Source organism: Bradyrhizobium sp. USDA3010 (genome assembly GCF_056429065.1).
Map to the genome: position 1 here is coordinate 302,664 of NZ_JBWJZD010000001.1, position 56,934 is coordinate 359,597.

The following is a 56,934-nucleotide window of genomic DNA, read 5'->3' on the forward strand; positions in this document are numbered from 1 at the left end:
ACCGTGGCCTGACCGAACGCAAGATGCGACGCGCCCATGCCCGGGGCGATATCGTCCGGCAGCGCGGAGTCCTGACGCGCCTGCACCACGGTCATCAGGCTTGGAACGATCACGTTGGCCGGCGCCTGGCCGTTGGGGAAGGAATTCCCGTCGAAGGTCGGCGTGGTGAGCGCGATCGAGAGGCTGCCACCGGAAGCATTGCCTCCGCCGGAGAAGGCGTGGATGTCGCCATCGAGATAGAGCCCGCTCTGCGACGCCAGCGTGATGGCGCCGCCATTCGTTGTTATCGCTTGCGGCCGGCTCGACGCTGCGGCACCGGCGGCCGCGAGATCGATTGCGACCTGCGTGCCGTCGGCATTGAGTTCGGCGCCGGGGCGCACGATCACGAAGGCACCCCCGCCGTTGATGGTGATGGAGCCGCCGTCGGTCGCCCGACCGAAAGCACGCCCGGATAGATCGGACGCCTGGTACGCCAGACCCGAGACGTCGAGCTTGGCGGCAGAACCGACCCAGACCGACACGCCGCGGCCATTGCCGTTCAGATCGAAGTTGCGCGCCGCCTCGGCCGTCGAACCGTAGGCATCGTTGACCAGATTGATGCTGCCGCCATGCGCGGTGAGACTGCCGAACACATTGATCTGACCGAACGCGTCGAGCGTGATGCTCTGGCCCGGATCGACGCTGACCGAAGCGCCGTCACCAATCACGATCGCCCCCCCGCTCACGAGCGGACCGCTGCCGGACTTGATGAGCGAGCGCAGCGCGAGACTCGCGCCGCCGCGCTGGGCGATCGTGGCCTTGACCGGATCCGCGGTGAATAGCGGCGGCGTCCACAGCGTCAACGCCGACGACGGGTCGCTGCCGGCAGCTACCGCATAGCTGTTCGCCGTGAACCGGTAGACCGGCATCGCGGGCGCGATCACGGTGTTGCTGGCCACCACAACACCCAGGCCGCCATTAATATCGTAATTCGAGAAGCCGGCGGTGAAGAATGAGGGATTGAGCGCCGGCGCCGGCGTGATCTCGACCGTCTGTGGCAGCACCACGCCGGCTGGAATAACGGCTCCGACCGGATAAGTCATCGGCGTGGATTGAATTGAACCTGCGGCGTATTTGACTTGATAGGGTGCGACTGGAATGCCGTTCGGGAAGACATTGGATGGAATGACGGTTCCCGCTGGAATGCGACCCGTGCCGCTCCAGCCAGTGATCAACGTGCCGGCCGGGATCACACTGCCCGAGCCCCAATATTGCGTCTGGCCATTGGCGTCCCGGCTCTGCAGGCCGTCCATGCCTTGCGGTATGGTCCAATCCGCACCAGTCGGCGCGGTCGGCGCGGCGGATATCGTGACATCCGCCGGTATCGGCGCGTCGTACACCAGCGTGGTGAAGTTCAGCGTCAGCGCCGTCGGCAGAGGCTGGCCTGCGGGAATCGTGAACGATTGCTTGAGCTTCACCGCAGCCGGCGCCGGCATGCCGGCGGGCAGAATGCCACCGGCCAGTTCGGCATTCTCGCCGATCAGGATGTTGCCGGGCGTCGAGATCGTCAGCGTGCCCCCGCCCGTGACGCCCCAGGCGCGGATCGTCCCGTCGAGAACGAGATTTCCATTGCCCGGCGTTCCGGCATCCTGCTGGGCATTGCCCGCGATAATCGTGACGTTGCCACCCTTGCCGCCTTGCGTCTTGCCGTTGGCAAGAACGGCTCCGCCGGAGGACACGTCGATCACGCTGCCGGCCGCGAGCGTGACATTCTGAAGGGAATTGAACGTGACGTTGCCACCGTCGAGGAAGCCGAGGCCCGACGCGCTGTTCGGATTCGTCAGTGCGTTGACCCACAGGCCGCGCATATCGATGACGGCGCCGGACTCCAGCGTCAGCGCCGCGCCTCCAGCCGCGTTCGTCAGCGTGACGGTGCCGTTTGCACCGTTGAGAATGTTGCTGATCGTGACGCTGCCGGACCGCGCAGTGATGCCGGCCGCGACATCGACAGTCGGAGCGATCAGCTTGACCTGCGCGCCCGATGAGAATTGCAGCGGCGCATCGATCGCGATCTTGCTGGCCGTGTTGATGTTGAGGCCGCCGAGGCCAAAACTGTTGAGCGTCGGTGCGTCGAAATAGGCCGTGTTGACGCGACCGGCCGGCAGCGCCGAGGTCGGGTCCAGGCCGCCGGCGACCGGCGCAACGTTGCCGAACGACACATCGGTGGTGTAGGCGCCGGCAAGGCCATAGCTGTCATACCGCCCGAGTGCCAGCGTGCCGGCGAGCGGCACGCTGTTCTGCGTCAGCTTGTAGCTGTCGGTGACGCCGGCCGGACGCTTGGTGACCTGCTGCTCGCCATCGATCACATTGGCGAGGATCGCGCCCTCGAACACCGAGGTCGGGGTCGCGAGTACGAGACTGCCGGCGTCGCGGCCCACAGTGTAGCCGTTCTCCCAGCGCGAGCTGCCTTTGCCGAATGGGCTGAGATAGACCTCGACGACGTTCCAGTGCGCGTGATTGACGATGAAGCCGTTTGCCACCGCGACATAGGTCAGGTTGGCCGGAGCATCGTCGGCGCTGTAGATGCGGCCGTCATTACCGAGCAGCAGCGTCTGCCGCACGTAGCCGCTTTGATACTGTACCGCTCCGCCGGAGATGTTGAAGATCGAGCCGCGCTGCGCCACCACCTCCGGCGCCGACAGGGTGATGGTGCCGCCCACCGCGGTCCATTCGCCGATCTTGTGGCCGGTGTTGTTGAGATAGCCCGAGACCTCGAGCAACCCGCCCGCGGTGTAGTAACGGTCCGTCGCATAGCCGCCGGTGCCGGCCGGCACCAGCGTCAGATCGCGGGCGTCGATCCACATGTTGCTGTTGATGAGCGTGCCGCTGTCGCGGTTCTGCGGGCTGTCGCGCAGCTCGTTGCCCTGAACGTTGACCTTGATCGAATTGGCCGACACCGGCAGCACGGTGCCGGTGGTGCCGGAGACGTCGATGACCGATCCGCTTTCGGCGAACACGCGCTTGCCGGCTGCGGCCGTCACCTGGCCGCCCTGCGCCATGGTCAGCGAGCCGTTCCTGAAATCGATGGTGCCGCCGGTGACGATCTCGATGCGCGACTGATCGGGCCGATCGGACAGCGTCGCGAGATTGTCGAACTGGCCGGTCGCCAGCAGGTTCGGCTTGGCCGAGGCGATGAGGGCATCGCGCTGCGAATTGAGCGCGGTCACGCTCGGATCGATGCCGGACACCAGCGCGGCCGCAGTATCGGTCTCCGGCAGGATCAGGCTGATACCGTTACCGGTCAGCGTGACGCTACCGGTGGCGTCGGACGCCGAATTGAGCAGATGGATGGTGCCGCGCTGATTGACCGAGGTGGTGGAGAGCAGGATGCCATCCTGGGTGACGGCATGGCCGGCGAGCGTGATATCGCCCTGCTGGGCGAGGACGAGACCTGTGTTGGTGACGGTCCCGCTGCCGCTCCCGGGATAGAGCACCGGCGCGATCTCGTTGCCGCGCGTGGTCGAGTTCTGGTTGGTGTTGGTGCCGTAACCGGCACGCAGGATGAAATCGTCGCCGGCCGCGAACTGGGTCTGCCCCTTCGGCGTGGTGATGGCGCCGGCATTGTCGACCTCGGTGCCCATCAACAGCACGAAGCCGCCGCCCGCCGTGACCGAGGACGGCGCATTGGTGGTGATCAGCGCGCCGCTCTCGACCACGATCTTGCCGCCGGCGCCGGTAAAGCTCGGCAGATAATTGGTGCCGCTCTGCGCAGAATAGATGCCGTTGGCAAGGAATTGGCTGTCGGCGATATTGGCGGTTGATGCGATCAGCGAGCCGACGTTGATCTGGCTCGCGCCGCCGAAGATGATGCCGTTCTGGTTGATCACCAGCACCTGCCCCGGCGCGGTGATGCGGCCGAGGATCTGGCTCGGTCCGGCATTGCCCACCACGCGATTGAGCGCGGTCCAGTTGCTGGCCTGCTGGTTGAAATTGAGGGTGGTCTGGCTGCCGACGTTGAAGCTCTGCCAGTTGAGGATCGCCTGCGGCGCGGTCTGATTGACCGTGACCGTGGTCTGGCCACCGCTTGCGGCCTGGCTCGGCAGGGCCGCACCTTGCCAAAGGCTCGAGCCGGGCACAGCGCCCGGCGCAACCTGAAGGCCGCCCGGCGCGAGGCCGTTCGGCACCGCCACCTGCGGCAACGTGGCCGATCGCTGCGAGGCGGCGGCTGCACTGCGTGCGGCGGACTGCGCGGCCTGCAACGCCTGGATGGCCTGGGTCGCCCGCGTCAGCGCGCCCTGGCTTTGCCTCGCGACGTCGGTGGCCTGCTGGGCCGCGGCAGCTGCGGCATCGCTGGCGATCGCCGGCGCCGAGCTTGTCGTCGCGAAATTGCCGAATGGACGCGCGGATGCGCCCTCAAGCCCGCTCAGCAACAGCGCCAGCGTGCTTGTGCCCGCGAGCAGCATCGAGCGGGATGCCCATCCGATCCGCTGCCGCGACGGAAGCGGCGTGACCCGACGCGGATCGAGGCGAGGACGGCGGGCAACGCGCTGACGAGACGGCATAGGATGTCCCCTGGGAACAACGGACGGAAAGATGCGCAGATCGGATCCGCGCAAGTGCTCGTCACACGGCTTGACCGTATGCCAGGCTTCTCGTCCTCAAGGACGCCATTTGATCGGCGGGACCGAACGACAAAATCGCGGGCTGCCTCACAATTCCTGCGCAGACATGATGCGCGCTTTCATGGCTCGCTCGACATCAACTCAGCAGCACGATGCCGCCGGGCAGATGTCGCGCCTTCGCGCCGAAGATTTGCTGGAACATGGTCAGGATACCATCGACATTGTCGATGCGGAACCGGCCGTTGACGAGACGGCGTTCCAATTCCGCGTTCGTCACCATGACCTTGCCCGACCGGTAACGGTTGATTTCCGTCACGACGTTGCCGAGCGGAGCGTCATGAAAGATCAGCATTCCGTCGCGCCAGGCTGTCACCTCGGCGGGATCGACCGGCATGGGCACCGCGAGACCAAGCGCTGCATAGCTGACCTGTTGCCCCGCGCGCAGCGCCGCGACGGAACTGTGACGGGTGACGCGGACCTCGCCATCGAGGCACGTCACGCAGGTGCCGCGCGGCTCATGACGGACGTTGAACTGCGCCTGACGCGCACTTATCTCGCCGTCGCCGGCAACCACGCGCACCTCGCGGCTCGCGGAGGCCGCCGCGATCACGGCCTCCCCGGTCAGGATCTCGATGCGATCCTGGCTGCTGTCGCCCGACTGAACATTGACGCTGGTTCCGGTGTTCAGCGTCACCTTGACGCCGCCATCGATCGTGAGCTTGCGCTGCTCGCCGGCGGCGGTGCGATAATCCGCCATCACATCCTGCAGCGATGGCCACAGCTGCAGCGGTGGCGACACCACGAGATAGGCGGCGGCCGACGTCGCCAGCGCGCCTCCGAGCATCGCCCGCCGCGTCATGCGCGGCTGCCGCCGGACGTCCGCCAGCATGGAATCGCCACGCCGCTTCAACAGGTTGGCGCCGGCCGGGCCGAGCTGATCCCAGAGCAGGCTGGCCTGCGCCAGCGCCTCCGAATGGGCGCTGCTCTGGCTTCCCCAGTGCCTGGTTTCCTCGATGTCCCGCCGGGTGGCCTGACCCGAACCAAGCCGCTGGACGCGCGCCAGCGCCTCGCTCTCGATCGCGGTCAGTTCCTCCGACGGTTCGTCGCTACGTGTCATCGATCGGGCGTTTCCCTTGGCAGCACGTCCATCCAAATACGCAACACTCTGACGCTCTCCTATCAGGACGTTTCCCGCGGCGCCGGACCGAAACGCCTTGTGACCTTTTTATTAAACCGCCTGGCGCAATGCTCGAGCGCGGCTTTCAGCTCAAGCTCCACCAAACGCTGCGAAACGCCGAGGCGCGCGGCGATTTCCCGGAGCGGCGTGCCTTCCAGGCGGGATGCGAGCAGGATCGTCCGGCGGCGCGGGGTGAGCTCCTCAAGCACCTGCTCCAGATGCGCAATCTGCTCTCGCGATTCGACCTCGCGTTCCGGTCCGGGCGCCGCGTCGGCGATCTCGAGCATCGGCTGCACCTCGAACCGCTTGATGCGGCGCGTCTCCTGGCGCTCCCGGCTGATCGCAAGATTGAGCGCACTGCGCAGCAGATAGCCGATCGGGCTGTCCACCACGCCCGGGCCGTTCTTGTCGCGAAGGTGCAGCCACGTCTCGTGAAGCGTCTCGCGCGCTCTTTCGTCGCCGAGACGCCGCGCCAAGCGGCGGCGAAGCTCGTCGTAGCGCTCGACGAGCACCTGCCGAAGCGTGGTCGAAGTGGTTTCCGTCATCGCGCGACCAGTCCCGGGCGCCTCGGGTCACGCGCGGCACAGTCGCCGGTCTCGGAAGGCGGCCGCGGCGAAACCGCCATCATGACAGGCTGCGGCATGTCCGGAGGCGGCGGCCGGCCGATCACAACAGCACGCAACAGGGCGGCGATCGCCTGGTCACGCGCGCTGTCATCGGTCGAGCCGAGCAGCTGGGGCTGCAGCACCTCGCCGGCATGCCCGATCCAGAACTTGAACTTGATCCGATAGCCGCCCGGCGCGGTCAGCGCGGACCGGCAGAATGCCTCCTCGACGCTGCTCTGGACGGCCGCAAGATACGGCATGAAGCCACGCATCGACGCCGTCTGCGGCGCGGTGGCCGCAGGCACAATCGTGAAGGCGTTGGCCGCGGCATAGACCGCGACCAGACCGGTTCCTTCGAGCAGGAGCTGCAACGCCATGTCGGGCGTCATCGATCCCTTGACGGCCTGCGCGCGGCGTCCCCCGGCCAGTGTGGCGTCGTAAACGACTTGAAGACCGGTGGCCGCGCTGTAAGCATCGAGCGCGGAGACCAGAGGCTGGCTGCCAATATCGAAGTCGACCGTTGCCGGCGTCCGAACTGATTCAAGGCTTGCGGCCATCGTTACCGTCTGGATATTCCCGGCAACGAGAGTGCCTATGACCAGGCCAAGAAAGCGCTGCCACATCCGATCATGCTTCGAGCGCAGCCCGATCTTCCGACCCATTGAACAAAGTGCATGAGGCGCCGCCGTGATCCTCAAGCCCAGCCGAACAGCACGATCTATCGGTGATCGATAGAGCTGTTCGTCAAACCCCGCGGCAGGCGCAACATAGAAACAGATTGTGACAATCTGCTAACAAGGGCGGAGACCTCGCGCCGGCCGCACCTTGCGCCGCCGCAGCCGGCGCCAGCCGATCACGATACCGCTGATCGAGACGATGGTGCCGACCGCCGACAGCAGCCAGACCACGATGTCGCGCGCCGGCGAGATGCGCAGCAGCAGCGGGAAGTCCAGGCTGTGCAGCGCGTTGAACAGCCAGCGATAGGACCGGCGGCTGTCGTCGCTGCGGTCGAGGATCTCGGCGGTGACCGGAGAAATGTGCAGCCAGGTGTGGGCGGGATCGTCGAAGCCGATCCGCAGCACGGGAAGCTCGCGCGCTTGGTGCAGCGTGTACCAGTAGGCGTCCGGTTCATCGAGCTGTCGCGCCGATATCATCGCAGCTCCCGGCATCGCGCGCCGGGCGGCCGCGATGATCTCATCCTGCGAAAGCGTCACGGGCGCGCCGGTCACGGGATCCGCGAGGCTACGACGGCCGCCGCTAGCGTCGAGCACCATCAGCCGGCGTCCGCCGATCCAGACGAAGCGCGCCTCCACCGCCGACGCCTGCGGCGGTGACTGCAAGCGAGCGACGATATCGGGTGCATCATGGCTGCTGTAGCCGACCGCGATCTCGCGCGTGAGGCCACGGCCGGAGAATGCACCGCCGGGATTGAGCGACAGCCAGCCGCTGAACATCCAGGTGAAGGCGAAGATGCCGCCGACGAGGCCGGCGATGTGATGCCAGGCCATCCAGCCGCGATAGGGCGAGACGGCGCCATCAGCGTAACGGCGCGTCAGCCGCAGGCGCAGAATGCCGATCCAGAAGCCGGTGACGGCGACGACGAGGCAGATGCCCGAGATCCACAGCACCACGTCCCGCCACAACGGGCCGTCCTTGCGCAACACGGTCGGATAGATCCAGTGCGGGATCGAGCCGAGCCAATTCCAGACGCGCTCTCGCCGCGTGGTGTCGAGCGCGATCTCGCCGCTGCGCGACGAGACATAAAGTTGGGTGCCATCGGCGTCGCCGAGGCCGATCAAATGGAGCGGCCGCAACGGATCGAAGCGCGCGGTGACCGACCATTGGTCGCGCGTCACCGTATCGAGCAGTTCCGGCCGCACGGCGCGCGGATGATGCCGGGCAATGGCAAGCGCCTGGTCCGGCGTGATCCGGTCGATCGTGCTGCCGTCGATGGCCGAAATAGTGACCGCGCCTCCCTTCCATCCAGTCACGCGATAGACCGGAACATCGTCCAGCATCGAGAGCCGGAGATCGCGCGGGTAATGCTCCGCGCCCGCGATCGCCATCGCGCGATCAGGAGCGACCTGCACCTTGCTCCAAACGATGCCAGGGAGCGCGGAGAGGCGCTCGTCGTCAGTGAGGCGCGGAAACGCCACGTACATCATGACGAGGCCGGAGATGAACCACATCGCGAAGAACAGACACGTCGCAATGCCGATCCAGCGATGGACGACATAGAGCCATCGCCGCGCTCGCCGGATCAGAGCGTTGCGCATGGTCAGAACTTCACGTTGGCGGACAATTCGGCGGTGCGCGGCATGCCGAGCAGCCACTGCCCCGTCCCGTTCGAGGTCACCGCGTAGACCTTGTCGAACAGATTGTAGACCCTGAACGCGACCGTGGTGCGGTCATCCGGCTTCCACCTGATGCCGCCATTGACGACGTTGTAACCCGGCCGCAACTGGGTGTTGGCGAGATCGGAGTACATCGCACCGACGATCTGCACGCCGCCATAGACCGACCAGTTCGGCGCGAAGTCCCAGGTCAGCCAGACGTTCGAGACCTGCTGCGGCACGTTGACCGGGACATTGCCGTTGTAGCTGACGACCTTGCCGCCGACCACCTGGCTGTTGTTGTCGTATCTGGCACGCAGCAGCGCAAGATTGGCGTCGACGCGCCAGCCATCGTTCAGCGCGAGCCCGATCGTTCCTTCGACCCCGCGGGATGATTGCTGGCCGATCTGCAGTGCCAGGCCGGCGGTGGGATTGCTGGGATCGGGAATGGTCAGGCCGGTCTTGACGATCTCGTACCCTGCCAGCGTCCACTCGCCGCGGCCGCCCCAGAACGACTGCTTGACGCCGATTTCGGTCTGCTTGCCGGTCGCGAGCTGGAAGGTTTTCTGCGAGGTCGACAGCGAGATCAGGTTGCTGACCGGATCGACGCCGACCGCATACTGGCCGTAGAACGCGAGGTTCTTGATCGGCTCGTACACCAACCCGGTTCGCCAGCTGGTGCCCGACAGCGTGGTTTCAAAACTGTTCGCCGGCGTCTTGTAGTCGGTGCGATCGACCTCGGGACGATCGTACCGGACGCCGGTGACGAGCGACAATTGATCGGTCAGCGACAGGCGATCTTCGGCGAACAGCGCGTATTGATTGACGATCGCGTTGAAGCCCGGCGTCGTCGCCGTGGTCGTCGCGAAGAACGATCCGGGATCGAACACGTAAGGATTGACCGACGACGCGCCGCCATAGGGCGAATTGTTGGTGTGGGTGAAGTCGATCCGGTTGACGTCGAACCCGGCGACGAACTGGTTCGCGAGCCCGAGGACTTGACCGCTGAAGGTCGCATCCATCCGGTTGCCGAGCTGCTTCTGGTCGTGGAAGATCTCGATGTAGCTGGAGCGGTCGATCAGCTGGGTCTTCGGGTTCCAGGTGTAGTTTTCGATGTCGCGCCAGTGCCGCTCGCTGGTCAGATAATACAGCGTGTTGTTGATCTTGATGCCGTCGGCGACGTCCCACTCGGTCTTGAACTGGGTCCAGCTGTCCTGATAGCGGATCGCGCTGTCTGATGCGTTGTAGTTCTTGAAACGCAATGCATCCTGGATCGACCCGTTGATCAGCGGCGTACCGAAATAGCGCGACGGGCTGCGGTCGCCGTAATCCTCGGACAGTGTGAAGGCGAGATTGTCCGATGCCTGCACGCGCACGGCGGCGGAGACCACCGCATTCGAGGTCTTGTCGCGATCGACCCAGCCGTCCGACATGTTGCCGGTGGCGTTGATGCGGTAGGACACATTGGGATTGATCGGACCGGTGCTGTCGACCGAGAGCCGCCGCGTCATGTTGCTGTCGAGCGAGACCTCGGCCTCGTTATAAGGCGTGCCCTGCGGCTTCTTCGGAACGACGTTGATGACGCCGCCGATCGCGCCCTCGCCGTACAGCACCGAGGCCGGACCGCGCAGCACTTCAACGCGTTGCGTCGACCAGGTGTCGTAGGGGAACGTCAGGGTGCCAGAGCCGATATAGAAGCGCGTGCCGTCGTATAGCGTCATCACCGAGTTGCTGCCGGCAAAGCCGCGGGTGCTGAACGACAGGCCGCCATTGCCGGGCGCCGGCGTTGCGATGAACCCGGCCGCGTTCTGGGTGACGGCATCGAGCACATTGTGCTGGCCGCGTTCGGCGATGGTTTGCGCCGTGATGATCTCGACGCTGGCCGGCGTCTGCAGCGGCGTCAGGTTGAGACGACTGCCGGTACCTCCCTGCGTGGTGGCGTTGAGCGTCGGCGATACCGATCCCGATGCACCTGACGCCGCGGCGCGCGGCGCGCCAGCGGTTGCCGCCGCCGTTGCAGGTCTGGCGCGCGGCCGCGACGACGTCGCCGAGTTGCGGCTTCGCGCCGCGGGCTTGGGCTTTGTGGATGTCGAGGGTGCGACCTCGATCGGATCGAGCGTCGTGGGTGGAGATGTTTGTGCCGAACCTTCAGCCGGCAGCAGCAGCGATGACAGGGAGCAAACGAGACCGAGGCGCCATTTGCGCGCAGCGGGAGAGGACGGAGACATGAAAGGACTCGCGGTAACGTGGCACGTCACCGCGAACGCGGACTGGCGCATTGCCCCAAAGGCAGTGCTCCGATCCCACCAGGACGCCCCCGCCCGATGTGCTCGCGTGTGACCACGACTGACGGCAGGTCTCCTGGCTCACGGGTCATCGCCTGTCGACGCCTTCCCGGGCGGAGTGGCCCAGTGGCAAATTGACGAAAGGCTCGCCGTTTACAGTTGCGGGGACAGCTGCGGCATTGGGGTTACCCTCGCACCGCATTCCCTTTTGATCCCCGAAGGGAACCGTCGGCCGAAACGATAGGTGGTGCGGGATGGGCTGTCAATTCGATGCGATTGTCGCACACATGCTTTGCGGGATGATGCTGCTGCGATGACACAGCGACAGCGCGGGCCGACGCGAGGATTCTCTATTCCGTCATCCTGAGGTGCGAGCCTTGCGGCGCAATTGCGCCGCTGGGCGAGCCTCGAAGGATGCACGGCCACGCTGGTGGCCGTCGATCCTTCGAGACGCCGCTTCGCGGCTCCTCAGGATGACGGAATACCTAATTCGCATCACTCGGCTTCGATACATCCCTGCATCACCTCATCGATCTCGGCCCGCGACAGAGCGCCCATCTCCGCAATGAACACGATTCGCGTTCGTGGCACGCCGGGCGCCGGCACGCCGCCGGCAGCCAGTGTCGCGCGTCCGCCGGCGAGTTGAAACACCGTCAGCCGTCCGGGCTGCTCCACCGTCTCGAACAATCCCTTCGCCCGCGCCAGCTTCGGCGCCAGTTTGCCGATCGCCTGCTGCAAGCGCGGCAACCGCACCGGCCGCTCCGAGGTCCAGCTCAGCGTCTCGAACCGGTCGGATGTCGGCCGGCGCGGCGCGGTCTCGCGCGGCGCCGGCAACCGATCGAGGTCCGCGGGAAACAGCAGCGCTGCCGGCACCTCGCCATGCTGCGCATCGACCACCACGGCCGCCGGACGCAGTGCCCGCACCGCATCGCGGATCGCGGCGCACGCGGCTGCATCAGCCAGATCGACCTTGCTCAGCGCCACCACATCGGCCGCCCTCAACTGCGAGCGCAGCAGCGCATCATCCAGCGCGACCACCGGCTGCGTCGCGTCAACCACGCACAGCACTGTCTCCAGCGGCGCCTCCTTCCAGATCACCGGATCCATCAGGTTGCGGACGATGTCGGAGGGATCGGCGATCCCGCTGGTCTCGATCACGATGAATTCGGGACGCGGATCCCGCCGCAGCAAGGTTGCGAGCGTGCGCAGCAGATCGCCCTCCAGCGTGCAACAGATGCAGCCATTGCTCAGGCTGACCACGCCATCGCTGGCGCCGGCGATCAGCTCCGCATCGATATTGATCGCGCCGAAATCATTGACCACGGCGGCGATGCGGCGGCCTTGCGCATGCGCCAGCAGATGGTTGACGACCGTGGTCTTGCCCGCCCCGAGAAAACCCGCGACCAGCAGGATCGGGACCGCCACATCAGCCCCCAGTGACCGGCCGGCGCACCGGCCGGCCCGGCCGCGCCGCGACATCGAGGACGCCATCATTGATCAGCGGCTGGCCGCTGACCACGAGATGCCGCACGCCTTCCGCCGGGCGGTTCATCGCGGAGAAGGTCGCACGATCGCTGAGCGTCTCGAAGTCGAACACCACGACGTCAGCGTCCGCGCCCGCCTGCAGCCTGCCCTTGGCGCGCATCGCCGGCGTGCTCGCGGACAGGATTTCCGCCGGGATCAGCGCACATTTGCGGATGCCCTCGAGCAGCGACACCTTCCTGCGCTCGCGGACCCATTCGCGGATGAAGCGGGTGAAGCAGCCGGCCGAACGCGGATGCGAGGTGGCATCGTCAGGCAGCGGCCAGGCGTCGCCAGTATAGGGACGGCCATCCGACAGCGTCCATGGCATCGCGTCGGACGCGATCGCGCCACCCGGATACAGCACCGCCATGTCGAGCAGATCGCGATGGTGCTGGTTGTTCTCGATATCGAGCACATGCCACAGCACCAGCGTCGAGGGTTCCGCGGCCTGCGCCGCCAGCAGCTCCTCGCGGCTGCCGAAGCGGTGACCGTCGGTCACGCGCTGCACCGAATCATAGCCGAGGCCGTTGCGCTCCTCGAATTTAGGATCGCTGAAGAAGGTCGCCGCCAGCACGGTCGAGCCGGTGCCGTAGGGATAGGCCTCCACCGTGATCGGCAGGCCCTGCGCCTGCGCTTTCGCGATCAGCGCAACACAGCGCTCGATGTCTGTCTTGCTCGACGAGTTGAAATGGCAGATGTGCATGTGCGCGCCGGTGGCACCGGCATAGCCGATCAGGCGGATATAGGCCTCGGCCGCACTCTCGGGATCGATGCGTGACATGTAGGCGACGTGGGTGAAGGTCGGCACCGCATGATCAGCGGCGAGCTGGCACACCGCGGTCAGTTCCTGCACGCCGGCGCCCGGCGCATAGGCGTTGAGAATGCCGATGCCGATGCCGCCCTCGTTCAATCCGTTGGCAAGGCGCGCGAGGATGCCGCCGACCTCGCCCTCGGTCGCCACGTTCTCGATCCAGCGGCGATCGCGCATCGCTGCGCCGAATGATTCCAGCGAGCTTTCCGCATTCGAGCCGGTCATCGCGCCGATCCGCGCGAACGCCCAGTTGGCCGCGGCGCCGTAGTTCAGCACCCGTCCCTTCTCGGCCTGACGCTTGTACCAGGATGCCACCGGCAACACACCGGCCTCGAGGTCGAGCGAAGTCGTCACCCCGTCGAACGCTTGCATGCGATCGGCCGGTATGGTCTGGCCATGCGCGTGCAGGTCGATGAAGCCGGGCGCCACCACAAGGCCGGTGGCGTCGATCTGCCGCTCGGCGCCGCCGAGGCCGGTGCCGACCGCGGCGATCTTGCCGTCGACGACGGCGACGTCGCCGATCGCGTCCATCCCGCTGGCCGGATCCACCACCCGGCCGCCGCTGATCACCAAACCACCCATCGCCACTCCCCGCATTGTCCGACACCGACCGATCTCTTTTCGAGCACAGAGAAGCGCATCGCACTCATCGCAGCAACCCGGCAAGGGGTCGTGGCGACATGTTCTGGCGGAATATCCGCCGCGCCGTGACGGCGATTGCAGAGAGCCCCTCCCTACGTTCCTGTTGCACGCCGCGACGGCAGCCCCCGCCAGAGATCGTTGCCGGGCTTCATGCGGCTCGCCACCAGTTTCGGCGGCGTGCGGTCCCTGGCGATCGCCGCTTCGACCGCGCGCTTGAGCCTGACATCGTCGATTTGTGCCAGGAATCGCCGGATGACGGCATCCTGATCCGCGCCCCGACCGGAGATCGCCGCGCACAGCTCCGCGGTTGTCCGGCGGAAAAAGTGGAAGGCGTCATCGGCCGCACCGCCCAGCCGGTCGACCTCGCCGGCCACACCGAGCGCGTGCATCCGATCGTCGTCGTCGAGCGTGACCGCGAAGCGCAGCACGGCAAGCTGCCAGGCACGAAGCAGCTTGCTCTCCGGTTCGGTCGCGTCCTCGCGCATCAGTCGAACACCCCGCGCGCCGATACTCCTTCGGCTGTCGAGGGAGGTCAGGCGCGGCGCGACTATCCTTGCGCGGGAATAGGTTTTCGAGGGGAGCACGCGCTCGATCACATAGGAATCGCATAGGCGGAGCGCGCACAGCCCCAATTCGCTCAAATCCCCTCGAATTGCAGCCGTGCCAGCCGCGCATAGAGGCCGCCCGCCGCCACCAGCTCGGCGTGAGCGCCCTGCTCGACGATCCTGCCCTGATCCATCACCAGGATGCGGTCGCAGGACAGCACGGTCGCCAGGCGATGCGCGATCACAAGCGTGGTGCGATGGCGCATCAATTCCTCCAGCGCGGTCTGCACCAGCGTCTCGCTCTCGGCGTCGAGCGCCGAGGTCGCCTCGTCGAGCAGCAGCAGCGGCGCATCGCGCAGGATCGCGCGCGCGATCGCGATGCGCTGGCGCTGGCCGCCGGAGAGCGTCACGCCGCGCTCGCCGAGCTGGGCGTCGAAGCCGCCGGGCAGCCGGCGCAGGAATTCGGTGGCATGCGCCAGATCGGCGGCCCGCTCCACCTCGGCGTCGGTGGCGTCGGGCCGGCCGAACCGGATGTTGTCGCGGGCGCTCGCGGCGAACACCACGGAATCCTGCGGCACCAGCGCGATCCGCGCGCGCACGTCGGCCGGATCGGCCTGCCGGATCGGCACGCCGTCGAGCGAGATGGTGCCCGATTTCGGATCGTAGAAGCGCAACAGCAGGTGGAACAGCGTGCTCTTGCCGGCGCCGGACGGACCGACGATCGCGACCTTCTCGCCGGAGCGTACCTCCAGCGACACGCCGTCGACGGCCAGCGCGTTCGGCCTGGTCGGATAGGCGAAGCTGACATTGTCGAAGCCGACATCGCCGCGCGCGGGCTGCGGCAGCGCGCGCGGCGACGCGGGAGGTGCGATCTGCGGCCTGACGCGCAAAATCTCGAACAGCCGTTCGGCGGCGCCCGATGCGGCCGAGACCTCGCCCCAGACCTCGCTGAGCTGGCCGAGGCCGCTCGCGGCGAACGCCGTATAGAGAATGAACTGGCCGAGCCGGCCGGGGCTGATGGCGCCGATCAGGACGTCGTGCGAGCCGACCCAGAGGATCACGACGACGCTGGCGAACACGATGAAGATGACGATCAGCGTCAGCACCGCGCGCGCCTTGGTCGAGCTGCGCGCGGCCTCATAGGCCTGCTCGACCTCGCGGGCAAAGCGCGCCCTGGCAAGCCGCTCGCCGGTATAGGCCTGCACGGTGCGGATCGCATTGACCAGCTCGCTCGCATAGGCGCTGGCATCTGCCAGCGTGTCCTGGGCGGTGCGCGACAGCCGCCGCACCCAGCGGCCGAACGCGACCAGCGGAATCACGATCATCGGAATAGCGAGCAGCACGAAGCCCGAGAGCCGCGGGCTCGTGATCACCATCATCGCGGCGGCGCCGAAGAACAGCATCACATTGCGCAGCGCGATCGACACCGAGGCGCCGACCGCGGACTTGATCTGCGTGGTGTCGGCGGTGAGCCGCGACACCAGCTCGCCGCTCCGTGCGGAATCGAAGAACGCGGGCGACAGCGAAATCAGATGCGCGAACACGTCGCGCCGGAGATCGGCGACGATGCGTTCGCCGATCGTCATGACGAGGTAGTAGCGCGAGGCGCTGGCACAGGCGAGCACCGCGACGACGGCGATCATCACGCTGAAATAGCTGTTGATCATCGCGATGCCTTCGGGCGTGAAGCCGAGGTCGATCATCCGCCGCACCGCGACCGGCACGATCAGCGTGGTGATCGCCGCGATCGTCAGCGAGATCAGCGCGAGGATCGCCCGTCCCTTGTAGCGCGCCACATAGGGCGCGAGCGCAAGCAGGGGCCGCAAGCGGGCACGGCTCTTCGCCGGCTCCATGATCTGGCTCTCGATGAAGGCCTCCTCATCGAGCAACGCGTCGCGCGGCGGCTCCGGGGGGCCGCGAGGGGGCTCAAGCTGTTCGGCTACACTCATTATCTAGACCGGTTCTATCGCCCCCCACATAGGCCCGCCGACCCCCGGCTGGCAAATCCGGTAAAGTCCCAATCCGGTGATGGGCTTAAGCTCCCCTTTCTTGGCTTGTTTTGGGGGGCTCCATGGGTTATAGAGCCGCCCAAATCCCGTACCTAGATGTCTTGAGACGGGCGCTGGCGCGCCGAAGGAACTGTCATGAAAGCCGATATTCATCCGAATTATCATACGATTAAGGTCGTCATGACCGACGGCACCGAGTACCTGACCCGCTCGACCTGGGGCAAGGAAGGCGACACGCTGAACCTCGACATCGACCCCAAGTCGCACCCGGCCTGGACCGGCGGTACCCAACAGCTGATGGACCGCGGCGGCCGTGTGTCGCGCTTCCAGAAGAAGTTTTCGGGCTTCCTCAAGAAGGACTAAAGTCCGCTTCGGGATCGCCCTTGCGATCAAACGCAAAACGCCTCCATCTCGGGGGCGTTTTTGTTTGGGCTGCTCCGGATCGGTCCTAGCTTTCGCCAGGACGACACCGGGTGTGTGGCACGGCCTGCATCCACAATCGTCGTCCCTGCGAACGCAGGTACCCATAACCACAGGGTTGTGTTGTTGAAGAGGGCTGTAGCCCCAGCGTCGCGCAACAGCGAGCATTCGGGGTTATGGGTCCTGGCTTTCGCCAGGACGACACCGAATGTGTGGCGCGATCTACATCCACAATCGTCGTCCCTGCGAACGCAGGTACCCATAACCACAGGGTTGTGTTGTTGAAGAGGGCTGTAGCCCCCACGTCGCGCAACAACTGCCATTTGTGGTTATGTGTCCCGGATCGAGCCCGGGACGACACCGAGTTTGTTGCGCCACTTGTGAGCCACACATCCGCATTCTCGCGACATGAATCGCCCGAGTTCTGCACGCGATGGGCTTACGTCGTCGGGCAACTCAGTGGCACGCGCGCGAGGCGGACACCGGCAGATGGATCGCCGTGCCCCTAGCGATCCTGGAAGGCGAGCCGCGCGCCGAGCGCGACCAGGATGCTGCCGCCGATCCGTTGCATGATCCGCTGTGACCTGCGGGAGCGCTGCAGCCTTGCCATCACGGCACTGGCGAAGAGCACGCAGACGATATCGACTGCCGAGAACGTCAGGTTGACGATGGTGCCGAGCAGGAACAGTTGGGCCCAGACCGGCACGCTTGTCGACGCATCGACGAACTGCGGCAGGAACGCCAGGAAGAAGATCGCGGTCTTCGGATTGAGCACCTCGACGACGATGCTTTGCGCGAAGGCGCGCTCCGCGGAAAGCGGCGCAAGCTCAGGGCGCTTTGCACTGCCGCGATCGCGAAACAGCGACAGCCCGAGCCAGAGCAGATAGGCCGCACCGGCGAGCTTCATCACTGTGAATAGCGGCGGCACCGCATGAAACAGAAGCGCGAGGCCGGCGGCCGCGGCGACGACATGGACATAGCCACCAAGATGCAGGCCGAGCGATGCCATCAGCCCCGCGCGCCGGCCACCCGCCAGGGTGCGGGCCGCCGCGTAGAGCATGGCCGGCCCCGGGATCAGCGCGAAGGTCGCGGTCGTGATCGCAAAGGCAAGGTACAATTCCATCAGTGGCTTTCGTCAATTCGCCGGGATCATCGCCGCGACTTCGTGATCAACAGGATTGTCGCTGGCGCCCAGGCCCGCGATGACACCGGCGCGATCCTCGAGCTTGCGGTTCTGGCTCATCTTCTTCTTGGCGTCGATCCGGGTGATCGGCATCCGGAAGCCGACAATGCCGCGCAGCTGCGCCTTGATGAAATCATCAGGCGCATCGCTGACCTGCCAGACTTCCTTGCGCGATTTCTCATGCAACTCGGTCAAGCGGGTCACGACGTCGAGCAGGCGATCCGCGTCCTCGAAGAACTCGGCAGCGCCATAGGCGTGGACGGCGAGGTAATTCCAGGTCGGCACCACCTTGCCGTGCTCGGCCTTGGTCACATACCAGGACGGCGTCACATAGGCGTCGGGCCCCATGAAGATCGCCATCGCCTCACCCACGGCGGGCAGCTTCCATTGCGGATTGGGCCGCGCGACGTGACCGTACAGCGTGCCGTAATCGCCCTCGTTTTCATTGAGGATCAGCGGCAGCGGCGTTCCGATCAGCCCGTCCGCGGTCGCGGTAACCAGTGTCGCGAGCTTTGAGGCCCGCATCGCGGCGTGGATCGGGCCGAGCTCATCCATCTTGAAATGCGGCGGCAGGTACATGGCAGGCCTCTTGGCAAACCTCATCGAATTGTTGCTCGCACAATAGCGTCGAAGTGGCCTATGATAAGAGCCACTTTCGATCATCATGACTGGTCCACTATGCCCCGCCCGCGCGCCACCATCAGCATCCCCTCGCTGCGGGCGGTCGACCGCGCCGCCGGACAGGTCGGACGCCAGATCGCGCGGGCCCTCCGCGCCGCCATCGCCAATGGCGAACTGAAGGCCGGCGAATATCTGCCGTCGACACGCGCGCTGTCGGCCTCGCTCGGCGTCGCGCGCGGCACGGTCACGGAAGCCTTCGAGCAATTGCAGGCCGAGGGTTATCTGCAATCGCAGGTCGGCGCCGGCACCCGCGTCGCACCGACGCTTGCAGAGCAAGCACGGTCGGTCGTGGTCAATCGCAGCCTGAACAGGCCCGTGCCGATCCAGCTGCCTGCGCGCGCGGCGCGACTTGCCAAGGTGGTGACGGCCTTCACGCCGATGCCGGAAGTCCCGTTTGCGATCGCGGTCCCCGGAGGCGCCGTCGCGCCCGACGACAATTGGCGCCGCCTCGGCAACCGCGTGCGCGCGTCGCGCGCGGCAGCGCCGGCAAGCTATGGCGATCCACGCGGCCTGATGGCGCTGCGGCAGGCGATCGCCGACTATGTGCGCAAATCCCGCGCGGTGCATTGCGAGCCCGAGCAGGTCGTGATCACGGCCGGCACGCAGCAGGGCCTTTATCTCGCCGGCCGCGTGCTGCTGTCGGCGGGCGATCGGGTGTGGGCCGAGGATCCGGCTTATCCCGGCATGACCGCCGTGCTCGACGATCTCGATCTCGTCACCACGCGCGTGGGCGTCGATGCGCAGGGCATCGACGTCGATGCAGCAATTGCCACGTGCCCGGATGCGCGCGCGGCCTTCGTGACGCCCTCGCATCAGTACCCGCTGGGCATGCCGATGAGCATGGCCCGCCGCAACGCCCTGGTGGCGTGGGCGCAGCGAAGCAATGCGTGGATCGTCGAGGACGATTATGACAGCGAGCTGCGCTATGCCGGTCATCCCTTCCCGTCGATGCAGGGCCTCGCGCCGTCGCGCGTGATTTATCTGGGCACGCTCAGCAAGGTGCTGTTTCCTTCGCTGCGGCTCGGCTACGTCGTGGCGCCGCTGCCGCTGATCGACGCCTTCGCCGGCGCGCGGGCGCTGCTCGACCGGCATTCGCCGACCGCCGACCAGCACGTGCTGGCGGCCTACATGCGCGAGGGGCTGTTCGAAGCGCATATCAGGCGCATTCGCGGCGTCTACGCTGCGCGCCGCGCGACACTGATCGCATCGCTGACGCGTCACATGCCCGACGGCGTCACGCTGCAGCCGAGCGACCAGGGCATGCATCTGCTGCTGTGGCTGCCGCAAGGCTTCGATGATGTGCAACTGGCCAAGACCGCACTTGCCGACGGCATCGTCGTGCGGCCGATTTCACCGATGTACAAGGCGGCGGCACGGCCCGGCCTCATGCTCGGCTTCGGCGGCTTCGAACCGGAGGAGCTGGAGGCCGCGGCGATACGGCTGCGGCAGGTGATCGATCAGCACACGTCACAGCGGCGGGCCAAGCCACGCCGCACTGGGGCTTCACACTGAGTTGACGGTTCGAATCTTACTGCTCGAACGCAGCCTTGAGCCGGTTGAGCTGAGGCACCAGCGGGTTGCCGATCGATGATCGATCCGGCGCCGGCGCATGGATCGTGGTATCGAGGCGGCGGACACGCGCCTGCAGGTCCATCGAGCGGGCGATCAGCTGCTGCAATTGCTCCGGCAGCTTGGTCACCATGTCGACCGGGCCGGGATCGGCGGCCGACAGCTTCACCTTGGTCTTTTCGCGATTGGCCTGGGTCAGCGTCATCTCGCCTTCCTTGACCGCGCGATGCAATAGCAGCCACGACGCGAGCTGCATCAGCCGCGTGGTCAGGCGCATGCTCTCGGTGGCATAGGTCAGGCTGACGGAGCGTTCCAGCGCCTTCGCCTCGGCACGGCCGTCGCCGTCGAGATAGGCGGCGGTCTGCTCGACCAGATCCATGCCTTCCCGGAACAGCACGCCGAATGCCGCAGAATTGGTCAGCCGTTCACTGAACAGCACAAGCCCGGCTTCGTTCTGGGAACGATCCGCCATGGTTAACGCCCTCACACCATCGTAACGCCCGCTGGCATCTGACGCGCCAGCTTATGATGAACAAATCATTGCGCGGGCGCGCCGAAGAGTCCAGCCGCAACCGGATTTATGGTTTCCAACGGATAGGACGCACAAAAAAGAGCCGCCGTTTCCGGCGGCTTTTGAAGTTGATAACAGGGAGGCGTCAAACAGAGTGGACAGGAGCCACTCGGTGTCCAAACGAGGACAATGCAGTCATAATCGAGAAAGCTTAACCGATCGTAAATGAACGGATTTCTTCAGGCTTTGTTTGCCATGTCGGCCATTGACCTAGTTTGGGACAGGTCCAAGTTGATCCCCAAGTCGGTCACTTGAGTCGTCCCGGCGAACGCCGGGACCCAACCACCAAAGCCCGCGTTGCGCCGCAGCTGTGGCCCAAGCCGAACGCGACGAGAAACAGCTGTGGTTACGGGTCCCCGATCACGCTCGCTTTGCTCGCTTATCCGGGACGACGTGATGTGATGTCGCTGGCTACGACTTGAAGAACGCGTTCGCGGCATCCTTCGACGCGCGCTTCTTCGTCATCGCTTCTTTCAGGCGATCGACTTCGGCAGTGAGCAGCGCGATGCGCTCGGTCAATTCCTCGACCGACAGCAGCGAGAGATCCTGTCCGATCTCGTGGGTGATCTTCTTCCGCGGCCGGTCCTCATCCTCAATCGGCATGTGTCCTCCCCGCGATGATGATCTGGCGCCGTGCGTCCAGAGCTGGTAATGTCCTTGTGCAGGAGAATTTTGCAGTGACTTTCGTGTGCGCGCAACATCTGACGCGAATGCCCCCGGCCCGACCGCAAGGAGTCTGACCGGACGGGATAGTGCGCCTGCGCGCCAGGCATGAGCCGACCCAAGCCCTTCCGATCATGCGGGAGGGCTTTTTGATTTTCGATTTGATTGCACCGGGGTCGGCATCACCAGACGCGAAAGACCTTAACCCATGACCAAGATTCTCATCACCAGCGCGCTTCCTTATGTGAACGGCGTCAAGCATCTCGGCAATCTGATCGGCTCGCTGCTGCCCGCCGACGTCCACGCCCGCTTCCGTCGGCAGACCGGCTGCGACGTGCTCTTCATCTGCGCGACCGACGAGCACGGCACGCCGGCCGAGCTCGGCGCCATCGAGGCCGGGCAAGATATCAGGGCGTTCTGCGATGCGCAGCACGCCATCCAGGCCGACATCTACCGGCGCTTCGGTCTGTCCTTCGATCATTTCGGCCGCACCAGCGCGCCGCACAATCATGCGTTGACGCGGCACTTCTATCGCCGGCTGGACGCAGCCGGGCTGATCGAGGCGCGCTCGTCGCGGCAGGTGTGGTCGCCGGCCGACCGGCGCTTCCTGCCCGACCGCTACGTGCTCGGCACCTGCCCGCATTGCGGCGATGGATCGGCGCGCGGCGATCAGTGCGACCAGTGCGGCACGCTGCTTGACCCGCCCGAGTTGATTGATCCGCGCTCGGCGCTATCAGGCGACCGCGCGCTCGAGATCCGCGAGAGCCGTCATCTGTTCCTGCGCCAGTCGCAGCTGGTCGACAGCATCGGCGCGTGGATCGACAGCCGCACCGGCTGGCCGCCCTTCGTGGTGTCGACCGCCAAGAGCTGGCTCAATGCCGAGCTGCGCGACCGCTGCATCACGCGCGACCTCGCCTGGGGCATCGCCGTCCCGCGCGAGGGTTTTGACGGCAAGGTGTTCTACGTCTGGTTCGATGCGCCGATCGGCTACATCGCGGCCACGCAGGAATGGGCCGCGGCAGCGCCCGGCCGCGACTGGCGGGAATGGTGGTGGCAGGCCAATGACGTCAGCTACATCCAGTTTCTCGGCAAGGACAACATCCCGTTCCACACCGTGAGCTTTCCGGCGACGCTGATCGGCTCCGGCGAGCCGTGGAAGACCGCCGATGTGATCAAGGGATTCCACTGGCTCAACTACGAGGGCGGCAAGTTCTCGACCAGCCGGAAGCGCGGCATCTTCACCGATGCGGCGCTGGAGGAATTGCCGGCCGATCTCTGGCGCTGGTGGCTGATCGCCAACGCGCCCGAAAGTGCCGACACCGATTTCAGCGTCGCGAGATTCGTTGCCGACGTGAACAAGGATCTCGCCGACATCTTCGGCAACCTCGCCAACCGCATCATCAGCTTTGCGCATCTCGCCTTCGAGGGCCACATCCCGGATGGCGGTGCACCCGGTGATGCCGAGCGGCAGCTCGCGTCTGATCTGGAACAGCGCATCGCAGCGCTCCACCGCCATCACACGGCGCTGGAGTTTCGCGCCGCTGCGGCAACGACCCGCGCGATCTGGGACACCGCGAACGCTTACCTGCAACACACCGCGCCATGGACGGCGATCAAGTCCGATCCCGCACGTGCCGCGATCATCACCCGCACGGGCCTCAACCTTGTCGCGCTCTGCGCCACGCTGGCGTGGAGCATCGTGCCTGATCTCGCGGAGCGCGTGCTCGGCGCACTCGGTCGCAACGATGTGATCCCGTCCTGGCCCAATGGCCTACTCCTCCCGCTGCTGGACAGCGGCGCCGGCACTCCTGTCGCAAGGCTCGGCCTGCCGGTCGAGAAAATCAGCCCCGAAAAAGCCGACCATCTGACGAGGCGGTTCGGGACTTAATGGCGTTTCGCTTCCTCGCAAAAGGCGGTATGCCACGAGCCAATCCACTTCACTGACCAGGGACGAACCATGCCAAACCTGCCCGCGCAAATGACCGTCGTTGCCATCAGCAAGCCAGGTGGCCCGGAGGTGCTGGTGCCGGAGACCCGCGCGCTGCCGGTGCCGGGTCCCGGCGAAATCCTGGTCAAGGTCGCGGCCGCCGGCGTCAACCGCCCTGACGTCGCGCAGCGCTCCGGCTCCTATCCGCCGCCGCCCGGCGCGAGCGACCTGCCCGGCCTCGAGATCGCAGGCGAAGTGGTCGCGCTCGGCGAAGGCGCGAAGCACAAGATTGGCGACAAGGTGATGTCGCTCGTCGCCGGCGGCGGCTACGCGCAATACTGCATCGCGCAGGACGCGCAGGCGATGACCGTGCCGCCCTCGTTGTCGATGCAGGAAGCCGGCGCCATTCCGGAAACGCTGATGACCGTCTGGCACAACGTGTTCGAGCGCGGCGCGCTCAAGGCCGGCGAGACGCTGCTGATCCACGGCGGCTCGTCGGGCATCGGGACGATGGCGATCCAGCTTGCCAAGGCGTTCGGCGCCAAGGTGATCGTCACCGTCGGCTCGCAGGACAAGGCCGACGCCTGCCTCAAGCTCGGCGCCGATCACGCGGTCAACTACAAGACCGAGGATTTCGTCGAGGCGGTGAAGAAGGCGACCGGCGGCAACGGCGCCAATGTCATCCTCGACATGGTGGGCGGCGACTATATCGACCGGAACTATGACGCCGCCGCGGTCGAGGGCCGCATCGTCCAGATCGCGTTCCTGTCGGGAACACCGAACGCCACCGCCAATTTTGCCAAGCTGATGGTCAAGCGGCTGTACCACACCGGCTCGACCCTGCGCCCCCGTAGTAATGCGGACAAGGCGGCAATGGTCGCGGCGATCGAGGCAAAGGTGCTGCCGCTGCTGCGCGAAGGTCGTGTCAAACCGCTGATGGACAGCACATTCCCGCTGGAAAAGGCCGCCGATGCGCACCGGCGCATGGAGACCAGCGAACATATTGGCAAAATTGTGTTGGCGGTTTAACTCTCGCAGCGGAAGCAGAGGCGGAAACCCTTTGATTCCCTTCGCTTTCGTGTCATTTATCGCGCCACCTCCGGGCCGGTCGCCGGGCCCGGGCAGTTTGTCGATCGCGGAGTACTGACATTGCGTCTGATCAGGTGCCTTGCGCTGCTGGCGCTGGGCCTCATGATGTTTGCCGCTGCGCCTGACGCGTATGCGATCGACGCGGTCAGCGTGCGCAGCGATGCGCCGGCGATCGACCTCACCGCGGTTCTCGACCATCAGCGCAGCGAAACCGACCGCATCCAGGTTTCCACCGCACCCGGAACCGACGGCATCGTGCGCCGCATCGAAGTTCGCGCCCGCGAAGGCGGCCAGAACTGGGTGGTGTTCGCGCTCGCCAACAACACCGACGACCAACTCGACCGCCTGATCGTCGCGCCGCACTACCGCATCGTATCATCAGGCCTGTTGTGGCCCGACCTCGGCCTGTCGCGCATCGCCACCATCACTCCGTCGGTCGGCGATCGTCCCGAGCGGCAGGAGAGCCCGACCGCCGACGTGTTTCGCATCACGCTCGATCCCGGCGCCGTCGTCACCTATGTCGCGGAACTGCGCACCGACAAGCTGCCGCAGCTCTATCTGTGGGAACCCGACGCCTACAAGGACAAGGTCAATTCGTTCACGCTGTACCAGGGCATCGTGATCGGCATCTCGGGCCTGCTCGCGCTCGTGCTCACGATTTTGTTTGTGGTCAAGGGCAGCATCATGTTCCCGGCCGCCGCGGCGCTGGCCTGGGCGGTGCTGGTCTATATCGGCGTCGATTTCGGCTTCTGGGGCAAGGTGCTCGACATGTCGAACAACGCCGAGCGCGTCTGGCGCGCGGCGGGCGAGGCGATCCTCGCAGCGACGTTGCTCGTGTTCCTGTTCGCCTACCTCAATCTCAGTCGCTGGCACGTCCGCTACTCGCACATCACGATCGGCTGGCTCGTCTTCCTCGGCTCGCTGGTTGCGCTGGCGCTGTTCGATCCGGCGGTCGCCTCCGGCATCGCGCGCATGTCTCTGGTCATGATCGCCTTCGCCGGCTTTGCGCTGATCGTCTACCTCTCCACCCACGGCTTCGACCGCGCGGTGCTCCTGATCCCGACCTGGTTCCTGCTGGTGGTCTGGGTGGTCGCGGCCGGCATGACGGTCGCGGGTTCCGTCACCAACGACATCGTCGGTCCGGCGCTGCTCGGCGGCCTGGTGCTGATCGTGATGCTGATCGGCTTCACGGTGATGCAGCACGCCTTCGCGGGCGGCGGCGCCACCACCGGCGTCGTCTCCGATGTCGAGCGCCGCGCCCTGGCGCTGACCGGCTCCGGCGATCTGATCTGGGACTGGGATGTCTCCGCCGACAAGGTGTTTACCAGCCCGGAAACCGAGGCGCTGCTCGGCCTGAAGCGCGGCACGCTGGAAGGCCCGGCGGCAAAATGGCTCGAAGTGCTGCACCCGCTCGACCAGGACCGCTTCCGCGCCGCGCTCGACAGCGTGCTCGACCAGCGCCGCGGCCGCCTGGTGCAGGATTTCCGGCTGCGCACGCCCGACGGCCACTTCATGTGGTTCGCGCTGAAGGCGCGGCCGGTGGTCGGCTCCGACGGCGAGGTCTCGCGCGTGGTCGGCACCCTGACCGACGTCACCGAGTTCAAGAACTCCGAAGAGCGGATGCTGCACGACTCGGTGCACGACAATCTGACCGGGCTGCCGAACCGACGGCTGTTCATGGACCGCCTCGGCGCGGTGGCGAACCTCGCCAAGACCATGCCGAACCTGCGGCCGACCTTGATGGTGATCGACCTCGATCGCTTCAAGCAGGTCAACGATTCCGTCGGGATTGCGGTCGGCGACTCCATCCTGCTGACGCTGGCGCGCCGTCTGACCCGCATCCTCAAGCCGCAGGACACGCTGGCGCGCATGGCTGGCGACCAGTTCGGCCTGATCCTGCTGTCCGAGCAGGACCCGGCGCGGATCACCAATTTCGCCGAGACCATCCGCAAGACCATCCGCGCCCCGATCGCGTTCAACGACCGCGAGATCTTCCTGACCGCGTCGATCGGCCTTGCGCTGTCCGACCCGGCGGCGCCGCTAACCGACGAGATCATCAAGGACGCCGAGCTTGCGATGTATCATTCCAAGCGGATCGGCGGCGACCGCATCGATGTCTACAAGCCGGCGATGCGGGCGCGGAAGACCGACCGCCTGACCCTGGAAAGCGATCTGCGCCGCGCCATCGAGCGCCAGGAGCTCACGATCCTGTACCAGCCGATCGTGCGGCTGGAGGATCGCGCCATCGCCGGCTTCGAGGCGCTGGTGCGCTGGGACCATCCCAAGCTCGGCCGGATGTCGCCGTCGGAGTTCATCAACGTCGCCGAGGAGACCGGCCTGATCGTCGATCTCGGCATGTTCGTGATGGACCAGACCGCGCGCCAGCTCGCGGTGTGGCAGCGCGCGATGCGCGCGCGCGAGCCGATCTTCGCGTCGGTCAACGTGTCGTCGCGGCAATTGCTGCGCCACGATTTGATCCACGATATCCGCACCGTGCTGTCGCGCTCCTCGGTGGCGCGCGGCACACTGAAGCTGGAGCTGACGGAATCGCTGGTCATGGAGAATCCGGAGCACGCCGCCCAGATGCTGGCGCGGATCCGCGAGCTCGGCACCGGGCTGTCGCTCGACGATTTCGGCACCGGCCACTCCTCGCTGTCCTACCTGCAGCGCTTCCCGTTCGACACCATCAAGATCGACCAGTCCTTCGTCCGCACCACGAGCCGCGGCACCCGCCCGGTGATCCTGAAATCGATCATCGCGCTGGCGCACGATCTCGGCATGGAAGTGGTCGCGGAAGGCGCCGAGACGGATTCGGACGCCGTCGAGCTCTACCAGCTCGGCTGTGAATACGCGCAGGGCTTTGCCTTCGGCGAGCCGATGGACGCCGACGCCGCCACGCGCCTCCTCACCGAGGAACGGCTGGAAGCCGCGAGCTAGATCTTGTCGTCCCGGCCTTGAGCCGGGACCCATACGCCGCGGCCCATCCATGACACGCTGGGGCCAGTTGCCTTCGTAACAACAATGCGCAGTGGTTATGGGTCCCGGCGTTCGCCGGGACGACGGTTGGTCATTCGCTTGAACCTGACGCTCTTGCCGTCGGCCTGACGGGTGGCGATGTAGCCGGCGTCGAGGCAGGCCTCGCGCTGCGGCATCTTCTCCTGCGGGCTGCGCAGGGTTTCCCACCACGACGCCCGGTGCGCGGCGCGCGGCAGCGCCGCATCAATGATCGCCTCGATCTCGTCGAAGGTCAGCACGAATTCGGGCAAATGCTGCTTCTTCAGATAATCCCGCAGCGCGTCGTAGTCGTTCACAACATCCTCGATGACAAAAAGCCAGGGTCCGGCAACCACCCGTTAACCCATTCGGCGGCCGCTGTCGCCATTTAAGGCGACAACAAGATTTCCCGTTGCATGACGGCGCCTTGGAGCGGGACATGTCATTTCAACGGGGAAACGACGCAAGGCGGCGCTGGCGGCTATCGGCAAAGCTGCTGATCGCCGCATCCGTTGCGACCGTCCTCGGCTTTTCCGCGATCTGCGCCGGCGTGATGTTCGACATGCGCCGCGGCGAGGAGCAACTGGCCCGCCGAACCCTGGAGAATCTGGCGTCAGGCATCGAGGCCGACATCAGCCGCAACATCGAGCTCTACGACCTGTCGCTGCGCGCGGTCGCCAGCAATCTGGAAATGCCGGAGATCCGCGGCGTCAGCAGGGAACTACGCCAGCTGATCCTGTTCGATCACGCCGCGACCGCAAAGCATTTCGGCGCGATCCAGGTGTTCGACACCAAGGGCAATCTGACCATCGACGCGGCGAGCCTCGATCCGCAGCCGGAGAACCGCAGCGACGAGGAGTATTTCACCTCCAGCGCGACCATTCCGACACCGGGCTGTATGTCAGCCGGCCGATGCTGCATCGCGGCGCCTACGCCATCGTGCTGAGCCGGCGCATCACCGGCGACGACGGCCGCTTTCTCGGCGTCGTGGTCGGCTCGATCCGCTTCAGCTACTTCCACGATCTGTTCGGACGGCTGAACCTCACGCCGGGCGACACCATCACGGTACTGCGCGACGACCGTACCATCATCATGCGGACGCCGTTCGATCTCGACGTGATCGGCAAGAACCTCGCCGAGCAGCTGGATTGGAGTTCCGAGAACCTGAAGGTGGGCGGCGCATTCTCCGGCAAGGGCCCGGTCGACGACACGCCGCGGCTCTATGTCAGGCGCAGCGGCAGCGGCGGGCCGCTTTACGTCGTGGTCGGCAAGCCGCTCGAAGCCGTCTTCAGTCTCTGGCGCACCGAGGCGATCCGGATCGGCACGATCATGGCCGTTCTGGTGCTGTTCGTGCTCAGCGCGACGCTGGTGCTCGCCCGCGAGATCGTCCGCCGCGCCGACGCCGAGGACAAGCTCGAGGAGCTCGCGACCACCGACGCGCTCACCGGCCTGAAGAACCGGCGCAAATTCGATGCCGAGATCGACCGCGAATGGCGCCGCGCCGGCCGGTACGGCCATTTCAAGGCCTATAACGACACCTATGGGCATCAGGCCGGCGATCAGGTGCTGGTGGGAATCGCGATCTGCATTTCGGATGCGGTGCGCCGCGCCGGCGATTGCCCGGCGCGCTTCGGCGGCGAGGAATTCGCCGTGCTGCTGCCCAACACGACCGCTCTCGAGGCCTTCAACCTGGCAGAGACCATCCGCGGCAAGGTCCAGCAATGGTGCGAGGGTGAGCTGATCACGACGGTGAGCATCGGCGTCGCCAGCATGCGGCCGCTCGCCGGCCAGCAATGGTCCGACCTGGTCGAAGCCGCCGACAAGGCGCTCTACGCCGCCAAGGCCAACGGCCGCAACCAGTCGGTGCTCGCCACCGTGCCGAAGATCGCGCTGGTGGCGTGAGGGCGTTGTGCCCGATGTCGCGCCACATCCCCTGCGTCGTCCCGGCGAAGGCCGGAACCGATAACCACCGCATGTGATTGTAAGCGGGATTGTGGCCGCAGCGTCACGCAACAACGAGCATTCGGGGTAATGGGTCCCGGCCTCCACCGGGACGACGGTGAGAATGTGGCACGTCCTTTGACTCTCGCGGCGCGCTGCGTCCGGGGCTCGCTTCTATCATCGCAGCGTCCGCGAGCAAAACGCGCAGCGGCGCTGCCGACGCCAACTCAGCCGCGGTGCTTCTTCTTTGGCTTCTTGCCGAACTTCGGTTTCGCCGCCGACACGTCCGGCCAGTGTCCGGCCTGGCCGGTTTTGTTCCGATGCTGCTTTTTCTTTCCGAACCTTGGCTCATCGCCAGATTTCGGCTTCGCGCCCTTTCCGTCCCGATTGAATCGGAACGGAGCTCCGGATTCTTGTCTTGGCGCGTAGTCTTCGCGCGAACGGCTCGCGCCTTCGCTCGAAAACGCTCTCGCCTCGCGGTCCGGCTTGCCGCGTCGCTTGGCTGCCGCCTCGTCACGCGGCTCGTCGCGGCGCGGTGCGCTGTGGCCGCCGTCATCCTTGTCACGCCAAGGTTCGTGCCTGGGCCTGCGCGCCGGCTTGTCCGAGGGTGCCTGCCGCTGCGGAGCGTCCGCCAGCGGCTCGATGCGGATGGTGTCTTCCTTGTCCGGACGCTTGATCTTGACGGCGAAGGAATCCGCGACCCGCGCGGCGATCTCGAACTCGGTGGTCGTATCCAGGACCTTGATGGCGCCGATGTCGTGCTTGTCGATGCCGCCGCGACGACAGATCATCGGCAACAGCCAGCGGGCTTCGGCATTCTTCCTGCGTCCGATCGAGGCGCGGAACCAGACGCTGGCCTCCTCCATGCCGTGACGCGGGGAGGCCTTGCCGGCCTTCGATCGCGGCCCGGCAGGACGATCATCGCGGCGCGAGGTGCGCTCGCCGCGGCGCTCGTCGCGATCGCGGCTGCGGCCCTCGCCGGGATCGAGAATGTCTTCGGGCGCAGGCAGCCGCGCGCGATAGAACCGGGCAAGCGCCGCGGCGATTGCCTCGGGCGACCGCTCGGCAAGCAAGGCCTGTGCGAGCACCTGATCGTCGGAGCTCATCTCCTCGGAGAACACCGCATCCTGCAGCAGGCGGTCATGGTCGAGCTTGCGGATCTCGTCCGCCTGCGGCGCAGAACCCCAGACCACATCGATGCCGGCGAGATCCAGCAGCAGCTCGGCGCGCCGCCGCCGTGCGGGCGGCACCAGCAGGATGCTGACACCCTTGCGGCCGGCACGGCCGGTGCGGCCCGACCGATGTTGCATGACCTCCGGATCTTTCGGCAGATCGGCATGAATGACGAGGTCGAGGCTCGGCAGGTCGATGCCGCGCGCCGCCACGTCGGTCGCGACACAGACCCTGGACCGTCCGTCGCGCAACGCCTGCAGCGCCTGGGTGCGCTCGTTCTGGGTCATTTCCCCTGAAAGCGAGGCGACGGAGAACCCGCGCTCCAGCAGCGCCGCCTGCAAATGCCTGACGGCTTCTCGCGTGTTGCAAAACACCAGCGCGCTCGGCGCCTCATGGAAGCGCAGCACGTTGACGACCGCGTGCTCGACATCGTCGGCGGCGACCCGGATGGCACGGTACTCGATATCGGCGTGGCCGCCCTCGTCGCCCGCGACCTCGATCCGGAACGCCTGCTGTTGATACTGCTTGGCCAGCGCGACGATGCCGCGCGGAAACGTCGCCGAGAACAGCAAAGTGCGGCGCGTGTCCGGCGTGGTCTCGAGAATGAACTCCATGTCCTCGCGGAAGCCGAGATTGAGCATCTCATCGGCCTCGTCGAGGACGACGACCCGCAATCCTGAAATATCGAGACGGCCGCGCCGCAAATGGTCGCACAACCGGCCGGGCGTGCCGACCACGATGTGGGCGCCTGCGGCAAGCTCGCGCTGCTCGCGGCGCGGGTCCATGCCACCGACGCAGGAAACGACGCGACCGTCCGCGTGCTCATAGAGCCAGGCGAGCTCGCGCTGAACCTGCAAGGCGAGCTCGCGGGTCGGCGCGACGATCAGCGCCAGCGGTGCGGCGGCCGGCTCGAACCGCTCGGCGCCGTCGAGCAGGTCCTTTGCCATGGCCAATCCGTAGGCAACGGTCTTGCCGGAGCCGGTTTGGGCCGAAACGAGGAGATCACGGTCAACGGCGTCGTCCGCGAGCACGGCGAGCTGGACAGGGGTCGGCTGATCGTAGTTGCGCTCAGCCAAGGCGCGGGCGAGCGGCGAACTTGTGGTCGGAAAGGGCACGAGATGGGAAACCTTGATTGGTCCGGGTGCAGAACGTCGAGCAGGACGACCTGAGGCTGCGTACCCGGCAGGCGGCACAGCCGCATGACGATTTGGGCTGCTTTACGCCAAGAACAACCAAACCACCATGCCCCCGCAGCGGAAAAAGCCGCGGATTAGGCCGGTTGCCCGATCGGGGGCCAGCTGCCGGCGATCCGGTCCATCAATCCGGACAGCCGCGACGGCGGCGGGCTGGCCGCGGCAATCAGGCCGCCCGCCCCTCGCAGCGCGCCCGGCACGAGTTCGCAGGCCAAAAGGCGATCGCGCTGATACGGGCCGGGCATGCGGAACGCGGCGGTCTGCGCCGCCGAGAAGCCGAAGCGGTCTTGCAGGGCTCGGGATAAATCTTCCGTCCCGGCTCGCCTGGCTGCTTCACCTCTGGAAAGCCGGTCCCGTTGCACGCGTCACACTTCTCTTCATCGGAAACAAGGTGCTTCACCATCCACCGCCTTGGATTGAAGAATCAGGAAGCCCGCGGGCGCGGACTTCTGCCACCCGTTGGTTACGAACGGCGGCGGGTTATGGTTTCAGGCGCATGGCTGCTCTGCGCAGCGACGCGGCAGAGAGAGATCGGGGAAACGACAACGGCACGATCGCCGTTGCCAGCTTCCACCTGACGCAACCTCACTTCGCCTTGAGCGCCTTGTCGTGGCTCTCGAGTGCGGATGCCATCAGCTTCGGCAATTGCGCGGCATAGACTTCGATGAAGGTGGCATCGCCACAGGCCTCCGGATCGCGCGCGGCCTGCTCGGCGACGCGCGCGGCCTTGGCCTCGCATTTCGCGAACACGTGCCAGAACCAATCCGGGCTCTTGCCGAGCGCCGGCTTGTGCTTCTTGATGACGGCGGCGCCGACTGCGCTCATCGCGTTGACGACGCCGGCGCCCAGCGTGCTGATGGCCCGCGCGTTCAGGATATCCTCACGCGATTGCGCGGTGGCGTTGCTCGCGGTCGCTCGTCCGGTCGTTCGTGCCTTGGCCGGCATGCTCAAGCTCCTTGTCGATCCCTGGTCGGTCTGTGCGGCGGGCAAAGCATCAGCCCGGGAAGTTGAGGAAGGCTCAAGGGGCATGGTTGAGAACCGCTACGGATTTCATTCCGGTTTTAGGCGCTTCCGAGCGATCGGGCCTGGAGGGATCTCGAGCTGGTCTCAGCCTCTGTCCTTGACCCGGCTGCGATGCGCGGCCTGCTTGGCGCGGTTGCCGCAGACCGCCATGCTGCACCATCGGCGCGCACGCGCCCGTGTATGATCGGCAAACATCAACGTGCAGGCCGGGCCCTCGCACGCCTTGATGTCGGAAAAGCCTTCCTCGCAGACGACCCTGGCCATCGCCTCGCCGATCGGCAGCAGCAGTGTTTCGGCCGAGTGCCAACGTCGCGTTCGCTCCAGCGCGAAACCATCGTGATCATCGTGACGATGCGGCACGATCCGGCTGAACGCTTGATCGCTTTCGAGCAGCCGGTTCAGCGGCTCCAATTCCCTGAGCGCCCGCGGCGTCAGCGGCCGGCCCATATGCTTGCGGACGAAGCCGCGGAACCATTCGCGCAGATCGCGCGCTTGACCGGCGACGCGGTCGAGTTCGCCCGGCGCCGCGCGAGCCTTCAGCTCGTCGATTACATCTGACGGCATCAGCTTCGCCTGTGCGAGCCAGCGCAGCAGGCCATCGCCATCGGCGATCCAGTCGACCGGCGTATCGACCGGGGTCGCGATCGAATTGATGAAATCGAGACCCAAGCTATCGGCGATGAACATCGCAGGCGGGTGGGATTGCACGGTGACGCTCTCCTGGACGGCTTGTCCGACCTCGCCGCCATAACCTGCTTAAAGCCTATTGACAAGTTACGAGCACTGGACCATAGGGGTCATAACCTGTCAAATACTATTTTAACGGTTACTGACGATTCCGCCTGAAACAAGGGAGCTCGAGATGTCGAACAAGAATGTCAGCGTGGTGCTTGCCCATGGCGCATGGGCCGACGGGTCGAGCTGGGCGCGGGTGATCACCGCGCTCGACACCGAGGGCATCACCACGGTGGCGGCACCGTTGCCGCTGACTTCGCTCGCCGACGACGTCGCCGCGCTGAACCGCACGCTGGACCGCATCGAGGGACCGGTCGTGCTGGCGGGCCATGCCTATGCCGGCGCTGTGATCGCCGAGACCCGCTCGCCGCGCGTCGAGGCGCTGGTCTATGTCGCGGCGCTGGCGCCGGACGAGGGCGAGACGGTGGCCGAAATGTTCTATCGCGCACCGCCGCATCCGTTCGCGCCCAAGCTCGCGCCCGACGCGAACGGCCTGATCTGGCTGCCCGAGCCCGCCTTCGCATCGGCCTTCGCGCAAGGTGCGCGCGCCGAGGACATCGCGGTGCTCGCTGCCGTGCAGCGGCCGATCTCGCCCGCCTGCATCACGGTGCCGGTCGGCCGCCCGCTCTGGAAGGATGTCCCGAGTTGGTTCCTGGTTGCCGAGGACGACCGGATGATCGCGCCCGAGACCCAGCGCAGCATGGCGGCGCGGATGAAGGCTGCCGTGCGCTCACATGCGGTCGATCACACCCCGATCGTGACGGCGCCAAAGCTCGTCGCCGACATCATCCGGGAAGCGATCGGGGCGCTTGTCCGGCAGACCTAATCCTGACTTCCCAAACCTCACCACACCATCACGACCACAAGGAGTGACAGATGTCTCAGGTCAAATACCACACGGCCGATGTCGACGGCTTCAAGGTGTTCTATCGCGAGGCCGGTTCGCCGGGCGCGCCAAAACTGCTGCTGCTGCACGGCTTCCCGAGCGCGGGACACATGTTCCGCGATCTGATCCCGCTGCTCGCGGACAAATTCCATATCGTGGCGCCTGATCTCCCCGGCTTCGGCCAGTCGGACATGCCGCCTCGCGACAAGTTCAACTACACGTTCGACAGCATCGCCGGCGTGATCGACCGCTTCACCGAAGTGATCGGTTTCAATCGCTACGCGGTCTATGTGTTTGACTACGGCGCGCCGACCGGCTTCCGCCTCGCGGCCAAGCATCCCGAGCGGATCACCGCTATCATCTCGCAGAACGGCAACGCTTATGAGGAAGGCCTCAGCGACGGCTGGACGCCGATCAAGGCCTATTGGCAGGATCCCTCACAGACGAACCGCGACGCGCTGCGCGCCTTCCTGACGCCGGACACCACGCGCTGGCAGTACACCCACGGCACGTCGGATCCGCAGGCCGTGTCGCCCGACGGCCAGAACCTCGACAATTACTACATGGCACGGCCCGGCGCGCATGACGTGCAGCTCGACCTGTTCGGCGACTACAAGAGCAACATCGCGCTCTACCCGGCGTTCCAGACCTACTTCCGCTCCCATCAGCCGCCGTTCCTCGCGGTGTGGGGCAAGAACGATCCGTTCTTCCTGCCGCCGGGCGCCGAGGCGTTCAAGCGGGACAATCCGAAGGCGGTGGTCAAATTCTTCGACTCCGGCCACTTCGCACTGGAAACCCATGCCGCCGAGATCGCGCAAGCCATCCGCGAGTTCCTGGGCCACTGACGCCTGCGTGATCCTTGCGCTTGACGGCATGGATTCGGCGCGGAAGCTGGACCGATCGACACCGGATCGCACTTTACAGCCTGACTGGAAAGTCCATCCAGTCTTGGCCAACTTATCTTCCGCAGTTCGTCGAACTAGCTCCTCGATCGAGGGTGCGTTCGCGTGGCGCGACGCCGTTTCAGGGATCGAGAGGAGTCCGATGAGAGCATTACCAGCATTGGCGATGGGCGCAGTTCTTATTGGACATGCCCTCGCCGCGAAGGCAACAGCGGTTGCCCCCGTCGACCCGGTCTGGAGCACCGAGCGGATCGAACGGTTGCCTGCCGAAGTTCAACATGCTGTGCAGGCGAGATGCGCCGCGGGACCCGAGGGCGGTCACTATTTCGCGACCTTCGACAATAATGCCACCGTCATACACCTCGACTATTCAGCCCTGCAATGCGGCAACCAGCCAAGGCTCTGCACCGCGTCCGGATGCCTTCACCAGACCTTCGCGAAGGTGCGCGGCAGATACGTCCTGACCCGGTCAGACTACGAGTGACCCATCGAGGCCCATTGAGTGCCGCAGACTCGACTTGTAGGCTGCCGGCCCTGCGCCGACAACGCGGGCAGCTTGCATCGCGAAGACCTCTTAGGGGGACGAGATGAGCTTTCGGGTTCTGGCCGGGATCGCCGTTGCCGTCGCGGCGACATGCTCGGCGATTCCGCTGCTGCTCGCGCGAGACGGCGCGGGCCCGTTGTCGCCGGCCACGCTTGCCGAGATCGCCCGCGTGGAAGCGGAGATCGACCGGATCGAAGGCGATACGTTGACTCGTCTGACAGCCGCTCCCGACAATCAGGTGCAGCAGATCGAGTTACTCGGCAAGTTGCTGCTCTTCGACAAGCAGCTGTCGGTGAATCGCAACGAAGCCTGTGCCTTCTGCCATACGCCGGAGACCGGATTCACCGGACCGATCTCGGAGATCAACCGGACCACGGGCTCTTATCCCGGCTCGGTCCGCACCCGCTTCAGCGAACGCAAGCCACAGACCCACACCTACGCGCCGCTGGCGCCGGTCCTGCACTACAACGAAGGCCAGAGTGATTTGGTCGGCGGCAATTTCTGGGACATGCGCGCGACCGGACGGCGCCTCGGCAATCCCGCTGCCGAGCAGGCCGAAGGACCGCCGACCAATCCGGTCGAGATGGGCCTGCCCGATATCGCCTGCGCGGTGTATCGCGTCTCGCAGCGCCCCTATCGCAGCTTGTTCGAGGCCGTTTGGGGCGCACAGGCGTTCGCCATCGACTGGCCTGCCGACGTTGAGACTGTCTGCAACACGCCGGGACCTCCATCCGCCGTCGATCCGCTTCCGGTGCATCTCAGCAATGTGGATCGCGGCCGCGCTGCGACCACCTTCGATCAGATGGCGCAGTCGATCGCGGGCTACGAGGCCTCGCACGAGGTCACGGCGTTTTCCTCGAAATACGATGCCGTACAGGCTGGAAAAGCCACCTTCACTTCGCTGGAGCAGCAGGGATACGAGGTCTTCCGCGGCAGGGGCCGGTGCAACGAATGTCATCGCGACGGCGGCCCCGGAGAAGATCCGCTGTTTACCGACTTCACCGCCAGCAATATCGGGACGCCGGCGAACCCGGACCTGCCATATTACGCGGAAAACACGCCTGATGATCGCGGCTATGTCGCGAACAAGGATGGCGCTGCGTTCGTCGATGGCGGGGTCGGCGCCTTCCTGGCGAACGGTCATCCGCTCAGTCAGCCCTCCGCAGTCGACGCGCGCTGGAAACCGCTGGCGCCGCAGACCCGCGGCCGATTCCAGGTGCCGACACTGCGCAATGTCGACAAACGGCCGTCGCCCGATTTCGTCAAGGCCTACGGCCATAACGGCTACTTCAAGAGCCTGAAAGAGATCGTCCATTTCTACAACACGCGCGACGTGCTGCCGCGTTGCACCGTGCATGATCCGCGCGAAGGCGCCGGCTGCTGGCCTGTGCCGGAGACCACCGACAACATGAACACCAGCAAGACCGGTCATCTCGGCCTCACCGACCAGGAGGAAAATGCGCTGGTCGCGTTCATGCAAGCGCTGACGGACGGGTACACGCCGCCGAAGAACTAGCTCGCTTGCCACTACGCTCCCGTGACGCGCCAGATCACGTTGCCGACATCGTCGGCCACCAGCAGCGAGCGGTCGGCTCCGAGCGCGACGCCGACCGGGCGGCCGTACGACACCTTCTCGTCGGGCGCGAGGAAGCCCGACAGGATGTCGCGTGCCGGCCCCGAGGGGCGGCCGTTCGTAAACGGCACGAACACCACCTTGTAGCCCGACAGCGTCGAGCGATTCCACGAGCCGTGCTGGCCGATCGCCATGCCATCGGGGAAACCCGGCAGCGTGCCGGCGGGCATCCAGCACAGGCCGAGCGAGGCGGTGTGGCCGCCGAGCGCGTAATCCGGCTGGATCGCCTTGGCGACCATCGCCGGATCCTGCGGCACGCGATCGTCCACCGTCTTGCCCCAGTAGCAATAGGGCCAGCCATAGAAGCCGCCGTCGCGCACCGAGGTCAGATAGTCCGGCGGCGTCTCGTCGCCGATGCCGTCGCGCTCATTGACGACGGTCCACAGCACATTGGTAGTCGGCTCCCATGCGAGCCCGACCGGGTTGCGCAGGCCGCCGGCGAAGATGCGGCTGGTGCCGGCTGCGAGATCGAGCTCGTAAATCGCGGCACGGCCTTCCTCGACCCTCATGCCGTTCTCGGCGATGTTGCTGAGCGAGCCGACGCCGGCGTAGAGCTTCTTGCCGTCGGCGCTCGGCAGCAGGCTGCGCGTCCAGTGCCCGTCGGGCTTGAAGGTAACGAGCTTGCGCCCTTCCGCCGTGATGCGGTCTGCGCCCGCGGTGTAGGGAAACGCGACCACGCCGTCGGTGTTGCCGACATAGAAGGTGTCGCCGATCAGCGCCATGCCGAACGGCTGGCGCAATCCTTCCATGAAGGCACCGCGGCTTTCGGCGACGCCGTCGCCATCGCGGTCGCGCAGCAGCGTGATGCGGTTGGCGCTGACGCCGAGGGCGGCGGCGCGGCGCATCGTCGCCTGCATCGCATAGTGGAAGACGCTGCGCGGGGTGCCTGCGATTTGCGTCGCCTCCGCGATCAGGACATCGCCATTCGGCAGCACGTTGATCCAGCGCGGATGATCGAGCTCGGCGGCAAAGGCGTTAACCTTGAGCCCTGGCGCAGCGGTCGGAAGCTGGCCCTTGTCCCACCCCCGTGCAGTCGGCATCTTCAGCGTCGGGATCGCGCCCTGCGACTTCGCCGCCGGGATTTGCGGCGCGCTGCCCCAGGCCGGTGCGGGCTCGGCGCCCTGCATCCGCCGCCACGCCACGGCGCCGGCTCCGATCGCCGCGACGACGCGCGCAAAAACTCCAGACGTGCTCATGAACTTCCCCTGTAATTGCGCCGTGTTGCTACGCATTTCCGCCTGCGGCCCGCACGAGCATTCGCATAATGCCGGCCCTGATGACAGTAGTTATACGATCTTCGCATCCGCCATCGAATCGACGAAACTGGCTGTACGCTCCCTTGTCAGAGCGTTTTCCTCCCTGAGACCTTGCCCGCCCCGGTCGGCGGGCTTCCTTTTACGAAGCGCCCGGCTTGGGCGCGGCCTGCTGGGGACCGTTATAGCTGGAAAAGCATAGCGATCCAGCGAATGCATGCGACCGGGCAGAGCCGGCGCGCCAATCTCACAGCGCAAGGCTCTTCACCAAATCCTGATCCCACCTCCGTGCAAATTCACCTTCGCCAGCTGCATGGCGGATCAGGAACGCCGGTCCGCGGCGGTCGTTGGTCGCGACACCAGCAAGGAGTGTATGAATGCAACGGAAGACCAAGATCCTGGCTCTGGCCGCGGCGTCGCTGATCGCAACGACGGCCGGTGCGTTCGCGCAGGGCTACTATCCTTACGGGAACCCCGGCCCACGATACTACGGCGGCCCGCGCTACGAGACCTATCAGCCGCCGGTCATGTACAATGAACCCGGTTGGTATGGCGCGATGAACGGCAGCAATCATCCGGCGCCCAGCTCGACACAGGGCGACGTTGGTCCGGAAGGGAACAACAACGGCACGCTGACCGGCGTCTACCGGCAGTGGTAGCCCACGCAAATTTGAAGGCCCGTCGCTCGGATTGAGCGACGGGCCTTTTGCTATTTCGGCGAATCGACATCTATGAACGACTCTCCAGAAATTTGGAGGACGATCACTTCACCATCGCGCCGTAAACGATGTCCTGCACGTTCTCGCGATAATATTTGCGCAGCTCGCCGGGCGCTGCGGTTCCGACCACCACGACGAGGCGCTCCTTCGGATCGCAGAAGAACTGCGTGCCGTAGGCGCCGTTCCAGGTGAACTCGCCGGGATTGCCCGGCACCGACGACAACCCCTCGCTGGTCCGCACCGCGACCGCCAGCCCGAAGCCGAAGCCGCCGCGATGCGGCTCGACCGCGGCGACGTTGTTCTTGATCTCGGGCCCGAGATGGTTCGACGTCATGAGGTGCACCGTTTGGGGGCTGAGGACGCGCTTGCCGTCGAGCTCGCCGCCGTTGAGCAGCATCTGTCCGAAGCGGACATAGTCGCCGACGGTGGCGAACGAGCAGGCACCGCCGCAGTCGAACTTGGTCGGCGTGTCGAGCAGCTTGATGGCTTGCGGCTTGCCGGTGAGCGGGTCGTTGGGGAACGGATGCGCCAGACGCTCGCGCTGGGCGTCGGTCGGGTGGAACGTCGCTTCCTTCATGCCGAGCGGCTTCCAGACATTGGCCGAAAGATAGTCGCCGAGCCGCTGGCCGGAAACCTTCTCGACGACGGCGCCGAGCACGTCGATCGAGAAGCCGTATTCGAACTCGGTGCCGGGCTGATGCACCAGGGGCAGCTTGGTGATGCGTTCGATGAAGGCCGCCGTGTCGCCTTCGACCGCCGGCGCCGTGCCGTCGGGATAGAGCCGCGCCAGCGCGCTCGAGCTGTCGGGCCGGCCGCCATACATCAGGCCCGAGGTGTGGCGATAGAGATCATGGATGAAGATCGGCCGGGCCTGCGGCTCCATCGTCAGCGACCCGTCGGCCTGCTGCACGCCCACCTTCATGTCGGCAAATGCCGGATAGAACTCGGCGACCTTCGCCTGCAGCGGCAACCGGCCCTGCTCCATCAGCGTCAACCCCGCGACCGCCGCCATCGGCTTGGTCATCGAGGCCAGCGCGAACACCGCATCGATCGGCATCGACGTGCCCTTGACCGGATCGAGCTGACCGTAGGCCTTGTAGTGCACGAGCTTGCCGTCGCGCGCGATCGCCACCACGGCGCCGGGCACGCGCTTGGCCGCGATCTCGCGCGCGAAGAAGTCGTCGAGCCGCGCCAGCCCCTGATCCGAGAAACCGGCCTGATGCGCGGACGCTTCCGGGAGCGGCGGCGCGGCGCGGGCGATGTTGACGGCAAGACATGTGGCGGCGGCAGCCGCGGCAACGGCGATCGTTCTCATTGTTTCCTCACCGGGGACCGCGGGCGATTGTGATGAATTCGCTGCCCGCTCCGGCAGGCTTAGATCACGCCGGCAAAGGCGACAAGGCGTGGCGGCGCGCGGCGGTGTCGCCGGGGCGCATGTCTCCCGCCGTGACGTCTCCTGCAGCAAAGAACGGCTCGACCCCGCGCACGAACGTCTTGACGCGCGGCGCCGATCGCCTGGTGCATGTCGATATATTTGTAGGAGCCGAGCCGGCCGCCGAAGACGACGTTCGGATGCGATGCCGTCATGGCGTGATAGGACGCGAGCATCGCGCGGTCGGCTGCCGTGTTGCGTCGGACAATGCTGCTCGGCGATGACGGCGACGAGGAAGCCCGCGCCCACCACGATAACGTCGAAGCATTCAAGCTGCATGTGATCCCACTACGATGAGCGAGCTCTATCCGCGCTTCTCGATGCAGCGGTCGGTGCAGGACATCCACGAGATCACGATGTCGACCGCGGGCGCGGCCGGCGCCAATCTGTTGCCTGCCGAGCCGGTGCCGGCAGGGGTCTGGACGCCGAGACCGGCGGCCTGATCGCACCGCCATTTCCGTGGCCGCCTTGCGCCGGCTGCGCTACCGTGGGCCCGTCACCTCCGACCGGGTCCAGCATGAACCGCCGCGCGTTTGTCTCGGGACTGGCCATCGCCGCAGCGCTCGCGGGCCTTGCCGCGCCGGCCGCCGCCGACGGCAGGCGGGTGGCGCTGGTGATCGGCAACGGCGCCTACAGAAGCGTGCCGGCGTTGTCCAATCCGCCGAATGATGCCGGCGATATCGCCGCCGCGCTGAAGCGCCTCGGCTTCGCCGTCACCCTGATCACCAACGGCAGCTTCGACGAGATGCGGCGCGGCCTGATCGCGTTCGGACGCAATGCCGCCGGCGCCGACATGGCCGCGGTGTACTTTGCCGGCCACGGCATGGAGATCAACGGCGACAACTGGCTGATCCCGGTCGATGCCGAACTGAAGCGCGACACGGATGCGGCCAATGAAGCGATCAGCCTGCAGAGCGTGATGCTGCAGGTCTCCAGCACCGGAAGTCTCGGCCTCGTCATCCTCGATGCCTGCCGCAACAATCCGTTCGCGGCGAAGATGAGCCGCTCGCTCGCCACCCGCGCCGCCGCAAGCAATGGGCTCGGCCGCATCGAGCCGGTCGGCAACGTGCTGGTCGCCTATGCCGCGCGCGACGGCACCACCGCGCTCGACGGCGACGGCCGCAACAGCCCGTTCGCCGCGGCGCTGTTGCGCAACATCGAGGCGCCGGGCGTCGAGGTCACCTTCATGTTCCGCAACGTCCGCGACGACGTGATGGAGGCGACGCGCAACGAGCAGCAGCCCTTCGTCTACGGCTCGCTGTCGCGCAAGGCGATCTACCTGGCGGCGCCGCCGGCCGACACAACGGCGCCGAAACAGGCGAACGCGACGCCGGCCGCCGCGGCTCCCGCTCTGTCGGCGCCGCCAGCGACCTCAGCCGGCGCGATCGATCCCGCGCTGATCGGCACCTGGGAAATCATGGTGGCGGGCAGCCGCGGCCAGTCGCGCTGGATCTGGCAGATCATGGCCGACGGCACCTACAAATTCCATGCCGAGCCGTTCCGCTCGGCGCAAGCCCACGAAGGCACCGTGACCTTCGCCAACGGCCGCTGGACGCTGCATGCGCTGAGAGGATTGAGGAATTACAGTGATGCCGGCTCCTACGAAGTCCACGACAGCACCGCCGTGATCACCGGCAAGCTCGGCACCGGCTATTGGAAACGGAGCGTGGAGTGAGGCGGCGCAATGCAAGGGTGCAGCCGCAGGTTTCGCAGGCCTCACAAGTCCAGTTGACCGGTCGCCGGATAGACTACCGTACCATCGCCTTGCACGACGGCGCCTTCAGTGAGGCGGGCGGGCTCCTGGCGGCCCTCCCCCATGAGGTGGACGACGGTCTCGCCGGACGCAATGAGATAGTCGGCGACGATGCGGCGGTGGCAGCGCCACCACACCGCTTCCGAGCACATGATCGCGCAGCGTTGCCGGAGGCCCTCGTCGCGCAAATGCTGCAGGCTCGCGTGGAACTGCGGCGACAGCGCGTAGTCGGCGTAGTTGTGGAAGCTCTCGTTGCTCCAGAATCCGTTAACCGAAGGCGGCACGCTTCGCGCCTTGCCGCGCAGCCCGCCGAGATCGGCCAGATGTTCGTACGAGATGGCGGCGGCGGCCAGCGGATCGGGGAGCGTGTCCTTGTTGAACTGCGGATTGGTCCGCGACCGCGGCACCGTTCTGATGTCGACGACACGGTCGATCCTCGCCGTCGTGAGGAGGACGACGAAGTCCTCGAGACTGCGGTTGGAATGACCGATCGTGAAGAACGGCAGCGCCGCGCCTGTGCTAGGCATGATGGAGCGCGCTGCCCTTGTGCGCCGCGACGTGATCGGTCTTGTCGCTCTTGATTTCGTACTGCGGATCGGCCTCCGAGGCGCGGTGCATGTGCCCCTTGTAGTCGAAATCGCTGGTGTGGACCGCGGTGATGGTGCCCGAGACGTGGCCAGCCTCCGAATTCCATCTGACGTGATCGCCGACCTTGAATCGCCTAGTCATGTCGCAACGTCCTTCAGGCGCGGGAGCGCCCTGACGATACGGCGCCAAATTGTGGCACCGGATCAAGATGCTCGCCGCTGCAAACCGGTTGGCCGCCCGCCAGGTTCCTGCCTTGCGTTCCAGATCGTCCGAATGCGTTGCTGGGCCAGTCAGAATTGCTGCGAAGGGAATGGTGCCCAGGGGCGGGATCGAACCACCGACACTGCGATTTTCAGTCGCATGCTCTACCAACTGAGCTACCTGGGCATACCCGCGGGGCCGAAAAGGCCGCAGCGAGCGGGCGGTTTATAGAGAGGTCGGGGCGTCGTGTCCACCCGGCTTCGCGAAACGCTTCGCCGGGCGCCGCCCGCCCGGCGTTGTTTCCCCAACTTGTTGGGAAATCTTGGCTATTCCGGGTCCTCCGCGTCGTCATCGCGGCCGGGAACGACATAGCGGCCGCTCAGCCAGCGGTTGAGATCGACGTCGCGGCAGCGCGACGAGCAGAACGGGAGAAAGGCCTGCTGGGCGGGCTTGCCGCAGATCGGGCAGGTGCGCCCGGTGGCCGGGGGCGTTCGGGCTTGGTCGGTCATGGCTTCGGCGCAGCTTACACCAATTGGCAATCGAGGAGGCGGCCGCATGTTCCGCCGCGTGCCCTCTCCCGCTTGCTTGCGGGAGCGTTGCAGGCGCCGCAGCCGCGCGAAGGCGGATCACACCGCGACGGCGTTGAGCCAGCCGTGGCGGATCGGAAAGCCCTCACCGCCGAGCAGGGTCACGGTCTCGTAGAGCGGCAGGCCGACCACGTTGGTGTAGGAGCCGACCATCTTGACCACGAAGGATCCGGCGATGCCCTGCACGGCATAGCCGCCGGCTTTGCCGCGCCATTCGCCGGAGCCGATATAGGCCTGGATGTCGTCGTCGCTGAGCCGCTTGAAGCGCACGCGCGTCTCGACCAGGCGCTGGCGGAACGCTTCGCGCGGCGTCACCACGCAGATTGCGGTGTAGACGCGGTGGTTGCGGCCCGACAGCAAGCGCAGGCACTGCGCGGCCTCGTCGACCAGATTGGCTTTCGGCAGGATGCGGCGGCCGACCGCGACCACGGTGTCGGCGGAAATGATGAAGGAGCCGCGCAGATCGTCGTCGAGCTGCACCGACTTCAGCGCCGCGTCCGCCTTCGCACGCGCCAGGCGGTTGGCGCAGGCGCGCGGCAACTCGCCCCGCCGCGGGGTCTCGTCGACATCGGCCGGACGCAGCGCGTCGGGCTCGATGCCGGCCTGGTTGAGCAGGGCCAGCCGCCGCGGCGAACCGGAAGCAAGAACGAATTTGGGACGGCCTAGCATGCGGGCTTTTGGGCTGAATCGGGGGGACGGACGCGGGCGGAACCTATCGGATGGGGCATGGATGCACAACCTTGGAACCGGTCGCGAATCGCGCTTCCCCGTGGGCGACAAGGCCCCATAAGCACAGCTGTTTGTCAGTCTGGCGACAAGCGGCGGACCTTGCGAATCGGAACACGCGGGTCCCTGCGCTGAGCCTCACAGGTTCGCGACGCCGGCCTTGGTAAAGCGGCGGCGGATGCGCAGCAACAGGCCGTCGCAGACCTCGCGATAGGCGGCGAGCTTCTGCTCGCGATTGCCGCTGGTGCCGGTCGGATCAGGGGTCGGCCAGTATTCGACAGCGGCGGCGAGGGTCCGGGTCAGATCCAGCGCCTTGTGGTGTGCCTCGGGCGACAGCGTGATGATGAGGTCGAAGTTCAACCCCTCCCAGTCCTCGAGCTCCTCGAAGGTCTGCGGTTTGTGGCTGGAAATGTCCTGGCCGAACTCGGCCATCACGGCGACCGCGAACGGATCGAGCTCGCCCTTCTTCACGCCGGCCGAGCGGACATAGACGCCTTGCGGGAACATCTGCTGCAGCAGGCTTTCGGCCATCGGCGAGCGCACGGCGTTGTGCCCGCATGCGAACAGCACGGCCTGCGGGGAGCGCGCGCGCGGCGCTTCCATGCGATCAGGCTTTTTTTGGCCGGGGCAGAACCCCGTCCATCATCGTTGCGACGATCATGCGCCTTCACCCTTCCAGTGCAGCACAGTGATCAGCGTGAACAGCCGCCGCGCGGTCTCGAAATCGACCCGCACCTTGCCCTTGAGCCGCTCCTGTAGCGTGCGCGAGCCCTCGTCATGGATGCCGCGGCGGCCCATGTCGATGGCCTCGATCTTGTCCGGTGTCGCGGTACGGATCGCCTGATAGTAGCTGTCGCAGATCATGAAGTAGTCCTTCACGACGCGGCGGAACGGCGTCAGCGACAGCAGATGCGCCACCACGGGCGTGCCGTCTTCTTTCCTGATATCGAACATCAGCCGGTTGCCGGTGATCGCGATGTGCAGGGTGTAGGGCCCCGGCCCGGCTGCGCCTTCGGGCGCGAACAGGTTCTGCTCGACCAGGTCGTAGATGGCGATCGCCCGCTCGTGCTCGATGTCGGGCCCGGAACGGCCGATCGATTCCTCGTCGAGCGTCACCGCGACGATGCGATTGTTGGAATCCTCGTCGTCTGGTGGCTTGTTCATGAGAGGTTGAGGCGCAATCCGACGGAACGTGAATGGGCATCGAGACCCTCGGCCTGGCCAAGCGTCATCGCGGCGGGCCCGAGCGCGCGAAGCTGATCCGGCCCGCAGCGCAGGATCGAGGTTCGCTTCATGAAGTCAAGCACCCCGAGGCCCGAGGAGAACCGCGCCGAGCGCGCGGTCGGCAGCACGTGGTTGGAGCCGCCGACATAGTCGCCGATCGCCTCCGGGGTATGGGGCCCGAGGAAGATCGCCCCGGCGTTGCGGACCTTTTTCGACAGGCCCTCGGCGTCCGCGGTCATGATCTCCAGATGCTCGGCCGCGATCGCATTGGCGAGCTCGACCGCGTCGTCGAGCTTTGCCACCATGATCACGGCGCCGAAATCATCCCACGAGGCGCGCGCAATCGCCGCACGCGGCAGCGTCGCAAGCTGCGCCTCGACCGCGCGCTCGACATCAGCCGCGAGCCGCGCGCTGTCGGTGATCAGGATCGACTGCGCGCTGACGTCATGCTCGGCCTGCGCCAGGAGATCGGCCGCGATCCAGTCCGCATTGCCGGTGTCGTCTGATATCACGAGCACCTCGGAGGGGCCGGCGATCATGTCGATGCCGACCTTGCCAAACACCTGTCGCTTGGCCGCGGCGACATAGGCGTTGCCGGGGCCGACGATCTTGGCGACCGGGGCGATGGTCGCAGTGCCGTAGGCCAGCGCCGCCACCGCCTGGGCGCCGCCGACGCGGTAGATTTCCGAGACACCGCCGAGATGGGCGGCAGCGAGCACCAGCGGGTTGAGCTTGCCGTCCGGCGCCGGCACCACCATCACGACCCGCGGCACGCCGGCGACCCGGGCCGGCACCGCATTCATCAGCACCGAGGACGGATAGGCCGCGGTCCCGCCAGGCACGTAAAGTCCGACCGCATCGACCGCGCTCCAGCGCCAGCCGAGCTCGACGCCGGCGGCATCGGTGAAGCGCTCGTCCTTGGGCAGCTGGCGGCGGTGAAAGGTCTCGATCCGGTCGCGCGCGAATGTCAGCGCCTCGACGGTCTTGGCGTCGCACGCCGCCACCGCGGCGTCGATCTCGGCGGCGGTGATGCGCAGGCCAGCTGCGTCGAGTTCGAGCCGGTCGAACTTCTTGGTCGCCTCGAGGAGCGCCGCATCGCCGCGGGCGGCCACGTCATCGACGATGGCGCGGGTGGCGCGCTCGACGTCGGCCGATACCTCGCGCTTGGCCGCCAGGAATTCGCGGAAGCGTTGCTCGAAATCGGCGCTCTGTCGGTCCAGGCGAACGGGCATGGCGGCTTTCTGAAGAGGACTTTGGGTCCCTGCTCAATGGCGCGGCGGATAATGGCCGTCAACCCTTGGGGGCACGCAATCTCCCCGTCGTCCCGGCGAAGGACTACGCCGGCCCCACCCCGAGATCGTCGGGCCCGAGATCGGTCAATTCGCACTCCAGGCACTCGACATCGAGCCGCAGCGCCGCCCCCTGGCCGAACATCAGCAGCGCGCTGCCGCCCGGCGGGTCGGAGGCATGGAATTCGATCCCGAGCAGTTCCAGGGTGGCCTCCGGCGCCTCCAGGTCGATATTGCGCGACTTGCATGCCAGCACCCGGTCGAACCGGAGCGCCGCGATCAGCCGGCGCGAAGAAGTGGCACCGGCCAAGGTCTGCTCCCAGTCCAGCCGGTTCAGGCCGACCACGAGGCGCTTCTCGTCCTGCCGCCAGACGATGTCGGCGGGCTGGACGTGGGCGTCCTGCACATGGGCGGAGATGACAGCGAGGTCATCGGCATCGAGGGCAATCAGTTTCAGGGGGGCAGGCGGGGACATGACGGTCCTTATAACGCCTTGCGGCCGCGGGCGGTACCGCATGGCCTCAAGGCCCCCCGCTCAGGGGAACCGGCGAGCGCACAGGCAAAATATCGAAAACAACCCCATGCAAAGCATGCCGACGGCACCCGGGATCGGCAAGGCAACTTGACACGCCGGGCAAATCAGGGATAAATTTCCATTATTCCGAAATCTCTCCTCGCTCGCAATGGCCCCGCCAAGGCGGGAACCTTGCCGTCGGTGGCAGCCTCACTTTGGAGGGGGTGAAGCTGCGCGGCGTTGGGACAAGCAGTACGACGCGCAGCGCCAGCCGCCTCACCCCTTGATGAACGCCAGCAGATCCTTGTTGATGGTCTCGGCTTCCGTGGTCGGCATGCCATGCGGAAAACCCTTGTAGGTCTTCAGCGTGCCGTTCTTCAGGAGCTTGGCCGACAGCGGGGCGGAATCGGCGTAGGGCACGATCTGGTCGTCGTCGCCATGCATCACCAGCACCGGCACGGTGATCTTCTTCAGATCCTCGGTGAAGTCGGTCTGCGAGAACGCGACGATGCCGTCGTAATGCGCCTTGGCACCGCCCATCATGCCCTGCCGCCACCAGTTCTGGATCACGGCCTCCGACGGCTTTGCGCCGGGCCGGTTGTAGCCATAGAACGGCCCCGCCGGGAGATCGCGGTAGAACTGCGAGCGGTTGGCCGCGAGCTGCGCCTGCAGACCGTCGAACACCGACTTGGGCAGGCCGCCGGGATTGGCCGCGGTCTGCACCATCAGGGGCGGCACCGCGCTGAGGATCGCGGCCTTTGCCACCCGGCTCTCGCCGTGGCGGGCGATGTAATGCACCACCTCGCCGCCGCCGGTGGAATGGCCGACATGGACGGCATTCTTCAGGTCGAGATGCGCGGTGACGGCCGCGAGGTCGTCGGCGTAGTGATCCATGTCATGGCCATCGGCAACCTGGGCGGAGCGGCCGTGGCCGCGGCGGTCATGGGCGACGACACGAAAGCCGTGCCCCACGAAGAACAGCATCTGCGCGTCCCAGTCGTCCGACGACAGCGGCCAGCCATGGCTGAACACGATCGGCTGACCCGAGCCCCAATCCTTGTAGAAAATCTCGACGCCGTCTTTGGTGGTGATGGTGGGCATTTGATTGCTCCTCTTGTTGCTGATTTCTTGGTCCGCCCACGCCCGGCGTGAGCGCACCTCGGGCGACGGCGCATGCCGCACACGCCACCGCACATCATCTTCTATGCGGTGCGTCGCCGCGAAATGATGTCATCCGGCCCGGTTCAGGCGAATGTGACCGGCCGGAACCGGCGCCACGCGCCGATGATCACCACGGCAAAGAACACCAGCACGATGCCCTGCACCACCGCAAACACCGGCCCGGACGGCGGGTTCGGCGGCACGGCCGGCGCCAGCGCCTGCAGCGCGGGCACCTTGAGGAAGCTCTGGATGACCAGCACGAAGACGTTGAGATAGAGCGAGACCATCGCGGTCACGATATAGATCGGGCGCCAGGCGCCCTTGAGCTGCATCGCATACAGCGCGATGCAGGCGATCGCGAGCAGCACCAGCGAGAGGCCGCCGATGATGTGCGACGGCAGCAGCTTCTCGGTCACCAGAGGCGGGATCACGAAGCCGGTGGCGTTGGTCAGGATCGTGAGGACGAGGAAGATCGCGGTCAACCCGGGCATTGCGCGCGAGCCGAGCAGGCCGAACATCACGATGACACCGGCGACGATTGCAATCAGGCTGATAATGACGTGCACAAGTACCAGCGTCGTCATGTGGCGCACTCCCCGTTGAGAACCCGCACCACGTTACGATGTGTTTTTGAAAATTGCTACATGGTCGATGGCAGGATGGCCGACATCGCATGAAAATGCGTTGATGCCAGCTGTTGCTGAAAAATTTCGCACCGATGTCATACGCCGCGGCGCGTGCGCCTCGTGAGAACTCGACTCAATAATAGCGCGGGATCGGCCCGTTATGCGGCGTCTTGCGCTCCGACAGGTCGAACAGCACCTCGTCGACATAGCACCAGCCCCAGCCTTCCGGCGGATCGTAGCCTTCGATCACGGGATGGCCGGTGGCGTGGAAATGCGCCGTCGCATGCCGGTTCGGCGAGTCGTCGCAGCAGCCGACATGGCCGCAGGTGCGGCAGATCCGCAAATGCAGCCAGCGGCTGCCGCTCTTCAGGCACTCCTCGCAGCCAAGCGCACTCGGCGTGACATCCTGGATGCCGGCGATATGGGTGCAGCCTTTTGTCATTTGCGACCCCTTACCTTGTGCGCCGTTTTTGACCCGTCATCCCCGCGCAAAGGCTTCGCCTTTGTCGCTGGAGGCGCGAGCCTTGCGGCGCAATTGCGCCGTTGGGCGAGCCTCGAAGGATGCACGGCCGCACTGTGGCCGATTCATCCTTCGAGACGCCGCTTCGCGGCTCCTCAGGATGACGGGGATAGTGTCGTATCGACATCCCTACAGCGACGGACTGCCGTCGTCGGCGAGATAGCCGTGCAGCGCGGCGACGACCTGCGCGCCCTCGCCGATCGCGCCGCCGACGCGCTTGACCGAACCGGAGCGGACGTCGCCGACCGCGAACACGCCGGGCACCGTGGTCTCGAGCAGCGGCACGGCGGGCGCGCCCTCGCCGTTCTGCACGCCGGTCATCACGAAGCCGCCGCGGTCGACCTGCACGCCGCAGCCCTCGAGCCAGCCGGTCGCCGGATCGGCGCCGACGAACAGGAAGAGATTGCGGATATCCATGGTGAACTCGTCGGGCGCGAGCCGGCTGCGCCAGCGCACGCGCTCCAGCGTCTCCGCGCCTTCGAGCCCGATCACCTCGGTGTTGAACATCAGTTCGATGTTCGGCGTCGCCTCGATGCGCTCGATCAAATAGCGCGACATGCTGGCCCCGAGCCCGCCGCCGCGGATCATCATGTTGACCCGGCGCGCATGCGCCGACAGGTAAACCGCGGCCTGGCCCGCGGAGTTGCCGCCGCCGACCAGCACGACATCCTGGTTGGCGCAGAGCCGCGCCTCGATCGGCGAGGCCCAGTACCAGACGCCGCGGCCCTCATAGCTCTCGAGATTGTCGATCGCCGGCCGGCGATAGCGCGCGCCGCTCGCGACCACCACCGACTTGGCGCGCAGCGTGTGCCCGCAGCCGGTGGCGAGCGTGAACGCGCCCGACGCCTTCGAGCAGTCGAGCGATTTGATCGAGACCGGGATCAGCATCTCGGCGCCGAATTTCTGCGCCTGGTTGAAGGCGCGCCCGGCCAGCGCCTGGCCGGTGATGCCGGTCGGGAAGCCCAGATAGTTCTCGATCCGCATGCTGGCGCCGGCCTGGCCGCCGAAGGCGCGGGAATCGAACACCGCGACCGACAGGCCCTCGGAAGCCGCGTAGACCGCGGTGGAGAGCCCGGCCGGGCCGCTGCCGACCACCGCGACATCGTAGACCTTGTCTTGCGCACTGTTGCCGATCATGCCGAGCGCCATCGCAAGCGCGGTCTCGGACGGATTGCGCAGCACCGTGCCGTTCGGACAGACCACCAGCGGCAGCTCGGCGCGGGTCGGCGAATAGCGCGCGACGAGGTCGGCGGCATCCTTGTCGGTCTCGGGATCGAGGACGTGATGCGGCTGGCCGTTACGCGCCAGGAAATTCTGCAGCGGCGCCATGTTGCCGACCGACGCGGAGCCGATCAGCACCGGCCCGCCGGCGCCGCCCTGGATCAGGCTGACGCGGCGCAGGATCAGCGCGCGCATGATGCGCTCGCCGAGGTCGGCCTCGGCGACCAGCAGCGCACGCAGCCGCTCGGGCGGCAGCAACAGCGTCTCGACGGGGCCGTCGGCATGGCCGTCGACCAGCGCGGCGCGGCCCGAGAGCTGGCCGATCTCGGCAAGGAACTGCCCCGGCCCCTGGTCGATGATCGGCGTGACACGGCCGAGGCCATCGCGCTGGGAGATCGACACGCAGCCCGACAGCACCACGAACATGCCGGGCCCCGGCTGGCCGGTCTCGAACAGCGCCTCGCCATCCCCATACGAGCGCGGCTCGCCGAAGCGGCGCATCCGCTCGATCTCGTGCCCCGTCAGGGTCGGAAAGGTCTGCTCATGGCGCGGGAAGGCGGTGGCGGTGGCGTTCAGCCGATCGATCGTCGTCTCATCCATGGCCATCTCGGCGACTCTCTTCTTGTTGCAACAAATGCCAACCGGCCGGAGTTTCGATTCTCACTAGAACCAGAACCCAGGCCCTGGCTTGTCGTTTTGCCGGATTTTCTGCACGAACTGATGTCCATCTCGCAGAAATCGCTCTAGCGGCCCGGCTCGCTTCCGCCGGCGTCGTCTCGCGCGCCGTCTTCTCCTGAGCCGTCATCCAACGAGGCGTCATCTAGCGAGGCTTGGGATGGTTCGGAAGCCACATCCTCGCGACCGCGCGCCTGCGATTTTCGCCGCTTCAGATTTTCGCGCAGCGCCAGCTTGAGACGATCCTGACGTGAATCCTTCACGCGGGCTCCGGCCTGCCCGCCGCCCTTGTCGTGCTCACCTGTCATTGCAAAACTCTCGAACCGCCGTCGCGCCTTCCGCGAGGCCGAACATAGCCAATGGCCGCCGCCCGCGCACCCTGCCCGGTCGGCCTGTTGCGCCAGGCGGCATGATTCGGCGGCAGGGCGAAATCCGGCCTCCCGGCACGATCGGAACCCAATCGGACCGGAATCGGCCGGATTGGGCAGAATCACCGGCCAGGAACGTCAGTTTCTGCCGATTTCGTCGGCAACAGCGGCGCTGTTTCGCTTGCGCCAACGGGAGGCCTGTGGCAAGAACCGCCCGCTTGGACGGGCCCTTGGGGCCGATTCAATTTTTCCCGGGCATGCTGCCGTAGCTCAGTGGTAGAGCACTCCATTGGTAATGGAGAGGTCGACAGTTCAATCCTGTCTGGCAGCACCACCTTTCCTATTGGATCCATTGATTTTATTGGAAATTCGGACCTGAGTGCCACACGAAAGTGCCACACAGACCATGGTTTCCTTGAACTGCTCAATGTCCAAGCGCGTCCGATCCAACATCCCGCGATTCCGCGTCCATAAATAAGCGCCGAACTTTGGCCCCCATCGGCACCCCATGGGTGATGAACATTTGGGTGATGGGTTCAAGGAGTTCGGCTGTGTTGGCTGGGTCAACTTTCGGCGCCGATCGGGGGGCAAACCGTGCGCCGAATAACACGCAGGCGCAGAAGACTGAACTGAAAGGGCTCAAGTCAGAGGCGCAGACGCTTGCTGGATCGTTGCCAGCAAGCAAGGGTGATGGTGTTTCCTGGGAGCGGGCACGCATCCGAGTTGCCCTCGCGTGGGGCGTGCGCTTGGCGCCGACGTTTCTGGTCGGATGTGAAGAGTCCTCTTATGAACGGTCTTCGTTCCTGCCGGCGCGCCTCGGCATCCTGACCTCGCCAGGCCTTGCGCTGGATGATCTCCGTTTGCCAGACCGTTGAGGCGCCGCAGCTGCTGGTGCCGATGGCCATGCCAGCATCGCAAGTTCGACAACTCGGCGAAGCTCTCCGGACGTGGCGCCGGCCTGCGGCAAGTTCATCATGGCCTGCAACACGCCGAGGAAGTGCCACGACAGACCGGCGACGTCGGAAGACGGGGCCAATTCTCCGCTGGCGACCGCATCGCGCAAGATTTTGCTGAGGATGGCGCGCTGGCCCAAGACACCTTCCCGCGCGACCGCTTGGCTCGCAGGTGGCAGATCGGCCATTTCCGTGCAGGATCGAACGAGCATGCAGCCGGGGGGGCGCGCCGTCTTGCCCTCTCTGGGCAGGAATTCGTGAAAGAGAGCTTCAAGCTGCTGGCGCTTCGTACTGGCTTGAACCGCATTCATCCGCTTCAGAACGCGCTCGGCGTAGGTCGAAAGAACCTCCTGGAACAAGCCGTCCTTGTCCCGAAACCGCTTGTACATGCTCGAGCGCGACAGACCCATCGCGGTCGTCAGTTGATCGATCGACGATGCTGCGTAGCCATGGCGCCAGAAGATCTCCATCGCGGAGCTGATCACGGCATTGTCGTCAAATTGGGGCTTTCCGCTCATGGAATTCTCGCTTGACATACTGGAACGATCGTTCCAAAAGTCTTGGACTGATCGGTCCAAGATACCAAAGGATACTCAATGCTCAAATCCTCCCGGACCAACGACAGTCGCCCCCGCATCGCCGTCGCCGGCGCCACAGGACGCGTTGGCTCAGCCCTCATCGCAAGCCTGGTATCCGAACCTCTTGATTTGGTGGCGCTGACCCGGAATCCGGACGTACAGCGCGTTCCCTCCGATGTTTCTCTTGCGGTGGTAGATTTCGATGTACCGTCTAGTCTCAAGGACGCCTTGCGTGGCGCCGATCGGCTTTTTCTTGCCCACGGCACCTCACCTCGGCAAGTCGGCAACGAGATTGCACTGATCGATGCAGCTGTCGGCGCAGGCGTCGGTCACATCGTAAAATTGTCCGCGATGGGTCCGCCCTCTCGGTTGCATCCGATGGACTGGCACATGCAAATTGAGGCGCATCTCGCGACTCTCGACATCGGCTACACGGTTTTGCGTCCATCAACCTTCGTCGATGTCCTGGCACGGGCGGGCGCTCAAGTTGCCGATGACTCATGGGGCGGCGCGGCGGGCGATGGATTGGTTAATTTGATCGACACACGCGACGTTGCGGATGTCGCGCGCGCTGCTCTTCTGGACGACGCACACCCGACTGCTCAGCGCGCCTGTCACCTGACCGGGCCACGGGCGGTGAGCATGCCGGAGATCGCCGAAGAAATATCGAAACTACTTGGGCGGACCGTCACATATCAGCAGCGAAGCGCCGCAGAGCAACGCGAAAAACTGCTCGCCTCGGGACTGAATGAATTTGTGGCTGACTTGCTGGTCGGGCTGGATCGTCTTTTCCGCGATTCGGCGCTCGCTGAAACGACGTCAACGGTTGAAAATTTGACGGGCCACGCACCGCGGTCTGCCGCGGGCTGGCTGAGCGAAAACATCTCGAAGTTTCGGAAGTAGATCGAAGAGAAGGAGCCAGTTTGCGCTGCGCTAAATCCGACCGCGGTCATCGTGGGCCACAGTCCGCTCGATCCCGACCACAGCCCGAGCCGCATCGACGCGACGCGCCAGTACATTCGCGACTTCGATGAACTCAACAATGAGAGCGAGACGGCTCGGCAGCTTTATGACCGGATGCTTGCACTCTATCCCGATCGGACCAACCCTGGATCTCTTTGGGCCAGCGCTCACGCTGCGAAGGAGGCTGTCGGATAAACAACGGGGAAAGAGGTATGAACGCTCGAGCATAGCTTGCTCTCGGCGATGCTCTTGGCGACGTCAGCCCAATGCGTTCTTACAGCTTGAAGCATGGATGATCTCACCCCTATCGCTCATTTCCAATTTCACACAGGGCTAGAAATCATGAATCTCGAGGATATTCATTACTATGAACCGTCGCAAGGTCATGGTCTGAGACATAATCCTTTCAACGCAATCATTGCGCCGCGCCCGATCGGCTGGATCTCATCTCAGAGCAAGAGTGGGCAACTTAATTTGGCGCCGTACAGCTTTTTTAATGCCTTCAACTACGACCCGCCGATCTTGGGCTTTGCATCCATCGCTTGGAAAGACAGCGTCAAGAATGTTTCAGAGACGGGCGAATTTGTCTGGAATCTCGTGACCAAAGATCTTGGTGATCAGATGAACAGGACGGCGGCACCTGTCCCGCACGGTGTGAGTGAGTTCGACGTTGCCGGGCTGGCGACTGCGGCAAGCCGGCACGTCAAGGTGCCCCGAGTTCGTGAAAGTCGAGCTGCCATGGAATGCAAGGTCACTGAAATTGTCCAGTTTAAGAACGCCAGAGGCGAGAAGGTGCAGGGGTGGCTGGTCTTGGGCGAGGTTGTGGCAGTTTACATCGACAAATCCCTTATCAAGGATGGCGTTTATCAGACGGCGCTCGCAAACCCAATATTGAGATCTGGGCGGGGTGGAGACTACGTAGAGGTCACGCAGGACCGGGTGTTTGAAATGGAGCGTCCACCCGGAAGCAGTCATCCAGCTTTTCATGGATCTTAGGTAGAAATTCGAGGCTTCGCGTAAAGACACTTGGCGCAGCTGTTACTGTTGCATCGCCGGCAACTGCATTGGCTCAAGGCGAAGCACGTTTGAAGATCGATTGCTTCACCTTAACCCGAGTCTACAGCTGCGGCCGCTTATCAATGAACGTCAGGCAGACTGCTACTTTTCGCGGCGGTTACCGCCGATCAATACTCCCGACTTGTCGTAAGGTAGAATGTCCCGTCGATCGCGATGTGTAGATAAGCGCGAACTTTGGCCCCCATCGGCTTACAACATTGACCCTATACGTGATGAACATTTGGGTGATGGTTCAAGGAGTTCGGCTGGGTTGTCCGGGGTCAACCTTCGGCGCCGATCGGGAGCAAACCGTGCGCCGAATAACAGCCTGTCCCAAACACATCGCATCAATGCGCGAGCAGCAGACCCGCCCCGCCGATCATCAGCACCACGTAGAACGCGAACACACTGCCGACCCATTTCCAATCGATCTGTCCGTGTTCGGGGCTCAGGCTTTCGATGATGCCGTGCATGATGGTTTCCTTCGAGAAGCGTTTTCGAGCGAAGCGGGTGCCGGTTCGCGTGAAGAAAACGCGTCAAAACAAGAATCTAAAGCTACGTTCCGATTCAATCGAAACGGAAAAGGCTCTAGAAGTCGCATGCGCGGCGTATAGCCTGCGCCTTGATCACGTCATGTGATTCACTTCACACTTCAAAGTCGCGGAACGGACCCAAGAGTGACTGGCCCAGAACTGAAGAAACTGCGCGAACATCTCGGCGAGGCGCTCGGCCGCAATCTGACGGCGGCGGACATGGCGAAGCTGTGCGGGTTGCCGGCGGCCGGCGGCGCTGAAAAGCTCCGCAAGTGGGAAGTCACCGGCCCGACCCCGAAGGTCGCCGCGCTGCTGCGCGTGCTGGCGATGGCGAG

52 protein-coding genes, 2 tRNA genes, 1 pseudogene and 1 riboswitch (2 of these 56 running past the window's edge) are annotated in these 56,934 nt (G+C 65.5%); of the genes and pseudogenes, 18 read left to right on the plus strand and 37 right to left on the minus strand.

From position 1 onward, the window contains the following. From AC066Y_RS01250 to AC066Y_RS01295, 10 genes are all read right to left on the minus strand, one after another. Nucleotides 1–4,541 carry the 5' end (the start) of a filamentous haemagglutinin family protein gene (locus AC066Y_RS01250; protein ID WP_478272305.1) on the minus strand. The gene continues 7,663 nt to the left of window position 1, outside the view, so the window shows 4,541 of its 12,204 coding nt (coding positions 1–4,541); the start codon lies at nt 4,539–4,541; the stop codon falls past the left edge of the window. A gap of 196 nt (nt 4,542–4,737) precedes the next feature. Beyond that, nucleotides 4,738–5,718, minus strand: coding sequence for a FecR family protein (locus AC066Y_RS01255; RefSeq protein WP_478272306.1), 981 nt, complete (start codon nt 5,716–5,718; stop codon nt 4,738–4,740). A 62-nt stretch (nt 5,719–5,780) separates the two neighbouring features. After that, the gene (locus AC066Y_RS01260) at nt 5,781–6,323 is read right to left on the minus strand and encodes an RNA polymerase sigma factor (protein WP_298368782.1); all 543 of its coding nucleotides are present in this window, start codon (nt 6,321–6,323) and stop codon (nt 5,781–5,783) included. Next, the gene (locus tag AC066Y_RS01265) at nt 6,320–6,940 is read right to left on the minus strand and encodes an STN domain-containing protein (RefSeq protein ID WP_478272307.1); all 621 of its coding nucleotides are present in this window, start codon (nt 6,938–6,940) and stop codon (nt 6,320–6,322) included. The genes AC066Y_RS01260 and AC066Y_RS01265 overlap by 4 nt, the downstream gene beginning before the upstream one ends. Nucleotides 6,941–7,174: 234 nt before the next feature. Then, complete coding sequence (locus tag AC066Y_RS01270) at nt 7,175–8,659, minus strand: PepSY domain-containing protein (RefSeq protein ID WP_478272308.1); 1,485 nt, start codon at nt 8,657–8,659, stop codon at nt 7,175–7,177. 2 nt (nt 8,660–8,661) lie between these two features. Further along, complete coding sequence (locus AC066Y_RS01275; RefSeq protein ID WP_478272309.1) at nt 8,662–10,944, minus strand: TonB-dependent receptor; 2,283 nt, start codon at nt 10,942–10,944, stop codon at nt 8,662–8,664. Between the two features lie 106 nt (nt 10,945–11,050). Continuing rightward, a riboswitch (cobalamin riboswitch) is annotated at nt 11,051–11,246 on the minus strand. A 250-nt stretch (nt 11,247–11,496) separates the two neighbouring features. Next, on the minus strand, nt 11,497–12,426 hold the full coding sequence (locus AC066Y_RS01280; RefSeq protein WP_478272310.1) for a CobW family GTP-binding protein: 930 nt from the start codon (nt 12,424–12,426) through the stop codon (nt 11,497–11,499). Nucleotide 12,427: 1 nt separating this feature from the next. Beyond that, nucleotides 12,428–13,918 carry an amidohydrolase family protein gene (locus tag AC066Y_RS01285; protein WP_478272311.1) on the minus strand — a complete coding sequence of 497 codons (1,491 nt, stop codon included), beginning with the start codon at nt 13,916–13,918 and terminating at the stop codon, nt 12,428–12,430. Between the two features lie 152 nt (nt 13,919–14,070). Next, nucleotides 14,071–14,619 carry a hypothetical protein gene (locus AC066Y_RS01290; protein WP_478272312.1) on the minus strand — a complete coding sequence of 183 codons (549 nt, stop codon included), beginning with the start codon at nt 14,617–14,619 and terminating at the stop codon, nt 14,071–14,073. Then, complete coding sequence (locus tag AC066Y_RS01295) at nt 14,616–16,472, minus strand: ABC transporter ATP-binding protein/permease (RefSeq protein ID WP_478272313.1); 1,857 nt, start codon at nt 16,470–16,472, stop codon at nt 14,616–14,618. Before AC066Y_RS01295 ends, AC066Y_RS01290 begins: the two co-directional genes overlap by 4 nt. A 195-nt stretch (nt 16,473–16,667) precedes the next feature. Here AC066Y_RS01295 and rpmE point away from each other — a divergent pair, with 195 nt between their 5' ends. Further along, nucleotides 16,668–16,895, plus strand: coding sequence for a 50S ribosomal protein L31 (gene rpmE, locus AC066Y_RS01300; RefSeq protein WP_016845230.1), 228 nt, complete (start codon nt 16,668–16,670; stop codon nt 16,893–16,895). Nucleotides 16,896–17,457: 562 nt separating this feature from the next. Here rpmE and AC066Y_RS01305 read toward each other — a convergent pair. Both AC066Y_RS01305 and AC066Y_RS01310 read right to left on the minus strand, forming a co-directional pair. Then, the gene (locus AC066Y_RS01305; RefSeq protein WP_478272314.1) at nt 17,458–18,075 is read right to left on the minus strand and encodes a LysE family translocator; all 618 of its coding nucleotides are present in this window, start codon (nt 18,073–18,075) and stop codon (nt 17,458–17,460) included. A 12-nt stretch (nt 18,076–18,087) separates the two neighbouring features. After that, a complete protein-coding gene (locus tag AC066Y_RS01310; protein ID WP_478272315.1) occupies nt 18,088–18,714 on the minus strand; it encodes an FMN-binding negative transcriptional regulator in 627 nt (208 codons plus the stop codon). A 99-nt stretch (nt 18,715–18,813) separates the two neighbouring features. On the opposite strand from AC066Y_RS01310, the gene pdxR reads away from it, so the two are divergent. Next, nucleotides 18,814–20,328, plus strand: coding sequence for a MocR-like pyridoxine biosynthesis transcription factor PdxR (gene pdxR, locus AC066Y_RS01315; RefSeq protein WP_478272316.1), 1,515 nt, complete (start codon nt 18,814–18,816; stop codon nt 20,326–20,328). Between the two features lie 16 nt (nt 20,329–20,344). On the opposite strand, the gene rcdA is transcribed toward pdxR, so the two are convergent. Together rcdA and AC066Y_RS01325 are read right to left on the minus strand one after the other, a co-directional pair. Beyond that, nucleotides 20,345–20,857 (minus strand): protease adaptor protein RcdA, encoded by a 513-nt coding sequence (rcdA, locus tag AC066Y_RS01320; RefSeq protein WP_092123179.1) that lies wholly within the window; start codon nt 20,855–20,857, stop codon nt 20,345–20,347. 510 nt (nt 20,858–21,367) lie between these two features. Further along, a complete protein-coding gene (locus AC066Y_RS01325; protein ID WP_106323181.1) occupies nt 21,368–21,559 on the minus strand; it encodes a DUF1192 domain-containing protein in 192 nt (63 codons plus the stop codon). A gap of 268 nt (nt 21,560–21,827) precedes the next feature. Here AC066Y_RS01325 and metG point away from each other — a divergent pair, with 268 nt between their 5' ends. The 3 genes from metG (at nt 21,828) to AC066Y_RS01340 (ending at nt 27,572) form a co-directional block, all read left to right on the plus strand. Then, entirely contained in the window at nt 21,828–23,507 is a 1,680-nt protein-coding gene (gene metG, locus AC066Y_RS01330; RefSeq protein WP_478272317.1) for a methionine--tRNA ligase, read from the plus strand. Nucleotides 23,508–23,576: 69 nt separating this feature from the next. Beyond that, on the plus strand, nt 23,577–24,575 hold the full coding sequence (locus AC066Y_RS01335) for an NAD(P)H-quinone oxidoreductase (protein WP_478272318.1): 999 nt from the start codon (nt 23,577–23,579) through the stop codon (nt 24,573–24,575). 120 nt (nt 24,576–24,695) lie between these two features. Beyond that, nucleotides 24,696–27,572: an EAL domain-containing protein gene (locus AC066Y_RS01340; protein ID WP_171947977.1), complete on the plus strand. Its 2,877-nt coding sequence runs from the start codon at nt 24,696–24,698 to the stop codon at nt 27,570–27,572. A 95-nt stretch (nt 27,573–27,667) separates the two neighbouring features. Here AC066Y_RS01340 and AC066Y_RS01345 read toward each other — a convergent pair whose 3' ends face one another. Continuing rightward, nucleotides 27,668–27,946, minus strand: coding sequence for a DUF7662 domain-containing protein (locus AC066Y_RS01345; RefSeq protein WP_478272319.1), 279 nt, complete (start codon nt 27,944–27,946; stop codon nt 27,668–27,670). A 122-nt stretch (nt 27,947–28,068) separates the two neighbouring features. Between AC066Y_RS01345 and AC066Y_RS01350 the strand changes: the two are divergent. After that, a pseudogene (locus AC066Y_RS01350) lies at nt 28,069–29,531 on the plus strand (sensor domain-containing diguanylate cyclase). 266 nt (nt 29,532–29,797) lie between these two features. On the opposite strand, the gene AC066Y_RS01355 reads toward AC066Y_RS01350, so the two are convergent. From AC066Y_RS01355 to AC066Y_RS01370, 4 genes are all read right to left on the minus strand, one after another. Beyond that, nucleotides 29,798–31,858, minus strand: coding sequence for a DEAD/DEAH box helicase (locus tag AC066Y_RS01355; protein ID WP_478272320.1), 2,061 nt, complete (start codon nt 31,856–31,858; stop codon nt 29,798–29,800). Between the two features lie 155 nt (nt 31,859–32,013). Continuing rightward, nucleotides 32,014–32,298, minus strand: a complete 285-nt coding sequence (locus AC066Y_RS01360; RefSeq protein ID WP_478272321.1) for a hypothetical protein — start codon at nt 32,296–32,298, stop codon at nt 32,014–32,016. Nucleotides 32,299–32,521: 223 nt separating this feature from the next. Then, entirely contained in the window at nt 32,522–32,881 is a 360-nt protein-coding gene (locus tag AC066Y_RS01365) for a hypothetical protein (protein ID WP_478272322.1), read from the minus strand. Nucleotides 32,882–33,043: 162 nt separating this feature from the next. Then, on the minus strand, nt 33,044–33,646 hold the full coding sequence (locus tag AC066Y_RS01370) for a CGNR zinc finger domain-containing protein (protein WP_478272569.1): 603 nt from the start codon (nt 33,644–33,646) through the stop codon (nt 33,044–33,046). A gap of 175 nt (nt 33,647–33,821) precedes the next feature. Here AC066Y_RS01370 and AC066Y_RS01375 point away from each other — a divergent pair, with 175 nt between their 5' ends. The 4 genes from AC066Y_RS01375 to AC066Y_RS01390 all read left to right on the plus strand — a co-directional run bounded on the left by AC066Y_RS01375 (nt 33,822) and on the right by AC066Y_RS01390 (nt 37,542). Beyond that, nucleotides 33,822–34,520: an alpha/beta fold hydrolase gene (locus tag AC066Y_RS01375; RefSeq protein WP_478272323.1), complete on the plus strand. Its 699-nt coding sequence runs from the start codon at nt 33,822–33,824 to the stop codon at nt 34,518–34,520. Between the two features lie 50 nt (nt 34,521–34,570). After that, nucleotides 34,571–35,425: an alpha/beta fold hydrolase gene (locus tag AC066Y_RS01380; protein WP_478272324.1), complete on the plus strand. Its 855-nt coding sequence runs from the start codon at nt 34,571–34,573 to the stop codon at nt 35,423–35,425. A 199-nt stretch (nt 35,426–35,624) separates the two neighbouring features. Next, nucleotides 35,625–35,966, plus strand: coding sequence for a hypothetical protein (locus AC066Y_RS01385; protein WP_478272325.1), 342 nt, complete (start codon nt 35,625–35,627; stop codon nt 35,964–35,966). Nucleotides 35,967–36,069: 103 nt separating this feature from the next. Then, a complete protein-coding gene (locus AC066Y_RS01390) occupies nt 36,070–37,542 on the plus strand; it encodes a cytochrome-c peroxidase (protein ID WP_478272326.1) in 1,473 nt (490 codons plus the stop codon). Between the two features lie 11 nt (nt 37,543–37,553). Here the strand turns inward: AC066Y_RS01390 and AC066Y_RS01395 are convergent, their stop codons facing one another. Next, nucleotides 37,554–38,855, minus strand: a complete 1,302-nt coding sequence (locus AC066Y_RS01395; protein WP_478272327.1) for a PQQ-dependent sugar dehydrogenase — start codon at nt 38,853–38,855, stop codon at nt 37,554–37,556. A gap of 434 nt (nt 38,856–39,289) precedes the next feature. Between AC066Y_RS01395 and AC066Y_RS01400 the strand changes: the two genes are divergently transcribed. After that, complete coding sequence (locus AC066Y_RS01400; RefSeq protein ID WP_478272328.1) at nt 39,290–39,571, plus strand: hypothetical protein; 282 nt, start codon at nt 39,290–39,292, stop codon at nt 39,569–39,571. A 103-nt stretch (nt 39,572–39,674) separates the two neighbouring features. Here the strand turns inward: AC066Y_RS01400 and AC066Y_RS01405 are convergent, their stop codons facing one another. Next, a complete protein-coding gene (locus AC066Y_RS01405; protein WP_478272329.1) occupies nt 39,675–40,946 on the minus strand; it encodes a serine hydrolase domain-containing protein in 1,272 nt (423 codons plus the stop codon). Between the two features lie 410 nt (nt 40,947–41,356). On the opposite strand from AC066Y_RS01405, the gene AC066Y_RS01410 reads away from it, so the two are divergent. Then, a complete protein-coding gene (locus AC066Y_RS01410; protein WP_478272330.1) occupies nt 41,357–41,506 on the plus strand; it encodes a hypothetical protein in 150 nt (49 codons plus the stop codon). A gap of 74 nt (nt 41,507–41,580) precedes the next feature. Beyond that, nucleotides 41,581–42,738: a caspase family protein gene (locus AC066Y_RS01415; RefSeq protein WP_478272331.1), complete on the plus strand. Its 1,158-nt coding sequence runs from the start codon at nt 41,581–41,583 to the stop codon at nt 42,736–42,738. 41 nt (nt 42,739–42,779) lie between these two features. Here AC066Y_RS01415 and AC066Y_RS01420 read toward each other — a convergent pair whose 3' ends face one another. From AC066Y_RS01420 to AC066Y_RS01485, 14 genes are all read right to left on the minus strand, one after another. Then, nucleotides 42,780–43,343, minus strand: a complete 564-nt coding sequence (locus AC066Y_RS01420; RefSeq protein WP_478272332.1) for a DUF488 domain-containing protein — start codon at nt 43,341–43,343, stop codon at nt 42,780–42,782. Continuing rightward, a complete protein-coding gene (locus AC066Y_RS01425; RefSeq protein WP_478272333.1) occupies nt 43,336–43,545 on the minus strand; it encodes a hypervirulence associated TUDOR domain-containing protein in 210 nt (69 codons plus the stop codon). Before AC066Y_RS01425 ends, AC066Y_RS01420 begins: the two co-directional genes overlap by 8 nt. 170 nt (nt 43,546–43,715) lie before the next feature. Next, nucleotides 43,716–43,791 (minus strand) — tRNA-Phe (locus AC066Y_RS01430). A gap of 140 nt (nt 43,792–43,931) precedes the next feature. Continuing rightward, the gene (yacG, locus tag AC066Y_RS01435) at nt 43,932–44,114 is read right to left on the minus strand and encodes a DNA gyrase inhibitor YacG (RefSeq protein ID WP_478272334.1); all 183 of its coding nucleotides are present in this window, start codon (nt 44,112–44,114) and stop codon (nt 43,932–43,934) included. Nucleotides 44,115–44,231: 117 nt separating this feature from the next. After that, nucleotides 44,232–44,861 carry a Maf-like protein gene (locus tag AC066Y_RS01440; protein ID WP_092123132.1) on the minus strand — a complete coding sequence of 210 codons (630 nt, stop codon included), beginning with the start codon at nt 44,859–44,861 and terminating at the stop codon, nt 44,232–44,234. 195 nt (nt 44,862–45,056) lie between these two features. Beyond that, nucleotides 45,057–45,521, minus strand: a complete 465-nt coding sequence (locus AC066Y_RS01445) for an arsenate-mycothiol transferase ArsC (RefSeq protein WP_478272335.1) — start codon at nt 45,519–45,521, stop codon at nt 45,057–45,059. A gap of 54 nt (nt 45,522–45,575) precedes the next feature. Beyond that, nucleotides 45,576–46,082 carry a UPF0262 family protein gene (locus AC066Y_RS01450; protein WP_478272336.1) on the minus strand — a complete coding sequence of 169 codons (507 nt, stop codon included), beginning with the start codon at nt 46,080–46,082 and terminating at the stop codon, nt 45,576–45,578. After that, nucleotides 46,079–47,374 (minus strand): histidinol dehydrogenase, encoded by a 1,296-nt coding sequence (gene hisD, locus AC066Y_RS01455; protein ID WP_478272337.1) that lies wholly within the window; start codon nt 47,372–47,374, stop codon nt 46,079–46,081. The genes AC066Y_RS01450 and hisD overlap by 4 nt, the downstream gene beginning before the upstream one ends. Before the next feature lie 103 nt (nt 47,375–47,477). After that, a complete protein-coding gene (locus AC066Y_RS01460) occupies nt 47,478–47,906 on the minus strand; it encodes a DUF2948 family protein (RefSeq protein WP_478272338.1) in 429 nt (142 codons plus the stop codon). Between the two features lie 315 nt (nt 47,907–48,221). Next, nucleotides 48,222–49,046, minus strand: a complete 825-nt coding sequence (locus AC066Y_RS01465) for an alpha/beta fold hydrolase (RefSeq protein ID WP_478272339.1) — start codon at nt 49,044–49,046, stop codon at nt 48,222–48,224. 143 nt (nt 49,047–49,189) lie between these two features. Beyond that, nucleotides 49,190–49,690 carry a hypothetical protein gene (locus AC066Y_RS01470; protein ID WP_456760447.1) on the minus strand — a complete coding sequence of 167 codons (501 nt, stop codon included), beginning with the start codon at nt 49,688–49,690 and terminating at the stop codon, nt 49,190–49,192. A 175-nt stretch (nt 49,691–49,865) separates the two neighbouring features. Next, nucleotides 49,866–50,174: a UBP-type zinc finger domain-containing protein gene (locus AC066Y_RS01475; RefSeq protein ID WP_478272340.1), complete on the minus strand. Its 309-nt coding sequence runs from the start codon at nt 50,172–50,174 to the stop codon at nt 49,866–49,868. Nucleotides 50,175–50,381: 207 nt separating this feature from the next. After that, nucleotides 50,382–52,079 carry an FAD-dependent oxidoreductase gene (locus tag AC066Y_RS01480; protein ID WP_478272341.1) on the minus strand — a complete coding sequence of 566 codons (1,698 nt, stop codon included), beginning with the start codon at nt 52,077–52,079 and terminating at the stop codon, nt 50,382–50,384. Nucleotides 52,080–52,216: 137 nt separating this feature from the next. Next, the gene (locus AC066Y_RS01485; protein WP_478272342.1) at nt 52,217–52,456 is read right to left on the minus strand and encodes a hypothetical protein; all 240 of its coding nucleotides are present in this window, start codon (nt 52,454–52,456) and stop codon (nt 52,217–52,219) included. A 319-nt stretch (nt 52,457–52,775) separates the two neighbouring features. Between AC066Y_RS01485 and AC066Y_RS01490 the strand changes: the two genes are divergently transcribed. Beyond that, nucleotides 52,776–52,850, plus strand: a tRNA-Thr gene (locus tag AC066Y_RS01490). Between the two features lie 450 nt (nt 52,851–53,300). On the opposite strand, the gene AC066Y_RS01495 is transcribed toward AC066Y_RS01490, so the two are convergent. After that, nucleotides 53,301–54,005, minus strand: coding sequence for a TetR/AcrR family transcriptional regulator (locus tag AC066Y_RS01495; protein WP_478272343.1), 705 nt, complete (start codon nt 54,003–54,005; stop codon nt 53,301–53,303). Nucleotides 54,006–54,065: 60 nt separating this feature from the next. Between AC066Y_RS01495 and AC066Y_RS01500 the strand changes: the two genes are divergently transcribed. Then, a complete protein-coding gene (locus tag AC066Y_RS01500; RefSeq protein WP_478272344.1) occupies nt 54,066–54,950 on the plus strand; it encodes an SDR family oxidoreductase in 885 nt (294 codons plus the stop codon). A 402-nt stretch (nt 54,951–55,352) separates the two neighbouring features. Beyond that, entirely contained in the window at nt 55,353–56,006 is a 654-nt protein-coding gene (locus AC066Y_RS01505; RefSeq protein ID WP_106324472.1) for a flavin reductase family protein, read from the plus strand. 407 nt (nt 56,007–56,413) lie between these two features. Here AC066Y_RS01505 and AC066Y_RS01510 read toward each other — a convergent pair whose 3' ends face one another. Then, nucleotides 56,414–56,539, minus strand: a complete 126-nt coding sequence (locus tag AC066Y_RS01510; RefSeq protein WP_275948971.1) for a hypothetical protein — start codon at nt 56,537–56,539, stop codon at nt 56,414–56,416. On the opposite strand from AC066Y_RS01510, the gene AC066Y_RS01515 reads away from it, so the two are divergent. Next, entirely contained in the window at nt 56,538–56,705 is a 168-nt protein-coding gene (locus tag AC066Y_RS01515; protein WP_478272345.1) for a hypothetical protein, read from the plus strand. The two genes, AC066Y_RS01510 and AC066Y_RS01515, sit on opposite strands and share 2 nt — an antisense overlap. A gap of 38 nt (nt 56,706–56,743) precedes the next feature. Then, nucleotides 56,744–56,934 carry the 5' portion of a hypothetical protein gene (locus AC066Y_RS01520; protein ID WP_456719086.1) on the plus strand. It continues 130 nt past the right edge of the window, so 191 of the gene's 321 nt are visible here — the first part of the coding sequence; the start codon lies at nt 56,744–56,746; its stop codon lies beyond the right edge, outside the window.

Coding starts and splice junctions, on each gene's coding strand:
- AC066Y_RS01255 (WP_478272306.1), bottom strand. CDS start 5,718: ATGACACGTAGCGACGAACCGTCGGAGGAACTGACCGCGATCGAGAGC.
- AC066Y_RS01260 (WP_298368782.1), bottom strand. CDS start 6,323: ATGACGGAAACCACTTCGACCACGCTTCGGCAGGTGCTCGTCGAGCGC.
- AC066Y_RS01265 (WP_478272307.1), bottom strand. CDS start 6,940: ATGGCCGCAAGCCTTGAATCAGTTCGGACGCCGGCAACGGTCGACTTC.
- AC066Y_RS01270 (WP_478272308.1), bottom strand. CDS start 8,659: ATGCGCAACGCTCTGATCCGGCGAGCGCGGCGATGGCTCTATGTCGTC.
- AC066Y_RS01275 (WP_478272309.1), bottom strand. CDS start 10,944: ATGTCTCCGTCCTCTCCCGCTGCGCGCAAATGGCGCCTCGGTCTCGTT.
- AC066Y_RS01285 (WP_478272311.1), bottom strand. CDS start 13,918: ATGGGTGGTTTGGTGATCAGCGGCGGCCGGGTGGTGGATCCGGCCAGC.
- AC066Y_RS01295 (WP_478272313.1), bottom strand. CDS start 16,472: ATGAGTGTAGCCGAACAGCTTGAGCCCCCTCGCGGCCCCCCGGAGCCG.
- rpmE (WP_016845230.1), top strand. CDS start 16,668: ATGAAAGCCGATATTCATCCGAATTATCATACGATTAAGGTCGTCATG.
- AC066Y_RS01305 (WP_478272314.1), bottom strand. CDS start 18,075: ATGGAATTGTACCTTGCCTTTGCGATCACGACCGCGACCTTCGCGCTG.
- AC066Y_RS01310 (WP_478272315.1), bottom strand. CDS start 18,714: ATGTACCTGCCGCCGCATTTCAAGATGGATGAGCTCGGCCCGATCCAC.
- pdxR (WP_478272316.1), top strand. CDS start 18,814: ATGCCCCGCCCGCGCGCCACCATCAGCATCCCCTCGCTGCGGGCGGTC.
- rcdA (WP_092123179.1), bottom strand. CDS start 20,857: ATGGCGGATCGTTCCCAGAACGAAGCCGGGCTTGTGCTGTTCAGTGAA.
- AC066Y_RS01325 (WP_106323181.1), bottom strand. CDS start 21,559: ATGCCGATTGAGGATGAGGACCGGCCGCGGAAGAAGATCACCCACGAG.
- metG (WP_478272317.1), top strand. CDS start 21,828: ATGACCAAGATTCTCATCACCAGCGCGCTTCCTTATGTGAACGGCGTC.
- AC066Y_RS01335 (WP_478272318.1), top strand. CDS start 23,577: ATGCCAAACCTGCCCGCGCAAATGACCGTCGTTGCCATCAGCAAGCCA.
- AC066Y_RS01365 (WP_478272322.1), bottom strand. CDS start 32,881: ATGCCGGCCAAGGCACGAACGACCGGACGAGCGACCGCGAGCAACGCC.
- AC066Y_RS01370 (WP_478272569.1), bottom strand. CDS start 33,646: ATGTTCATCGCCGATAGCTTGGGTCTCGATTTCATCAATTCGATCGCG.
- AC066Y_RS01375 (WP_478272323.1), top strand. CDS start 33,822: ATGTCGAACAAGAATGTCAGCGTGGTGCTTGCCCATGGCGCATGGGCC.
- AC066Y_RS01380 (WP_478272324.1), top strand. CDS start 34,571: ATGTCTCAGGTCAAATACCACACGGCCGATGTCGACGGCTTCAAGGTG.
- AC066Y_RS01385 (WP_478272325.1), top strand. CDS start 35,625: ATGAGAGCATTACCAGCATTGGCGATGGGCGCAGTTCTTATTGGACAT.
- AC066Y_RS01390 (WP_478272326.1), top strand. CDS start 36,070: ATGAGCTTTCGGGTTCTGGCCGGGATCGCCGTTGCCGTCGCGGCGACA.
- AC066Y_RS01395 (WP_478272327.1), bottom strand. CDS start 38,855: ATGAGCACGTCTGGAGTTTTTGCGCGCGTCGTCGCGGCGATCGGAGCC.
- AC066Y_RS01400 (WP_478272328.1), top strand. CDS start 39,290: ATGCAACGGAAGACCAAGATCCTGGCTCTGGCCGCGGCGTCGCTGATC.
- AC066Y_RS01405 (WP_478272329.1), bottom strand. CDS start 40,946: ATGAGAACGATCGCCGTTGCCGCGGCTGCCGCCGCCACATGTCTTGCC.
- AC066Y_RS01410 (WP_478272330.1), top strand. CDS start 41,357: ATGAGCGAGCTCTATCCGCGCTTCTCGATGCAGCGGTCGGTGCAGGAC.
- AC066Y_RS01415 (WP_478272331.1), top strand. CDS start 41,581: ATGAACCGCCGCGCGTTTGTCTCGGGACTGGCCATCGCCGCAGCGCTC.
- AC066Y_RS01420 (WP_478272332.1), bottom strand. CDS start 43,343: ATGCCTAGCACAGGCGCGGCGCTGCCGTTCTTCACGATCGGTCATTCC.
- AC066Y_RS01425 (WP_478272333.1), bottom strand. CDS start 43,545: ATGACTAGGCGATTCAAGGTCGGCGATCACGTCAGATGGAATTCGGAG.
- yacG (WP_478272334.1), bottom strand. CDS start 44,114: ATGACCGACCAAGCCCGAACGCCCCCGGCCACCGGGCGCACCTGCCCG.
- AC066Y_RS01440 (WP_092123132.1), bottom strand. CDS start 44,861: ATGCTAGGCCGTCCCAAATTCGTTCTTGCTTCCGGTTCGCCGCGGCGG.
- AC066Y_RS01445 (WP_478272335.1), bottom strand. CDS start 45,521: ATGGAAGCGCCGCGCGCGCGCTCCCCGCAGGCCGTGCTGTTCGCATGC.
- AC066Y_RS01450 (WP_478272336.1), bottom strand. CDS start 46,082: ATGAACAAGCCACCAGACGACGAGGATTCCAACAATCGCATCGTCGCG.
- hisD (WP_478272337.1), bottom strand. CDS start 47,374: ATGCCCGTTCGCCTGGACCGACAGAGCGCCGATTTCGAGCAACGCTTC.
- AC066Y_RS01460 (WP_478272338.1), bottom strand. CDS start 47,906: ATGTCCCCGCCTGCCCCCCTGAAACTGATTGCCCTCGATGCCGATGAC.
- AC066Y_RS01465 (WP_478272339.1), bottom strand. CDS start 49,046: ATGCCCACCATCACCACCAAAGACGGCGTCGAGATTTTCTACAAGGAT.
- AC066Y_RS01470 (WP_456760447.1), bottom strand. CDS start 49,690: ATGACGACGCTGGTACTTGTGCACGTCATTATCAGCCTGATTGCAATC.
- AC066Y_RS01475 (WP_478272340.1), bottom strand. CDS start 50,174: ATGACAAAAGGCTGCACCCATATCGCCGGCATCCAGGATGTCACGCCG.
- AC066Y_RS01480 (WP_478272341.1), bottom strand. CDS start 52,079: ATGGCCATGGATGAGACGACGATCGATCGGCTGAACGCCACCGCCACC.
- AC066Y_RS01485 (WP_478272342.1), bottom strand. CDS start 52,456: ATGACAGGTGAGCACGACAAGGGCGGCGGGCAGGCCGGAGCCCGCGTG.
- AC066Y_RS01495 (WP_478272343.1), bottom strand. CDS start 54,005: ATGTCAAGCGAGAATTCCATGAGCGGAAAGCCCCAATTTGACGACAAT.
- AC066Y_RS01500 (WP_478272344.1), top strand. CDS start 54,066: ATGCTCAAATCCTCCCGGACCAACGACAGTCGCCCCCGCATCGCCGTC.
- AC066Y_RS01505 (WP_106324472.1), top strand. CDS start 55,353: ATGAATCTCGAGGATATTCATTACTATGAACCGTCGCAAGGTCATGGT.
- AC066Y_RS01515 (WP_478272345.1), top strand. CDS start 56,538: ATGATGGTTTCCTTCGAGAAGCGTTTTCGAGCGAAGCGGGTGCCGGTT.
- AC066Y_RS01510 (WP_275948971.1), bottom strand. CDS start 56,539: ATGCACGGCATCATCGAAAGCCTGAGCCCCGAACACGGACAGATCGAT.